Origin of the sequence: Aeromonas sp. R7-4, assembly GCF_040908055.1 — a bacterium.
Lineage (GTDB): Bacteria > Pseudomonadota > Gammaproteobacteria > Enterobacterales > Aeromonadaceae > Aeromonas > Aeromonas sanarellii.
Genome location: NZ_JBFODA010000067.1, coordinates 226,423 through 282,625, shown reverse-complemented (window position 1 = coordinate 282,625; position 56,203 = coordinate 226,423). Strand labels below are relative to the sequence as shown.

The window sequence follows — 56,203 nt, the reverse complement described above, 5'->3', positions numbered from 1 at the left end:
TGCACCATTGAGCCGAACACGGGTGTGGTCCCCATGCCGGATCCCCGCCTCGACCAGTTGGCGGCCATCATCAATCCGCAGCGTGTCGTGCCGACCACCATGGAGTTCGTGGACATCGCCGGCCTGGTGGCCGGCGCCTCCAAGGGCGAGGGCCTGGGCAACCAGTTCCTGGCCAACATCCGCGAGACCGAGGCCATCGGTCACGTGGTGCGCTGCTTCGAGGACGAGAACATCGTCCACGTGGCGGGCAAGGTCTCCCCGGCCGACGACATCGAGGTGATCAACACCGAGCTGGCCCTCTCCGACCTGGACGCCTGCGAGCGCGCCATCAACCGCCAGTCCAAGCGTGCCAAGGGCGGTGACAAGGACGCCAAGCTGGAAGTGGAAGTGCTGGAGAAGATCAAGGTGGCGCTGGAAAACGGCCAGATGATCCGCGGCATGAAGCTGGACAAGGAGGAGCTGGACGCCGTCAGCCACCTCAACTTCCTGACCCTCAAGCCCACCATGTACATCGCCAACGTGGCGGAAGACGGCTTCGAGAACAACCCCTACCTGGATCAGGTCCGTGAGATCGCCGCCGCCGAGAACGCCGTCGTGGTCGTGGTCTGCTGCGCCATCGAGGCGGACATCGCCGAGCTGGACGACGAGGATCGCGCCGAGTTCATGGCGGATCTGGGCATCGAGGAGCCGGGCCTGAACCGGGTGATCCGCTCCGGTTACGAGCTGCTCAAGCTGCAGACCTACTTCACCGCCGGGGTGAAGGAAGTGCGCGCCTGGACCATTCCGGTCGGTGCCACAGCCCCACAGGCCGCGGGCAAGATCCACACCGACTTCGAAAAAGGCTTTATTCGCGCCCAGACCATCGCCTTCGACGACTTTATCACCTACAAGGGTGAGCAAGGCGCCAAGGAAGCAGGCAAGATGCGCGCCGAAGGGAAAGACTACATCGTCAAAGACGGCGACATCATGAACTTCCTGTTCAACGTCTAACCCCATGAGAGGCCAGCAAATGCTGGCCTCTTTTCTATCCGGCCGGACAGGCCATCTGCTGGCAAATGTCGCAAAAAAAACCAGATTGTTGGGCTTTTGCACGACAGCGACCAATAACTCGCCAAACGCACCCAAATTCGTTTTTTCAAACAAAAAAAGGGTTGACGCCCCAGAGCCAGATACGCATAATTCCGGCCGCACAGTGACGAGGCAACGACTCACTGGAAGCACGGTTGGCTATGTAGCTCAGTTGGTTAGAGCATCGCACTCATAATGCGGGGGTCACAGGTTCGAATCCCGTCATAGCCACCATCTCAAGTTGGGGTATCGCCAAGCGGTAAGGCAGCGGGTTTTGATCTCGCCATCCCTAGGTTCGAATCCTAGTACCCCAGCCATTTTCAAGGTTCTTTGCCTGTCATCTGACGGTCGAGGAGCGCTGTTGGGGCATCGCCAAGCGGTAAGGCAGCGGGTTTTGATCTCGCCATACCTAGGTTCGAATCCTAGTGCCCCAGCCATTTTTGAATGATGTTTGACAGTCTCTGTCAGGCATCGCTGTTGGGGTATCGCCAAGCGGTAAGGCAGCGGGTTTTGATCTCGCCATCCCTAGGTTCGAATCCTAGTACCCCAGCCATTATTCTGTTCTCTTCCACACCGTGGTTGACAACAAACGGCTATGTAGCTCAGTTGGTTAGAGCATCGCACTCATAATGCGGGGGTCACAGGTTCGAATCCCGTCATAGCCACCATTTTTGAAAATGTTCCTTCAATCATCCGATTGCAGAGAACACTGTTGGGGCATCGCCAAGCGGTAAGGCAGCGGGTTTTGATCTCGCCATACCTAGGTTCGAATCCTAGTGCCCCAGCCATTTTTACTTGTCTTCGACGCGAGTCGGGCACAAGACGGCTATGTAGCTCAGTTGGTTAGAGCATCGCACTCATAATGCGGGGGTCACAGGTTCGAATCCCGTCATAGCCACCATTACTCTTGCGGAAGTGGCGAAATTGGTAGACGCACCAGATTTAGGTTCTGGCGCCCTAGGCGTGAGAGTTCGAGTCTCTCCTTCCGCACCATCAAAGCCGTACCAAACAGACCAGCCCAGGCTGGTTTTTTTGTATCCGGCGTTTGCCGCCCGTCTCCCGCAGTCCCGCGCCTGCAACCGCCTCCCAGCCATTAGCGGCTGCACCTCGTGCTCTCCCCGGCACAGGGTACTCACCCTCTGCACCCTCTTGATGTCGGCCTTTCATGTCGGGGCCCCGCAGGCAACAAAAAGGCGGCCCGCAGGCCGCCTTTCTCATCAATGCCGTCAGAACGGGAAGAACCAGGGGATGGCGATGACGCTCACCACCATCACCAGCAGGGTGAAGGGCACGCCGATACGCACGAAATCCACGAACCTGTAGTTGCCTGGGCCGAGCACCAGGGTGTTGACCGGCGAGGAGACCGGCGTCATGAAGGCCGCCGAGGCCGCGATGGCGATGGTCATGGCAAAGGGATAGGGGGAGACCCCCATCTGCTGGGCCGTGCCGAGCGCAATGGGCGCCATCAGCACCGCCGTCGCCGTGTTGGAGATGAAGAGCCCGATGACGGCGCACAGGGCGAACAGGCTGGCCAGCATCACGCGAGGTCCCATCTCTCCCACCACCGAGATCAGTCCCCCGACGATGAGATCCACCCCGCCGGTCTGCTGCAGCGCCAGGGCAAAGGGCAGCATGCCCACGATGAGGATCAGGGTCGGCCAGTGAATGGACTTGTAGGCGCTCTCCAGATCGATGCAACGGAACTTGCCCATCAGCAGGCAGGCGATGAGCGCCGCGATCACGTTGGGCACGGGATCCGTCACCATCAGCACTATCATGACCCCGAGCGCCACCAGGGCATGGATGGCCTGGCTGCGGGCCGGCGCCATCTCGTCCACCTCGGCGGGCAGGCCGAGCAGCAGGAAATCGCGATGATGGGTCTGCAACTGGCGAATCAGGCTCCAGTTCCCCACCACCAGCAGGGTGTCCCCCATCTGCAGGGCATCGTCCACCAGCTTGCCGGTCAGCGCCTCGCCGGCGCGGCGGATCCCCACCACGCTCAGGCCATAGCGGGAACGGAACGCCACCTCGCGAATGCTCTTGCCGAGCAGTCGGGAGCCGGGGATGAGGGAGACCTCGGCCATGCCTACCTCCCGCGCCTGATCGGAGAAGTATTCCCCGCGCAATATCATGGGCTCGAGCCGCGCCTCGCTGCAGAACTCCCGCACATCCACCTCGGGATCCGACATGTCGATGAGCAGCACGTCCTTGGCCTGGAACTCGGTCACCCCGGAGACGGTCACCATCACCCGCCTGAACTTGCGCCAGCGCTCCACCCCGATGACGTTGGCCCCGTAGCGGGCCCGCAGCTGCAGCTCGTCCAGGGTCTGGCCGATCAGGGGGGAATCGGGCCGAAGTGCCAGTCGGCGCGCCCGCCCGGCCAGCCTATAATCGCGGATGAGGTCGCGCATGGTGCTGCGCCCGCTCTGCTTGCCCTTGCCCTCCTCCTCCTCGCGCACCAGGGAGGTGCGCATTAGCAGCATGTAGAGGATCCCCATCCCCAGGATGATGACCCCCATGGGGGTGAAGCCGAAGAAGCCGAACCCCTGAATGTCGTGGCGCATCAGCTCGCTGTTCACCACCATGTTGGGGGGCGTCGCCACCAGCGTCATCATGCCGCTGATAAGGCCGGCAAAGCCGAGCGGCATCATCAGCCGGCCGGGCGGGATCCCCATGCGATTCGCCACGCTCAGCACCACGGGGATGAAGATGGCCACCACCCCGGTTGAGCTCATCACGGCCCCCAGGGTCGCCACCGCCACCATCAGCAGCACCAGCATGCGGGTCTCGCTGCTGCCGGCCATCTTCACCAGGGCATCCCCCACCTGATAGGCGATGCCGGTGCGCACCAGCCCCTCCCCCACCACGAACAGGGCGGCGATCAGGATGACGTTGGGGTCGCTGAAGCCCGCCAGCGCCTGCGGCAGGGTCAGGGTGCCGCTCAGCACGAACAGTATGATGATCAGCAAGGCGACCACGTCCATGCGCACCTTGTTGGTAATAAACAGGAGGATGGCCCCCACCAGCATGCAGAGTACCCAGATCAACTCGGAATTCACACTCGCTCCTTTCGTTCCACTCCCCCCCCGACCGCACCAAGGGGGATCCCATCAGACCACAGCCTGCTCATCCCCATGTTGTGACATATCAAAAAACTGGGGCAGGGCATCATCGCATATCAGGGTGCCATCGGGGGCCTAAAGTTGCCCCCGCCGTTTGTCCATTCTTTGAGGTGGCTCGGCCCTGCACGGACAAAAGTCCTGCCAGCGCCTCCGCGCGGCCTCTAGAATAGGCCCGGTTCACGCCCCCAATTTTCAAAGGAAACGAAAATGAGCTTATTCGAGTGGTTCAGCATCCATCACACCCTGGTGACCATCCCCCTGGGCGGTGGCTACGCCATGTCGTGGATCGAGGCTGTCGGCACCCTGTTCGGGTTGGCCTGCATCTGGTGCGCCAGCCAGGAGAAGACCATCAACTACCTGTTCGGGCTCATCAACGTCAGCCTGTTCGCCATCATCTTCTTCCAGATCCAGCTCTACGGCCTGTTGCTGCTGCAGCTGTTCTTCTTCTGCGCCAACCTCTATGGCTGGTACGCCTGGACCCGCCCGGCCAATGCCCAGGGTGACACCCTGCAGATCCGCTGGCTCAGCAAGTCCAAGCTCATCGCCACCGCCGCCGTGAGCGTGCTGGCCATCGCCCTGCTGACCCTCTACATAGACCCGGTGTTCGCCGCCCTGGCGCGTACCTCGGTCGCCCTGCTCAACCTGTTTAGCGCCAATCTCGCCACTCCCGAGCCCTCCCCCGACGCCTTCCCCTTCTGGGATGCCAGCATGACGGTACTCTCCGTGGTGGCCCAGATCCTGATGACCCGCAAGTACGTGGAGAACTGGATCCTCTGGGTGGTCATCAACCTCATCAGCATCGGCGTCTATGCTGCCCAGGGGGTCTATGCCATGTCCCTTGAGTACCTGATCCTGCTCTTTATCGCCGCCAACGGCACTCGCCTCTGGATGGTCAGCGCCAAGCGTCCGCAACAGGAAGCGATCGCATGAGCCTGCTGCCCCACCTGCAATGCCGCCCGGACCAGATCGCCGAACGGGTGGTGCAGTGCGGCGATCCGGCCCGGGTCGAGCGCATCGCCGGCCAGCTCGATGAGTGTGAGAGTCTCGGCCAGCACCGGGAGTTTCGCCTCATCAACGGCCGCTACCGAGGGCTGCCCGTCACTGTGTGCAGCACCGGCATCGGCGGCGCCTCCGCCATCATCGCGCTGGAGGAGCTGGTGCAGGCGGGTGCCCGCGCCCTCATCCGGGTCGGCTCCGCCGGCGCCCTGCAAGGCCATATCGGGCTCGGGGATCTTATCGTGGTGGAGGGGGCGGTGCGCAGCGAAGGCGCCTCGCAGGCCTACCTGCCCCCCGAGTACCCCGCCTGCGCCGACATCCGCCTGCAGGCCGCCCTGCTCGCTCATCTCGGCGCCAGCGACCAGCCTCACTGGCACGGGCTGGTGCGCTCCCACGACAGCTTCTACCGGGATGACGAGCAGGACGTCTGTCGCTACTGGCACCAGCGCGGGGTACTCGGGGCAGACATGGAGACCGCCTCCCTGCTCGCCGTGGGGCGCCTGCGCAAGGTGCGGGTAGCCGCCGTGCTCTGCAACGTGGTGGCCTTCGAGCAGGACGTGCAAGCGGGAGTGAGCGACTACGCCGCCAGCGAAGCCGCCATGATGACCGGCGAGCGGCTGGCCATCGCCGCCGCCCTCCACGCCCTGACGCAATAAGCCGGGGCCCGTTGCGGCCCCGGCAAAACGTTAAGCCCGGCACATTCGGAGGCGCCGATGCTGGCATCCCGCCCCCGCCCTTGTTAGCCTCATGGCCCTCGTCAAGCCGGGCCTTCACCATGCAGCAACAACCCTATCCCCTCGGTCGCTTTCACGCCGAGCTTGCCGCACTCGAACCGCGCTTTGCCGCGGCGCTGGCGGCTTGCACCCTCTATTCGCGCCGCTATCTGCCGGGCGAACCCATCATGCGGCAGGGGGAGCGGTGCGAGCAGCTCTATCTGGTGGCCCAGGGCCGCATCTCCCTCAACAGTGCGGTGCACTCGGGGCGGCTGTTTCAACTCGGCGAAATCGAGTGCCACCAGCAGATCTTCGGTGAGATGGAGTTCTTCAGCGCCACCCCGGTGCAGTGGAGCGTGGTGGCCGAGACCGAGCTGGACGCCGCCGTCATCTGCGCCGACAAGCTGGCCAAACGGCTGCTGGCCGAGCCCGAGCTGACCCTCTTCTTCGCCGCGGCGCTCGCCAGCGACTATCTGGATACCCTGGACATCACCACCAGCCGGCTGCTGCACCCCATCGCCTACAACATCGCCTTCGAGCTGTGGCGCGAGCGCCAGCGCACCCCCATGCTGGGCTCACGCAAGCGGGCCCACGAGGCGGCTCGCTTTGGCACCACAGAGCGGGTCTATCGGCGCGCCCTCAAGGAGCTGATCGAACAGGGGATTGTCTGCGAAGGGGCCGAGGGACCCGCCATCGCCGATCTGGCCAGGCTGCGCGCCTATCTCGATCTTTGACCTTCACTCACCATCGGAGTCCCCATGTCTGTTGCAAACCACCCCGAGTTCACCTTCTTCAGCCGCTTCGTCGCCGACATCCAGGCCGGGCGCAAGACCATCACCATCCGCGACGAGAGCGAGGCCGACTGGCAGCCCGGCCAGCGGCTGGCCCTGTTCACCAACCCGGAGCATCAGCCCTTTGGCACCATCGAAGTGATCTCCGTCAAGGCAGTCGCCTTCGATGAACTCGATGACGAGCACGCCCGCCAGGAGAACATGACGCTCCCCGAGCTCAAGGAGGTCATCCGCGCCATCTACCCCGATCTGCCACAGCTCTATGTGATTGAATTCAAGCTGGTTGAAGCCTGATTTTGTGAGCTGTCTCATTTAACTCCGGTTGCACTCCCGGACCAAAAGCGCACAATACCTGTTTTTATATACAGGTGTCGTACGTCATGGAAAAACGACTGGAACCGGCCATCGCGGCCATGGTGGCGGACTTCATCGCCGCAGGCAGACCCAGGGCGAGCTGAGCTGGCAGGCGCGGCGTGAAGGCTACCTTGCCTCTGCCGCATTGGGGGGCGAGCGGGAGGAGGTGGGCAGCATCGAGGAGTGGCAAGAAGAACATTACGCCATCCGCCTCTATCAGCCCGTCGATCCCGCAGACTCCCCCTCTCCGGTACTCATCTACTTTCATGGCGGCTGCTTCGTCAGCGGGGATTTCGAGACCCACGACCGCCAGATGCGGATGCTGTGCAACCGTGCCGGCGCCCTGGTCTTTGCCGTGCATACCCGCCTCGCTCCCGAACACACCTATCCGGCGGCCCATGACGATGCGCTGGCCGCGACCCTCGCCATCATGGCCGAGCTGCCGCAGTGGCGCGGCGATCCCAAGCGCATCGCGCTCGCAGGCGACAGCGCAGGCGGTCACCTCGCCCTGATCACCATGTTGCGGCTCAAGGAGGCGGGAGCGCCCCTTCCCGCCGCCCAGATCCTCCTCTACCCCATGCTCGATGCGTTGGGGGGAAGCGACAGCTATCGCCTGCTCGGCGACGACTACCTCATCACCCGCGACATGCTGCTCAGCGGTTTTCAGGCCTATCTGGGCACCTTGCCCGCCCATCATCCGGAGGCGAGCCCGCTGCACCACCCGGCCCTGCCAGGATTGCCGCCGACCCATATCGTGACCGCGGAATTTGATCCGCTGCGCGACGAAGGAGAAGCCCTCTATCGCAAACTGCTGCAAGCCGGCGTCGTCGCCACCTGTCAGCGGCAGCTCGGGGTCATCCACGGCTACTTTCAACTGGCCGCCGTCAGTCCCGCCGCCCGCCAGCTCGTCGAGCAGATGGCCGCACTGCTCAGGAGGCTCTGAGTTGGCCCGGGCCGGTCAGCGTGGTACAAGTGTCTCTTTTGAATCGTGGAGGAGTCGAGCGTGTTTGAAATAACCGGCCTGAGAGAGGCCATGATGCACGGGGTCGAGCTGTTCCAGCTGCTGCTGGAACTCATCTCCATCGCCTGCGTGGTGATGGGGCTCGGCAAGACCCTCTGGCTGGCGGCCAGGGTGCGGGATCACGAGCCCGGCTTTCCCCGCATCCGGCTCTGCTTCGGCAGCTGGCTCATCCTGGCGCTGGAGTTCCAGCTCGCCGCCGACATCCTGGCCACCACGGTGGCACCGAGCAAGGAGGAGCTGATCCGCCTCTCCATCATCGCGGTGATCCGCACCTTCCTGAACTACTTCCTCGGCAAGGAGCTGGAGGCCCAGAGCGAGCGCCAGCGCGCCTAGGCCGAGACACCGCCGACGGGGCGAGCGGCATCCAACCGACGGATCTGGTACCCTGGGCCTTTCGCCCAGGAGGAAGCAGTCCCATGACCGAGCAACACCGCTTTGAGCAGTACGACGCCCTGATCTTCGATATGGATGGCACCCTGGTGGACTCCATGCCCCTGCACCTGGATGCCTGGGAGCAGACGAGCGCCGAGTTCGGCCTGCCGTTCGATCGGGCGCAGCTCAACGAGTACGGCGGCATTCCCACCCGCAAGATAGTGGCCATGCTGGCAGAGCAGCACGGGCTGACCATCGACGTGGAGGCCTTCGCCCGCCGCAAGGTGGCGCTCTATCTTGAGCATATCGACAAGGTAAGCGTGTTTCCCGCCATGTGGGAGCTGGTCAAGGGCTGCCATGGCAAGGTGCCCATGGGCATTGGCACAGGCTCAACCCGGGCGCATGCGGCGCACATCCTGCGCCAGACCGGGCTCGACGCCTTCATCCCCGTGCTGGTGAGCGCCGATGACGTGGTCAACCACAAGCCCCACCCCGACACCTTCCTGAAAGTGGCCGAGCAGCTCGGCGCCAAGCCGGCCAACTGCCTGGTGTTCGAAGACACCCCCATAGGCCTGGAGGCGGGCCGCGCCGCCGGCATGGAGACCCTGCTGGTCCATCAGGGCGCACTCTGCCCGCGCTAGGGTGGGCAAATGTGCCCCGTCCGCCAACAAAAACGCCTCCACCAGGGAGGCGTTTTTCATAACGCGGTACCGGCATGATCCGGCACCACCTTACATGGCGTTGGTGGACTCGAAGATCTTGTCCGCCGAGGCCTCGACGAAGCCCGGGTAGAGCACGCCGTCCGGCTGCGGGTAGCGCAGGGCGAACTCGTAGAAGCAGCTCGGGATGGCGCGCACGCCGTCGCTGAAAGCCACCTCGGCCTTGTCCGCCATGGTGGAGGACTGCTCCAGCATCACCTGGGGATCTCCCTTCACCTCGCCGCCGACGGTGTTCAGCACGAAGCCCGCCGCCTTCAGGGCCGCATTGACCTGTTCGATGGTGTCGAAGTCGGCCAAACGGTTGATATTGACCGTGAAGTGGTTGGCACGATAGCCCCAGGCTGCCATCCAGGCCGCGTACTCGCTCTCCGCCAGCAGGGTCTGGTAGTCGGCATGGGAGACCTGCCAGGGGGCGCCGGCATAGAGGAAGGCCGGGGTGTCGGTGAGGTGATCGGGCACCTGATCCACCAGCTTGTGGATGATGGCCTGGGCGCCAGCCGAGAGCTCTTCCACCTTCAGCTCGCTGATGAACACCTTGGGGGCGTCCGGATCCGCATGCTCGAAGTGCTTGGCATAGAGCTTCTTGGCCTTGAACACATACTCGCCCTTCTCCTCGTACCCCAGGGCACGGAAGTGGGCCGCCAGCTTCTCGAGGCCGAGCTTGGGCAGGTTGTAGGTCCGAAACGCCACGTGATCGTTGATGATGGGGGCACCGCCCCCCAGCAGTTGGTGAACCTTGTGGGCACTGGGGGTGACCTGAATGTAGTTGTCCCACAGATGGCCAAACAGGGTCTCGATATCCTTTTGCATCTCTCTTTCCTTTGATTGCGGGTACAGACAAGGGCACCCGTGGATGCCCCTTTGTTATTAGAAGGTCAGGCCAGGGGACAGCTGATCCAGCATGCTCGCCTTGCCATCCTCGACCGAAACCACCGGAGATATGACACAGTAGTCGTCGGCATTGAGCCATCTCGTCTGCATCGCTATCTCCATGAACGATTAAAACGTCAAACCCGGGGACAGCTGATCCGGCATGCTCGCCTTGCCATCCTCGACCGAGGCCACCGGAGATATGACACAGTAGTCGTCGGCATTGAGCCATCTCGTCTGCATCGCTATCTCCATGAACGATTAAAACGTCAAACCCGGGGACAGCTGATCCGGCATGCTCGCCTTGCCATCCTCGACCGAGGCCACCGGATAGGCACAGTAGTCGGCGGCGTAGTAGGCGCTCGCCCTGTGGTTGCCGGAGGCTCCGATGCCGCCGAAGGGCGCGGCGCTGGAGGCGCCCGTGATGGGCTTGTTCCAGTTGACTATGCCGGCACGAATGCGCTTGAAGAAGTGCTGCCAGTCCGCCTCGTTGTCGCCCAGCAGGCCGGCCGAGAGGCCGAAGCTGGTGGCGTTGCCCTGGTCGATGGCGGCATCGAAGTCGTCATAGCGAATGAGCTGCAGCAGCGGGCCGAAGTACTCTTCGTCCGGCAGCGAAGCGACCGCGGTCACGTCGATGATGCCGGGAGAAACGAACCCCGTGCCCGCCTCCAAGTGTTTGAGGGTGAGCAGGCTCTCGCCACCCAGCGCTTGCAGCCTGGCCTGGGCCTCCACCATGCCGAGCGCCGCTCGCTCGCTGATCATGGCGCCCATAAAGGGCTGAGCCTCGTCATCGTAGTGACCGACCCGGATCTGGCCGACCACCTCCACCAGCCGCTTGACCAGGACATCGCCCCGGGCGCCTCGCTCCACAAACAGACGGCGGGAGCAGGTGCAGCGCTGACCCGAGGTGATGAAGGCGGACTGCACTATGGCGTGCACGGCACCGTCGATGTCGCTCACGTCTTTCACGATCAGCGGGTTGTTGCCGCCCATCTCCAGGGCCAGGATCTTGCCCGGCTGGCCGGCGAACTGCTGGTGCAGGAAGTGGCCGGTACGGGACGAGCCGGTGAAGAAGAGGCCGTCGATGTCCGGATTGCCCGCCAGCGCCTTGCCGGTATCGACCTCGCCCTGCACCAGGTTGAGCACGCCCTTGGGCAACCCCGCCTCCTGCCACACCTTGACCATGGCCTCGGCCACCATGGGGGTGAGCTCGGAGGGTTTGAACACCACCGTATTGCCGGCGATGAGGGCAGGCACTATGTGGCCGTTCGGCAGGTGGCCCGGGAAGTTGTAGGGGCCGAACACGGCGACCACGCCGTGGGGCTTGTGGCGCACGAAGGCCCTGGCGCCGGGCATGGGGTTCTCCACCGTGCCGGTGCGCTCGTCATGGGCGCGGATGGAGATGGCGATCTTGCCCTGCATGGCGGCGACCTCGGTGCGGGTCTCCCACAGGGGCTTGCCGGTTTCCCGGGCTATGGTCAGGGCCAGCGCCTCCTTGTGCTCGCCGAGCAGGTCGGCGTAGCGGCGGACGATGGCGAGGCGCTCCTCGAGGGCCAGATCGGACCAATGGTAGAAGGCCGCACGGGCCGCCTTGACGGCGGCGTCCACCTGGGCAGCGCTCGCCGCCTCCCCCTGCCAGATCACTGCGTTCTTGGCCGGATCTTTTGATTCGAACGGCTTGCCTTCACCGGCCAGCCACTGGCCATCGATAAACTGGACTAAAGACATCATCAATTCACTCCCTGTGGTGCACGGGCCGCCTTGGCGACCCGTCTCAATGCGGATATACCCGTTACTCCAGATCGACGACCCGAACCATGTCGCCATTCTCCACCTTGAGGGCGGCCGCCATCTTGGGCGGAATGATGGCTTCGTGCTTGTCCAGATCGACCCGGATGTTGCCGTAGCAGGCGCGGTACTGTTCGAACCTGGCGTTGCAGATGAGGTAGGTGTGACCGCCGATGGGCTCGCCCACCAGCACCGCCAGCTTCTGGCTGCGGCGCACGCTGCGGATGTTCTTCACCTCGCACTCGACCGTGGGGCCGGCATCGAAGATGTCGACGTAGCCGCGGTTCACGAAGCCCTCGTCCTGCAACATCTTGATGGCCGGACGGGTCTTCTCGTGGGTCTGGCCGATGACGGCGCGCGCCTCGTTGCTCAGCAGGTTCACGTAGATGGGGTACTTGGGCATCAGCTCGGCGATGAAGCGCTTCTTGCCGATGCCGGTCAGATAGTCGACGGTGGGAAAGTCCATCGAGAAGAAATGCTTCTGCAGCCACTCGTAGAAGGGGCTGTGGCCGTTGCCATCGGAGACGCCGCGCATCTCGGCAAAGACGGTACTGTCAAACAGCTCGGGGTGCTCGGCCATGAACAGGAAACGGTGCTTGGAGAGCAGGCGGCCGTTGAGCCCCTCGCGGGCGCATTCGCGCAGGAAGAGGGTGCAGAGCTCGGAGTTGCCGGTGTAGTCGTTGGAGAGGGTGAGCGTCTCCACCACGTTGTAGATGCCGAGCTTGGGGGAGGAGTGCACCACCTTGCCGATGTGATAGTTGTAGAAGGGCTGGGACAGGCCGACGGCGGCGTCGATGGCGCAGGTGCCGACCATCTCGCCCGTTTCCAGATCCTCGGCCACGAAGAAGTAGAGACAATCCCCCTTGCCGGCGGGCTTGTCCAGGAAGGTCTGGGTCGAGGCATCGATCTTGCGTTGCAGCAGCTCGTCGTTGACCGGCAACGAGGTCATGCCGGTGCCGGATTCGATGGCACAGGTCTTGAGGCCGGCGAAGTCGCGCTGCTCGATAGGACGGATAACCAACATAAATGACAACTCCCTTTCATTGACGACAGGTGGGGGCCCGGCTCCTGCCGGGCGGGTTCCCCACCTCAACTAGCCTCAGGCGTTGACCACCTGGGCGACTGCTTTCTCGAACCGGGCCAGACCTTCCTTGATGTCCGCTTCCGGGATCACCAGGGACGGTGTGAAGCGCACCACGTTGGTGCCCGCCACCAGCGCCAGCAGGCCCTGATCGACGGAGGCCAGCAGGAAGTCGCGGGAGCGGCCCTTGAAATCATCGTTCAGCACGGCGCCCAGCAGCAGACCCTGGCCGCGCACTTCGCTGAAGCAGTGGTACTTGGCGTTGATGGCTTCCAGACCCTGGCGGAACAGCTGTTCGCGCTGCTTGATGCCGTTCAGCACCTCCGGGGTGTTGACCACGTCCAGTACCGCCTCGGCCACGGCGCAGGCCAGCGGGTTGCCACCGTAGGTGGAACCGTGAGTACCCACTTTCAGGTGAGCCGCGATCTCGGTGGTGGTCAGCATGGCGCCGATGGGGAAGCCGCCGCCGAGCGCCTTGGCGCTGGTGAGGATGTCCGGCGTAACCCCCAGACCCATGTAGGCATAGAGCTCGCCGGTACGACCGACACCGGACTGCACTTCGTCATAGATCAGCAGGGCGTTGTGCTTGGTGCACAGCTCGCGCACACCACGGGCGAACTCGTCGGTGGGACGAATGATGCCCCCCTCCCCCTGCAGCGGCTCCATCACCACGGCACAGGTATTGTCGGAGATGACGGAGGCCAGCTCTTCCAGGTTGTTGTAGGCCACGTGGGTGATGTCGGCCGGCTTGGGACCGAAGCCATCGGAGTAGGCAGCCTGGCCACCGACGCTCACGGTGAAGAAGGTACGGCCGTGGAAGCCCTGGTGGAAGGCGATGATCTGGGTCTTGTGGGCCCCGAACTTCTCGATGGCGTAGCGGCGGGCCAGCTTGAGGGCGGCTTCGTTCGCTTCGGCACCGGAGTTGCAGAAATAGACCTTCTCGGCGAAGGTGGCGGCAACCAGCTTCTTGGCCAGGCGCAGGGCCGGCTCGTTGGTCATCACGTTGGAGAGGTGCCACAGCTTCTCACCCTGGATTTTCAGGGCTTCGACCAGCTTGGGATGGCAATGGCCCAGGCCATTGACCGCGATCCCGCCCGCGAAGTCGACATACTCGCGGCCTTCCTGATCCCAGACACGTGATCCCTCGCCGCGGACCGGAATGATCTTGGCCGGCGCATAGTTGGGAACCATCACTTCATCAAACACTTCACGTGTCACTGCCAACAACTCTGACATATTGCTCTCCTGCTATATCGCGGCAGAATAATCCACCGCCCAAAAGTTAAATCCGTGTAAACGTGGCGGAATTATCACAGAAAAAAAGTAAAAAGTCTGTAACTTGACCGCCTATGAGGAACATTGTTCGATTGCCCGTGAGATTTTAGGCAACCGCATTGCATAACGGCTCAGGGGGTGTTGGCAAGAGATAATTTGGACAGGGAGGAGGGTGAATAAAGTGTCAGGGAAAATTTTTTTCGCCTCATCTCGGTTTTGAGGCGCATGTCACAATTTTTTCAGGAAACGGCTAAAAAATTGGCCAATAACTGGTGGCCCTGCTCGCTCAGGATGCTCTCCGGATGGAACTGCACCCCTTCCAGCGCCAGTGTTTTATGTCGCAGGCCCATGATCTCGTCGACGCTGCCGTCGTCGTGTTCGCTCCAGGCGGTGATCTCGAAACAATCGGGCAGGTAATCGCGCTCCACGACGAGGGAGTGGTAGCGGGTGACCCGCAGCGGATCCTTCAATCCCCTGAACACCCCCTCCCCCCGATGGCGGATGAGGGAGGTCTTGCCGTGCATCATCTGGCGCGCACGTACAACCTGAGCGCCGAACGCCTGGGCCAGGGACTGGTGACCGAGACAGACGCCGAGGATGGGGATCTCGCCCGCGAAGCGGCGGATGGCGGCCAGGGAGATACCCGCCTCGTTCGGCGTGCAGGGCCCAGGGGAGATCACCAGGTGGCGTGGGGCGAGCCGGGCTATCTCCTCCAGGCTCAGCTCGTCGTTGCGCTTCACCAGCACCTCCTGTCCCAGGGCACCGAAATATTGCACCAGGTTCCAGGTGAAGGAGTCGTAGTTGTCGATGAGTAGCAGCATGAAAAGACCCTGGGAGTCAGACAGAGACGGTGATCGGACAGCCCGTCACGGGCGGCGACGGACAGACGCCGCGCATTCTGGCATGTCTCTCCCCGTTAATAAACCGGGGCCGTCGTGGTGATCCGGATGGCGAGCCTGGCGGTGGCGGCGCGTCCCTGTTATCGCCCTCCCGACGGGCGGAGATAATCGACAGGCCGACGGCGGGGGAACATCGCGGCCCCCTTCACGCCCCGTGCAGGCGCAACGCCATTTTTCATGGTCTGCGAGGTGGGCAGGAGCCAAGGGGGAGACGAGCGCTCTCGCCACCATGGGCAGGCCCCGGGGAGGAATAAACGGGACTCGGCTTGCGCCGGGCTCAGGGGATCGGCAGCACAGCCCGCGAATGGCCAGCGCCCGCAGGCAGGGCTCAGCGATCCAGCAGGCGCCCCTGCTCCAGCTCGCGCTCGCGCTGACACTCGGCCAGGTAGATGGCCGCCGCGATGGCCGGGGTCTTGTGGTGCTTGTCGATGGCATTGGAGACCATCAGCTGCAGGGTGTTGAGGTTCTTGGCCTTGCGAAACTTGCGCAGCCAGTGGCCCTTGTCACCCAGTTCTTCAGTCAGGATATGTGATTCGGCAGACATGCTTTCTCTTGGGGCAACGACCCCTGTGTGACATTGAAGGAGGAAATGACGAACCGGGCGGGTAAAACAAAGAAAGCCAGGCAGATACCCAGCTCTCTTCTACTACACCTTCCCAGTATGTCAGGCTCGAGGAACGAAGCCGACGACATCATATACGCTGGTCAGGGTTTTTTCAGCCCTTTCCCGTGCCTTTTGTGCGCCAGCCGCCAAAATGGCCCGCAGATGAGTCTCATCCTGACGCAGCTCGCGGAAGCGCGCCTGGATGGGCTCCAGCAAGGCGACCACGGCATCGGCCGTCTCGCCCTTGAGGTGGCCGTACATCTTGCCCTCGAAGTGCTGCTCCAGCTCGGGGATGGAGCGACCCGTCACCCCGGACATCAGGGTCAGCAGGTTGGAGACCCCCGGCTTGTTCTCGGGATCGAAGCGCACCACGGCCGGCTTGTCGGAGTCGGTCATCGCCCGCTTGATCTTCTTGACGATCTGCTTGGGATCTTCCAGCAGGCCGATGAAGTTCGCCTCGTTGTCGTCGGACTTGGACATCTTCTTGGTGGGATCCTGCAGGCTCATCACCCGGGCCCCTTCGGTCGGGATAAAGGGCTCGGGCAGGGTGAACACCTCGCCGTACAGGTTGTTGAAGCGGGTGCAGATGTCGCGAGTCAGTTCCAGATGCTGCTTCTGGTCATTGCCGACCGGCACCTGATTGGCCTGGTAGAGCAGGATATCCGCCGCCATCAGCACCGGATAGCCGAACAGGCCGACGTTGACGTTGTTCTCGAAACGGGCGGACTTGTCCTTGAACTGGGTCATGCGCGACAGCTCGCCCATCTGGGTGTAGCAGTTCAGTATCCAGCCGAGCTCGGCGTGCTGGGGCACGTGGGACTGGATGAAGACGGTGCTCTTGGCCGGATCGATGCCGACCGCCAGATAGAGGGCGGCGGCGTCCAGGCAGGCCTTGCGCAGGGCCGCGGGATCCTGGCGGGTGGTGATGGCGTGCAGATCGACGATGCAGTAGAGGCAGTCGAAGTCATCCTGCATGCTGACCCACTGACGCAGGGCACCCATGTAGTTGCCTATGGTCAGCTGGCCCGAGGGTTGGGCCCCGCTCAATACGATTGGTTTAGCCATGAATGTGTTGATCCTTGTTATTCGGCCAGCAGGGCATCGAGCTGTGCAAACTGCTCGCATACCCAGTCCGGGCGGGAATCCGCGATGGGGCGGCCATAGTTGTAGCCGTAGGTGAGCCCCACCACCTTCATGCCGGCCGCCTGGGCAGCCAGCACGTCATTTTCGGAGTCCCCCACCATCAGGGTGCGGGACGGGCTGACACCCAGCTCGTGGCAGGCGTGCAGCAGCGGCTCCGGGCTCGGCTTCTTGACGGGCACGCAGTTGCCCCCCAGCCAGAGGGCGAAGCAATCCTGGATGCCGAGGGCCTCCAGAATGGGCTGCACGAAGTGGCTCGGCTTGTTGGTCACCACGGCCTGGCGATAGCCGAGCCGTTGCAGGCGACGCAGGCTCTGCTCGACCCCTTCATACATCCCCAGGCCTTCCAGCAGGCAGGCCTGGTAGTGCCGGTCAAACAGGGGGCGGGCCCTGGCGAACAGCTCGGGCGCCTCGCGGTAATCCAGCGCACGCTGGATCAGCTTGTCGGCACCGTTGCCGACCCAGGTGCGCACCACCGCCTCGTCGGCCTCCGCCAGCCCCAGATCCGCCAGGGTACGGTTGACCGCCAGCGCCAGCTGGGGGGCACTGTCGATCAGGGTGCCATCGAGATCGAACAGCACCAGATCGAAGGGACGCTCAACGGACATGGGCCAGCTCCGCCCGCATCTCGTCGATCACCGCCTTGTAGTCCGGCTTGCCGAAGATGGCGGAGCCGGCCACGAACATGTCCGCACCGGCGGCCGCGATCTCGCGGATGTTCTCGACCTTGACGCCGCCGTCGATCTCCAGACGGATGTCGCGGCCGCTCTCGTCGATCAGGCGGCGCACCTGACGCAGCTTGGCGAGGGTGCCGGGGATGAAGCTCTGGCCACCGAAGCCCGGGTTGACCGACATCAGCAGGATCACGTCCAGCTTGTCCATCACGTATTCGAGGCAGGTGAGCGGCGTGGCCGGGTTCAATACCAGACCGGCCTGGCAACCCTGCTCCTTGATGAGACCCAGGGTGCGATCCACGTGGTCGGAGGCTTCCGGGTGGAAGGTGATGAGGTTGGCGCCCGCCTTGGCAAAGTCGGGCACGATGCGATCCACCGGCTTGACCATGAGGTGCACGTCGATGGGGGCTTCGATGCCATAGTCACGCAGGGCCTGGCAGACCATGGGGCCTATGGTCAGGTTGGGGACATAGTGGTTGTCCATCACGTCGAAGTGCACCACGTCGGCCCCGGCGGCCAGCACCTTGGCCACGTCCTCGCCCAGGCGGGCAAAGTCGGCGGAGAGGATAGAGGGGGCAATCAGAAAGTCTTTCATCAGCGTCATCCATTGGCAGCGTGGCAGAAAAAACGGCGCAATTTTATCGCAAAAGGGCGATGAAAACGACCCGCATCTGCTGAACCAGTGAACCGCGGCGCTCCCCCGTGCAATCGGTGCAAACGGGCTGTTCCTGCAGGGAAAACCCATCCGCTGCCTGGCGCACCGGGTGGCAGGAAGGATCCGCTCGTGTCGCGGCAAGCCGGCAGTACCAGAAACGACAACGGTCCCCGCAGGGACCGTTCACGACTCAACCGGCGACGGCCAGCTCCGCCTCGCCAGGATAATAACCCTGCTCGGGTTCGATGCCGGGCGGATAGAGTGCCAGCAGCTCGGCCACCTTGTTGCGACCGCCGCCGTTGCGGCTGATGGTACGCTTGACCAGGATCTCGTCCAGCCGGGCCCCGCGATAGAGCTCCCGGGTCAGCTCGATGTCGTGGTTGCTGATGAGCACGGGCACGCCCTTGTGGGCGGCGGTGTGGCGGGCCAGGCGAGCCAGCAGAGCCTGATCGTCCAGGGTGAAACCGCCCGCCGAGTAGGTGGTGAAACTCGCCGTGGTGGAGAGGGGCGCATAGGGCGGATCGCAGTAGATCACCCAGTCTTCCTCGGCGCGCGCCATGGCATCGGCATAGCTCTCGCAGATGAAGGTGGCCTTCTGCGCCTTCTCGGCGAAGGCCCACAGCTCCTTCTCCGGGAAGTAGGGTTTCTTGTAGGAACCGAAGGGGACGTTGAACCCGCCCTTCTTGTTATAGCGGCACAAGCCGTTGAAGCCGTGGCGGTTGAGGAAGAGGAACAACTGGGCCCGCTCGAACCCGGCCTCGGCCTGGTTGAACTGGGTGCGCAGACGGTAGTAGGCGGTCTTGTGGTTGTGTTCGGCCACGAACAGCCGACGAGCCTCGCCGATGAAGCGATCCGGCTGCCGCTTGAGGTGGTTGTAGAGATCGATGAGATCCGGATTGATATCGTTGAGCACATAGGCATCGTAATCCGTGTTGAGGAACACGGATCCCGCCCCGACGAAGGGCTCCAGCAACACACGTCCGTCCGGCAAGCGCTCGGCGATCTCTTCGACCAGGGAGTATTTTCCCCCGGCCCATTTTAAAAACGCACGTGTTTTTTTCATGGATGTCCGGTGTTAACAAGGCGATGCCAAAAAAGGGGGGTGATTCTACCCCCTTCTTCGGGCGGCTGGCTATTGCTTCAGTTCTTTTTGTATCTGGGCAAACGACTTGGGCCAGGGTTGTCCCTTGAGCAAGGCGGGCGAGAGCTTGCGGATCGCCGCCTTGGCCTGGGCGCTGCTGGCATAGTCGCCCTGCACCACCACATACCAGGGACTGCCACGGAAACTCGTCTTGTAGACCCAGATCTTGCCCGCCAGCCCGTGCTCCGCCACGAAGCTGTCCACGGCCTTGGTGTTGCTCGCCCCCATCAGCTGGACGCTGTAGTGGTTCTTCGGCTTCTTGTTGAGGGTCGCGACCGGAGTCAACGCCACCTTGGGGGCCGGCGCCGCAGCCGGTGTGGCCGACGCAGGCTGGGTGCCGCTGCCCTGGGCAGCCGGTTTGACCGCCGGGGTGCTGCCCTGTGCCTTGGCCTGCACCGTCGGCACTGCCTGGGAACCGCCGCCCACCAGCTCGTCCACCACGGCCGTGGGCAGGGCGCCGCTGACGTTGGGCTGATTCATCAGTTTTTCGACCACTTCGTCGGAGATGACTACCCGGCGCCCCTCGTAGTTGGTCGACTCCGTAGTGACCGTCTCGCTCTCGACCTTCTTGGGCAAGGGCTTGGCATCGGGTTGCCAATCCCGGGCGACCTGCGTCCCCGCCGCCCCGGGGCCGGTGTCACTCTCCTGGGTGCCCTGTGCCGCGCTCGCACCGCCGACACTCAGGGGATCTGCGGTGACGGGGTCGGGCAACGCCGTTCCCTGGGACGATGCCTGGTCTGGCGCCTTGCCGCCATCATCGAACAGGGGCAGGTAGCTCAGGGCCAGCAAGCCGGCGGCCACCAGGGCCAGCACGATCGCGATCTTCTTGACGGGCAACTCGGCCTGGCGTTTCTTGGGCCTTCTGTCGGTCATGATATCCTCCAGTGACTGCATGATGGCGGACGGGTGTCCGCCCGCCCCATTCAGGATCTCTTCCACCTTGGGCTTGGGCAAGAGGGCTGTGGGGATCTTGAGTTCTTTGGCCTTCTCATACAAGAAGATGCGTTGCTCCGGCGCGCTCAGTGGCGCGACCTCCAGCTCGAGGGCGGGCATGGCACGCCCTTTCAGCAGGGCCTTCTGGTTGCGACACCAGGCGTCACCGCCGGAGAGCAGGATGGCGAGTTTGTGGGGCGCGGCCAGGGTATCGTTGTGACGACAGAGCGCCCACAGCTCCCCGACCAGCTCGGTGGGCAATGCGTCGGCGCGCTCTACCATGAGCAGCAGGGTGGACGGCTTGCCCTCCAGCATGCGAAAGAAGCTGTCGGCCAGCGCATCCTGCGCATTGAACAGGGGGCGAGCCACTACCTGCTGCAGCAGCAACTGGCGTACATCCGCCATCTTCATGGCCGGACTGCCGATGAGGCTCACCACCCGCACCGTGTCAGGCAACTGGGCAAGCAGCGACTCGCAGAGCGTGCCACGACCGCTGCCGGGCTTGCCACAGAGAAAGATAAAGGGGTGATTGAACTCAATCAGGTGCAGCAGCCGGTCGACCAGCTGCCGCTGGGAAGGGAGCTTGAGCAGTTTGTTAGTGGTCACGACCAGACTCGATCACCGCCATCAATTGAGCATCCGTCACGTCGGCCACCACCTGGGCCCGCCCGATCCCGACCGGCAGCACCAGTCGCAGCTTGCCTTCCAGCACCTTCTTGTCACGGCGCATATGGCGGATGAAGGCGGCAAAATCCATCTCCGGCGGCGCCTGCACCGGCAGCTCGGCCGCCAGCAGCAGGGCGCGGATCCGCGCAACCTCTTGCTCTGTCATGTCGCCACGGGCCAGGGCCGTGTCCGCCGCCAGCATCATGCCTGCCGCCACCGCCTCCCCATGGAGCCAGTTGCCATAGCCCTTCTCGGCCTCGATGGCGTGGCCGAAGGTGTGCCCCAGGTTCAGCAGGGCCCGCACCCCGTGCTCGGTCTCGTCCTGCCCGACCACATCGGCCTTGATCTCGCAGCAACGGCGAATGGCGTAGGAGAGCGCGTCGGCATCGAGCCGCTGCAGGCGCGTCATGTTGGCCTCGAGCCAGGAGAAGAAGGACTCATCCCAGATGATGCCGTACTTGATCACCTCGGCCATGCCGGCGGCAAACTCCCGTGCGGGCAGCGTCTTGAGGCAGTCGGTATCGATGATCACATGCCTGGGCTGGTAGAAGGCACCCACCATGTTCTTGCCAAGGGGATGGTTGACGGCGGTCTTGCCGCCGACGGAAGAATCAACCTGGGAGAGCAGCGTGGTAGGCACCTGGATGAACGGAATGCCTCGTTGATAGCTTGCCGCAGCGAAGCCAACAACGTCGCCTATCACGCCGCCCCCCAGGGCGATGAGAGTGGTGTCACGGCCATGGCTGGTTTCCAGCAGAGCGGACATGATCCGCTCGAAGGTGGCCAGGGTCTTGTGGGCCTCCCCATCCGGCAGGATCAGGTGTTCCACCTGAAAGCCGGACAGCAACTGAATGATCTGCTCAAGATACAGGGGCGCGACCACGGTATTGGTCACTATCATGACCCGCTTGCCCTTGATCGTCTGCGCCAGCACCTCGGGGTGTTGCAACAGACCGGCAGCTATCTCTATCGGGTAGCTGCGTTCACCCAGTTCGACCTTCAACCTTTCCATGGACGTCCTCTAATGGATTACATGCCGATCAACTTGACGATTTGATTGGCAACAACTTTTGCACTCTGATCATCGGTCTGGATGACAAAGTCAGCGACTTCTTCATACAGGGCGTTGCGCTCTTGCGCCAGACGCTCCAGCACTTCCCGGGGCGGCTCTTCGGTTTGCAGCAAGGGGCGGCGCTTGTCTCTCTGGGTGCGCGCCAGCTGCTTCTCAATGGTGGTTTCGAGGTAGACCACGATGCCACGGGCAGAGAGCTTGTTGCGGGTTTCACGGCTCTTGATGGCGCCGCCACCCGTCGCCAGCACGATGCCCTGATGCTCGGCGAGCTCACCGATCACCTTCTCTTCGCGGATCCGGAAACCCTCTTCGCCTTCAACATCGAACACCCAGCCGATATCGGCACCACTGCGGCGCTCAATCTCATGATCTGAGTCGAAAAACTCCATGTGCAGTTGTTCTGCCAGATGTCTACCTATGGTGCTCTTGCCCGCACCCATGGGACCTATCAGGAAAATATTGCGTTTCTCAGCCATGTCTTTTCGTTAGTAATTACAAACTGTATGGCCCCGGTAAACACTCGACCGGGGTACCTATGAATCTTATCTTGCGATGGATCAGGAGGGGGATTATCTCAACAGAAACCAGGACTGGCAACCGCAGCCCTTACGCCCCAGCCTCATCGGGGCGTAAGGTTATATGTGTTTTGCTCTCACATGTAAAGTTTTCAAAGGGCGTCGGTGACTATCCTCGGGGTCACGAAAATCAGCAGTTCACGCTTCTTGTTTTCACTGGTGGTTTTCTTGAACAGGTAGCCGAGGCCGGGGATGTCCCCCAGCAGCGGCACCTTGCTGACATCATTTTTAATCGTCTGCTGATAGATGCCGCCAAGCACCAGGGTCTCGCCGTTGTTGACCAGCACCTGGGTGGTGATCGACTGGGCGTTGATGGAGACCGCATCCCCGGTACCGGTCGGCACGGTTTCCCCCTTGGTGTCCTGGGTCACGGTCAAGTCGAGGATGACCCTGTTGTCCGGGGTGATCTGGGGTGTGACCTTGAGGCTCAGTACCGCCTTCTTGAAGGTGACCGAGGTGGCCCCGCTGGAGGAGGACTCTACATAGGGGATCTCTGTCCCCTGCTCGATCAGGGCCGGTTTCTGGTTGGCGGTGGTCACCCTGGGGCTGGCGATGATCTCGGCCTTGCTCTCCTTCTCGAGGGCGGAGAGTTCAAGATCGAGCAGGGTACCGTTGGCGAGACGAGCGACCTGGAACGCCAGCGTACCGGCGGCATTGGTCACCGGCAGATTGACGTTGAGCCTGTCTTCCACGCCGGGACGCGTGATGGTGGAGCTGCCGTCATTGTTACCGGCACCGTCATTCCCCTCTATGGTGCCCGAGGTGCCGTTGCCATGACCGTCCGTTTTGGTCACGCCCCAGCGCACCCCCAACGCCTCGTCGAAACCGTCGTCTATGGTCACCATACGCGCCTCGATCACCACCTGCTTGACCGGGATATCGAGGATATCCAGCATGCGCTTGACGTTGCCGATGACGTCCGCCGTGTCCTTGACCACCAGCACGTTGGTACGCTCATCCACGCTCACCGCCCCCCTGGGGGAGAGCAGCTTGGTGCTCTCGGAGGAGAGCAGGGCGGCCACTTCGGCTGCCTTGGCATAGTTGATCTGCAGGTATTCGGTGTAGAGAGGCGCAAGGTCGGCCACCTGGCTGCGACTCTCCAGTTGCTGCTTCTCGCGAGCGGCGATTTCATCCGCCGGGGCCACCAGCAGGATGTTGTTGTCCAGCCGCTTGTCCAGCCCCCTCACCTTGAGGATGATGTCCAGCGCCTGCTCCCAGGGCACCCCATCGAGGCGCAGGGTGATGTTGCCGGCGACGGAGTCCGTAGTCACCAGGTTGAGATTGTTGAAGTCGGCGATGATCTGCAACACGGTTCGCACCGGAATATCCTGGAAGTTCAAGGATATCGGCTTGCCCTGATATTGCTTGGCCGCCGTGGTGGCCGCCCGTTTCTTCACCTCTATGATGAACATCTTGTCGGCCTGATCGTAACGGTAATCGAACTGACCGTTGACCGAGAGTTCAAACAGGGTGTCATTGCCCTGGCGGAACACCTCCACCTGGGAGACCGGGGTGGCAAAGTCCTGCACATTGATGAGGTTGAGCTGTTCATCCGGGATCCGGGTGCCGTGGAACTTGGCAAATACCTTCTGACCTCGGCTGCTGACGTCCACCGCCGCCGAGCTGTTGTCAAGGGTCACGAGGAACTCCCCCTGCCCCTCCTTGCCACGGCGAAAATCGACGCCCTTGACCGAGTTGAAATAGCCACCTCCCGGATTCGTCGGCGCGACGGACAGCACGGGCTTGCTGGCAGCGGCAGGGATCGGCACCACGGCAGGGGTCTGCGCCACGGCGGGTTGTGCCTGATACTGGGACTGGTTCTGGGCAACCCGCTGGGTATCGATCAAGGCAGATTGCGTCACCGGCTGGCTCCTGACAAGCGCCGACGGGTTGGCCGCCGCAGGGGCGGGCGAGGAGGCCACTGGCTGACCGGCCTTTTCCCCCAGCGACACCAGCAGTTTGTTGCCCTGCTGATGGACTTGATAGGGGGTCAGCTGATCGAGGGCTATCTTGATGTCGAGCCCCTGCCCCTTGCCCTCGACCTTGAGGTTGTTCACCCCCTGTTGCTTGATCGACAGCGGATTGACCGTCAGTGCCCCCACAGCTCCGGGCACATGCAACAAGAGCTGATTGGGTTCATACGACAGCCTATCGGTAAACCCGCTCACGGGCTCGCTGAAACTAAGTTCCAGCAAGAGTTGATCGGCCAGCAGGGGATTGACTTTGACCTCCTGCAACGCGGGGACCGCCCACACCTGAGTGCATCCGCCCAGACACAGCAGCGCCACACCTGTCATCCTTCTTATTGTTGTTCTCATCTCTGCTCATCCCTGATCATAGTTTTGCGTCGAGATTGGCCATGGCCAGCTGGGTCTCTCGGGTGACCCAGCATCCTTTGCCATCCGGTACCGTCTCCATCAAGTCAACATGCGTATTCGTTATCTTGATGACCCTGCCCTGATCCAGTCCCATGTGCTGATTGAGCCCTACTCGCACGGCCTGCCCGTCCGGGGTATTGATCAATGCCCATAGCTGTCCTTGTCTGCCGATCGATCCCTTCATGCTCAGGCTGGCCAGCGAATAGCGTTCCAGCACCTCCTTCTCCCGATTGGCGACGATCTGCGCGCAATCCGGCTTGGCCTTGGCATCCAGCCTGGAACTGGTCTCCGGCTGGGGGGCAATGAAAGGGCTGCGCTGATCGCTGCGTTGGTAGGCCATGGGAGAAAAGGCCTTTATCTCAGGCAAGGGCTCGATCGGGATGGGTTTCCTCGCCTTGGTCTGCCTGACGTACTCGTCCATGTCCTCCTGTACGCCGCAGGCCGTCACCAACAGCGCCGACAAGAGGAGTACTGTCACTCTCATGCTCATGGCTTCTGCTCCACGGTTTTACCGTTGTATTTGTAGGTTTTGGCCTGCATGGACATGCCGATCAACTCGTCCTGTCCCTTGTCTTGATTGAGTTGAAACGACTCCAGGATCACGATGCGCGGCAACGCGGCCATGTCTGCCGTGAATTTGCCGAGTTCGTGATAGGTGCCCACCACCTCGATGCGCATGGGCAGTTCGGTCGAAAATTCGTGTTTGACCTCCGGCTCCCAGTTGATCCTGTTCAATTTGAGACCGTTGTCGGTGGCGATGAAGCTGATGTCGTCCAGCAGGCCGGCAACCTCATGGGTGTTGGGCAACTGCTTGAGCTGGGTATCGACCAGGTGCTCCAGTTGCACCATCTGCTTCCTGTATGCCTCCAGATTGGCGGCCAGCATGGCCTTGCTCTCGAACTGGCTCTTCAGTTCCTTCTCTTTATCCGCCTCCCTGGCCAATGCCGTCATGGAGTTGGCAATCACATAGTAGTAAATGGCCCCCCCCAGCAGAGCGCAGCAGAGGAAGATGAAGATACCCTGAGCGACCCTGGGCCAGCGCGCGATGTCATTGATATCCAGTTCATTGAGCTGTTGCAGGTTCATTCTTGCCCCTTAGCCGCGTCCGGGAGTGCCGTGGCGATCTGGAACATCATGGAGAACTGGCTCAGTGCAATGGGTGCCACCTCTGCCGTGAAGATGGTGCTGAGCTGGGACTGCGCCAGCCAGCCCGACCCGTCGATGCGTCTCATCATGCTGGCCACCCTGCCATAGGCTTCGGTCTTGCCCTTGACATCGATCTTGTTGTTCTGCAGGGCGAGGGTGTCAAGATATACCCCATTAGGCACCAGCACGGGCAGCTGATTGAACAGACGCACCGGTATGTTGCGCCGCATCTGCAACTGCTCGATGAGCTGCATGCGATCGATCAGATCCTTGCGCCGCTCCTTGAGCAGCCGGATTTCGCCGAGCTGGGTGTCGAGCATGGCCATCTCCTGCAACAATCGCTGATTGCGCTCCTGCTGATAGCCGATCTGCTGTTGCACCAGCCAGTCGACGGCAAAGGCGATGACGGCAGTTCCCGCTAGGAACAGCCCGAACATGATGCCGAACTGCTTCTTCTGGCGCTGGGCCCTGGCCTGCCGCCAGGGCAGGAGATTTATATTTGACATGGTGTGAAGCTCCGCAGTGCCAGACCGAGTGCCGTCATGTACTTGGCCCCGTGGGCCAGACCCCCTTCTCCCTGAGGCTTGCCAAAGAGCGCAAAGGGGTCGGGATGCAGCACTTCACAGTTGAGCTCGCTGCCTAGCTGCCCGGCCAGACCGGGCAGCAGACTTCCCCCGCCCGTCAGCACCAGCTTGGACAGCTCCTTGTTGCCCGACGAACTGCAGAACAGTTGCACATTGCGCCGGATCTGCAGCACCAGGGTACTGAGGTGCGGCAGCAGCACATCCACCTCATGATCCGCAGGCAGGGATCCCTGGAGCTTGGCAAGTTCCGCGTCTTCCAGGCTCATGCTGTAAAAAGAGGCCAGGGCCTGGCTGTATTGATCGCCACCGAAATTCTGCAAGCGGGAATAGATCACCTGCCCCCTGAACAGGACGGCAAAGGTCATGGCACTGGCACCGATGTCGACGATGCCGACCGGCTTGTCCCAGGTTTGCAGCTCGGGCAGGCAGGCCAGCACGGCGCGCCCGAGCGCGTGGACCCCCACGTCCACCACCATGGTATTCATGCCCGCCTCCGTCAGTGCACTGACCCGGCCGCTGACGCTCTCGGTCCGTGCCGCACTCAGCAGCACCTCCTGACGGCTGTTGTCGGCGGTCATGCCGAGGATCTCGAAATCCAGGCTGACTTCGTCCAGAGGAAACGGAATGATCTGTTCCGCCTCCAGATGAACCTGGTTCTCCAGCTCGCTCTCGTTGATGTTGGTGTCGACCTGGATGATCTTGGTGATGACATTGGAGCCCGTCACGGCCGTGGCCACGTGCTGGCAGTCCCCTTGCACGAGCCGCCTGAGCGACTTGAGGGACTGGCCGACCCGCTCAATGTCCTGCAGTTGATAATCGACCAGAGTGCCCCTGGGCATGGGGACCTCGGCAACCGAGCCGAGATGCACCTTGCCGGGACGCCCGCTGATGGTGACGGCCTTGATGGTTTGACTGCCAAAATCAATGCCCGCCAAGGAGAGGAGGGATCCCTTACTTAATAGCCCAAACATATACACATCCATGCGTTATTGGGTTTCGGACTTATTGTAGGACAGCGCATCACAGGGTGATGCCTTAACTCAATATAATGCTCTATCTATCAATGTCATAAAGTTTATGTCAAAAGTTGACCTTCCTCTCCTTTCGGCCCTGGCTGCGGCCCCCCTTGGTAATTGCGTCCCGGAATGCTACCCTCCCGCCTCTTCTCGAGGTCGCCGTCTGCGGACAGGAAAACCTCGAATCCGCGAGGGTAAAAAGGCTATACTCTGCGCCCGTTGGCTAATTTTAAGACGATTGGTAGTTCTTCCATGCTGAAATGGCTCGTTCGCCTGTTTATTGTCATGATGCTGGGTGCAGTGCTGGGTGTTGCCAGCCTCATCGGCATCTATTTCTACATCAAGCCCCAGTTGCCGGATGTGAGCGCTCTGCGCGATGTCAAGCTGGCCACCCCCATGAAGGTCTACAGCCGGGACGGGGAACTGATCTCCCAGTTTGGCGAAATTCGTCGCATCCCCCTGCGGCTGGATGAAATCCCCCAGCCCATGATCGATGCCGTACTCGCCACCGAGGATGCCCGTTTCTATGAACACCCGGGCATTGACCCCATCGGCATCATTCGTGCCGCGACCGTCTGGGCCGTCTCCGGTCAGGCGCGCCAGGGGGCCAGTACCATCACCCAGCAGGTGGCACGCAACTTCTTCCTGAGCAACGAGAAGACGCTGGTGCGCAAGATAAAGGAAGTGTTCCTCGCCTGGCGCATCGAGCAGAACCTCACCAAGGACGAGATCCTGACGCTCTATCTCAACAAGATCCCCCTCGGTTACCGGGCATTCGGGGTCGGCGCCGCCGCCCAGGTCTACTTCGGCAAGGAGGTCAAGGATCTGACCCTGGACGAGATCGCCATCATCGCGGGGCTTCCCAAGGCCCCCTCCATGCTGAACCCCATCCGTTCCCCGGAGCGCGCCTTCGCCCGCCGCAACGTGGTACTTGGTCGCATGCTGGAGACCGGCAAGATCACCCAGGTCCAGTATGACGAAGCCTCCAGAATGCCGGTCAAGGCCCGCTACCACGGTGCGGAAACGACCCTGAACGCCCCCTACCTGAGCGAGATGGTGCGCCAGAAGATGGTGGAGCAGTTTGGTGAAGATGCCTACACCATGGGACTGCACGTCTACACCACTGTCACCGCCAAGCGCCAGCGCGCCGCTCACCAGGCGCTGCTCGACGGCGTCTTCGACTACGACACCCGCCACGGCTATCGCGGCCCGACCGCCCTGCTGTGGAAAGCCGGCGAAGCGGCCTGGGATTACGACCAGATCATGGCCCACTTGGCCAAACAGCCGAGCTATCAGCCCCTGATGGCCGCCGTGGTCACCAAGCTGGGCGACAAGAGCGCCACCCTGGTGCTCAGAAACGGCAAACAGGCCGAGCTGGGCTGGAACGGCATCAAGTGGGCGCGCGCCTTCATCACCGACGATCGCCAGGGCTTCGCCCCGAAATCGGCGCGGGATGTGCTCAGAGTCGGCGCCCAAATCTGGGTGCGGGAGAAAGGGGAAGAGCTGCTGCTCTCCCAGATCCCCGACGTCAACGCCGCCCTGGTCGCCATGAACCCGCAAGACGGCGCCATCGAGGCCCTGGTGGGCGGCTTCAGCTTCGAGATCTCCAAGTTCAACCGGGTCGATCAGGCTCGCCGCCAGGTCGGCTCGAACATCAAGCCCTTCCTCTATGCCACCGCGCTGGAGCAGGGCTATACCCTGGCGTCCCTCATCAACGACGCACCGATCAACCAGTGGGATCCGGCCAAGGGCCCCATGTGGCAGCCCAAGAACTCGCCTGCCATCTATGAAGGGCCGACCCCCTTGCGCCTCGGCCTCGCCAAGTCCAAGAACGTGATGTCGGTCCGGCTGATGCGCGCCATCGGGCTGGATACCTATATCGACGGCCTCACCCGCTTCGGCTTCGCCCGGGATCACATCTCCGCCAACGAATCCCTGGCCCTCGGCGCCGCCGAATTCACCCCGCTGGAAGTGGTGCGCGGCTACTCTGTGCTGGCCAATGGCGGCTTCCAGGTCAGCCCCTACTTCATCACCGAGGTGACCGACAGCTTCGGCAAGTCCCTGTACCAGGCCAATCCGGCCGCCGCCTGCCGCGACTGCGGTGTGCTGGCCGCCGCCGGCCTCGACAGCGCCGATGCCTATGCCAATACGGTGCCCGACTGGAAGGCCCAGTGCCCCATCGATCCCGTCGTGCCCAACAAGATGGCGCCGCAGACCATCAGCGCCCAGAGCGCCTTCCTGATCACCGACACCCTGACCACCGCCATCTGGGGTGGCAATGGCTGGCGCGGCACCGGCTGGCGAGCGGCCCGCGACCTCAAGCGCCACGACATCTCGGGCAAGACGGGGACCACCAACGAATCCCGCGATGCCTGGTTCTCCGGCTATACCCCGAATCTGGTCGCCACCTCCTGGATCGGATTTGACAACCACCAGCGCGGCCTGGGTCGCGCCGAATTCGGTGGCGGTGCCGCCCAGCCCATCTGGATCGACTTCATGAAGACGGCGCTCAAGCAGGTGCCCGAGCGCAAGATGCCGGTGCCCGAGGGGATCATGCAGGTGCGCATCGATCGCGAGACGGGTCTGCTGACCAATCGCGCCGATGGCAGCAGCACGGACGAGTTCTTCAAGGAAGGCACTGAACCGACCCGCTACGCGAGCCAGCTCTCCGATGGCAACCAGGTGTATGGCGGTGACGGCTCGGCCACCGATGGCCCCGTCTCGACCGACGACATCTTCTAGATCTGCGAGAGACAAAAAAACCGGCGCCCTGCGCCGGTTTTTTCTTTGTGCCAGGAGACCTCGCCCCTAGACGGGCAGGCTCTTTATCAGGCGCGAGATGCGGGCCGCCAGTTCGTTGAAGCAAGGACGTCGCACCGAGTAGTGACGGTAGAGCAGGGAGATGGTGCGCCCCGGCACGGGGTCGATCACCGGACGATAGCTGACGCCCCCCTCCTCCGGATTGGCGGGCACCGCCAGCCTGGGCACCAGCGTCATGCCGCTGCCGGCCGCCACCATGTTGCGCAGCGTCTCGAGGCTGGTGCCCTTGAAGCGCTGATCCTCCCCGATGCCGGCGGCAAAACAGAATCCCAGCGCCTGCTCCCGCAGACAGTGGCCATCGGCCAGCATCAGCAGCTTCTTGCCCTTGAGATTGTGCAGCGGCACCGCCCTGGCGCAGGCCTCGGGGTGATGCTGGGGCACCGCCAGCCACATGGGCTCCTGATAGAGGGGGATGGATCCAAAGCCCTCCATCCCCTCCAGCTCCGCCAGCACGAGGCAGTCCAGCTCCCCCTCCTCCAGCCGCTTGAGCAGCACCTGGGTCTGCTCTTCGTAGAGGTAGAACTCCAGCTTGGGGAAGTGTTCGCGCAGATCTTGAATGATGTGGGGCAGCAGGTAGGGACCCACGGTGGGAATGAAGCCGATGTGGATCTCGCCGGACATGGGCTCGGCGAAGTGCTGGCCTATGCTCTTGAGCTCGCGCACCTCCTTGAGTACCTTGCGGGCCTGCCGGGCCATGGCGTCCCCGGCCGGGGTGAACAGCACCTTGCGGGAGGTGCGCTCGATCAGGATCACCCCCAGCTCATCTTCCAGCTTGCGCAGCTGGCCGCTCAGGGTCGGCTGACTGACGAAGCAACGCTCCGCCGCCTTGCGAAAGTGTTTCTCCTCTTCCAGCGCTACCAGGTATTCGAGATCGCGAAGGTTCATGGGTACTGCATCCTGCCATTCAATGTGGCCGCTAGCATGCACAAGAACGGGGCGGGGGACAAGGGAGGCTCGCAGGCGAATGCACGTCCGCCACACAGGTAACAGGAGCATGGCGGCGGCCACGGCATGGAACCGCGGCCGCCAGGGGTCAGTCAGTCATCAGGGAGGCGAGATGCTTCGCGAAGGCGTGCGGCTCCCCCAGATACGGTGAGACGGGGACGGGCAGGAGGCGCTCGCCCCGCATCAGCCCCAGGGTCGGGAATCCCTGCCCGCCGAGCCGTCGCAACCAGGCCTGGCTGTCGGCCAGATGCCCGGCGAGATCCACCCGCTGGCAGGCCTGGGCAAAGGCCTCAGGCTGCACGCCCTGCTCCTGCGCCAGCGCCGTGAGCCGCGCCGGGGAGCCGACCCAGTTCCCCTCCCCATAATGGGTTTCCTGGATGCGGTGCAACAACGCAAGGCCATCCCCGCCCAGCTCGTCCAGTGCCAGAATGGCGCGAATGGGCGGCTCGGAATCGAGGAGCAACCTCTCGTTGAGCAGGAGCTCGTTGAAGTAGCGCTCCCCGAAGGGTTGGCCGGTCAGGGCGTGGATCCGCTCGTCATGGGGGCGCACATGGTCCCGCAGGGCCTGGCCCATGGGCTGGCGCCGGGCGCCCAGCCAGAGGCCGCCCGCATGCAGCGCGATGCGAAGGCCCGGGATCCCGGCTGCGGCGCGGAGCAGGGGGGCTGCGCCATAGCACCAGCCACAGAGGGGGTCATAGACATAGTGCAAGGTGGTGTCGTTCATGTGATTCACTCGTTCATTCGGCTAAAAAAACCGGGCCCTCGGGCCCGGTAAAAAACACAGGGAAGTAGGCGTCAGGGGTTTACCACTTCATCTCGCCCATGTTGACCTTGGCACCTATGGCCAGGCCGTCGTCCACCGGCAGGGACGGATAGGCCTTCTTCAGGCCCTCGATCAGCTCACCGGAGCTGTTCGCCTTGGCCAGCTCCTGCTCGAAGCGCTGGACATAGTCACGGGTAAAGGTCACTGCGGCAGTGCCCTGGGGCGCGGTGCCCAGGAAGTGGCCCGGTACCACGCGCTCGGGTTTCAGGGCCAGCAGGTTGTCCAGCGCCTTGACCCAGTTGCTGCGGGCCGCTTTGGTCTGGCTGTCCGCCATCCAGACGTGTACCCCGCTGTAGACCGGCACGCCGCCAAACGCCGTCTTGATGGAGGGGGCCCAGAGATAGGCATTGGGCGTGTTCATCTCTTTGATCTCAATCTTCTCGCCATCCAGCGTCAGGTGGCTGGCCGTCATCACTTGCGGCACGGTCAGGCTCTTCGGTGCGCCCTTGCCCAGGATCGGGCTCCAGTAGCTCAGCTTGGCATCCTTGGTCTGGTTGATATGGTCAACCACATGCTGGTCGGCCAGCACCTTGACATCCGGGAACGCAGCCATGACGGGCTCCAGACCGAAGTAGAAGTCGGGGTCACCGGCACTGATATAGACGGTGGTCAGCTTCTTGCCGCTCTTCTTGATCATGTCGACCAGCGCCTGGCCATTTTGCACGTCGAACTGGGCATCGATCAGGATCGCCTCTTTGTCACCGGTCACCAGTGAGGAGGAGACCGGGAAGATCGCCTTCTCGCCGGGGTTGTAGACGGTCACGGTCAGGGGGGCGGCCAGCGCGGTGCCACCGAGCAGGGTGGTGGCCAGCGTCAGGTTGCGGATCAGGGTGCTGTTCATCATCTATTCCTCATTAAGTATTCGGGGGGTCATTTGATGGACACAGTGTATTGGATCGCCTAAGGTGCAAATACCGCATAACCAGTGCATCACTGTTGCACAAATCGAGCATATAGAGGCACGAATGGATAGGCTGACCGCATTACGGGTCTTCGTCTGCGTGGTCGAACAGGGCAGCCTGAGCGGGGCCGGAGAGAAGCTGGAGATGTCCCGCGCCATGGTCTCGCGCTACCTGGCCGAACTGGAGCGCTGGATGGGGGCCAGATTGCTGCACCGCACCACCCGCCGACTGAGTCTGACCGGCCCGGGCGAGGAGGCCTTGAACCGGGCCCGCGCCATGTTGGCGCTCGGAGAGGAGATGGAACAGATCGCCGTGAAGGGCGACGACGCCCCCAAGGGCCAACTGCGCATCACCAGCAGCTACTCCCTCTCCGAAGCCCTGCTGGTCAAGGTGGCGAACGACTATCTGGCTCGCTACCCGGGCACGGCCATCGACATCCTGCTGCTGGACAGGACGGTCAACCTGGTGGAGGAGCGGATCGATCTCGCCCTGCGCATCACCAACGATCTGGATCCCAATCTGGTGGCGCGCCCCTTAGGCACCTGCCACTCCGTGGTCTGTGCCAGTCCCGCCTACCTGGCTCGCCATGCTCCGCCCCAGCAGGTGCAGGATCTGGCCCTGCACAACTGCCTGACCTACACCTATTTCGGCAAGAGCCTGTGGGAGTTTCAGGGGCCTCATGGTCCCGAGTCGGTGCCGGTGAGCGGCAACCTCAGCGCCAACATCTCCAACCTGCTGCTGGCGGCGACCCTGGATGGGGCGGGGATCAGCCTGCAGCCCCGCTACTCGGTGGAGACCCACCTCGCGAGCGGCGCCCTGGTGCCCCTGCTGAACCAGTGGCAACCCAAGCGGCTCGGCGTCTATGCGGTCTACGGCACCCGCAAGCAGATGTCTCCCCTGCTGCGCAGCTTCCTCGACTTTCTCGTCGCCCGGATGACGGACGATCCCCTGTGGCAAGCCCGGTGAGGGTCCATGAAAAAGGGGCCTGGCGGCCCCCTGTCTGCGGATCCTGGCTCACGCCTCGAAGCCGAACTCCCTGGCAGGCGGCTCGCCATCGTTCGCCACCGGCTCCTCCAGATAGATGTCGTGATAGGCAGCATAGATGGAGTAGTTGATGGCGGGCAGCACCACCAGCAGGCCCACCAGCATCAGCAGCGCCCCGAAGAAGATCAGCACGGCCCCGAGGAGTCCCCACCAGAGGAAGGGCCACATGTTGCGCAGGCAGCCCCTGAAGCTGAGCCTGGCCGCCTGCCAGACCCCGACCCCGTGGAAGAAGATCAGGGCGGGGGCAAAGGTGATGGCCATCAGCACGGGCACCAGCAGGGCCAGCCCCAGCAAGGCGCAGAGCAGGAAGCCCCGGGCCTGTTCCGGAGTCAGCGTCAGGGTCTCGGGATCCTGGGACAACAGGCCGGTCAGCCCCCACAGGTGCAGCATGAACGCACAGATCATCAGGATCATCATGAACAGGGCGAGCACCATGAGCCCCCCCAGCATCAGCGGCGTCAGGCGATGGCGAAAACCGGCGAAGAAGTCGGCGAACTGCAGCGGCTGCCCCCCAAAGCCCCGTCGTGCCACCGCCACCCAGCCGGCACCCCACACCATGTAGAGCAGCTGGGAGATAAGCCCCCCCGCCGGCAGCTGGTCCAGCACTATGCCCACCACGAACCAGAGCACTATCATGGCCACGCTGGCCCCCATCCCCTTGTTGAAGATGTCGAATCCCGTGCGGACCCAGATCCAGCCCTGTCCGATGGAGTGGCGCTTGGGTTCGCGGCGCAGGGCGCTGTCGCTTTGCATCATTGACCTCGTCGAAAAATAGGAGCGGGGAAGCCTCTCGTCAGGGCACGCTCACCGTGACCATGATGGTTCCCGTATAGGTACCGGTACGCACCACCTGACCCGGCAACCGGGTCGGATAGAGCCTCACCCTGTAGTCGGTGTCATGGGTAGCCGCCGAATAGGGTACCGCGATGGCGGTATCGAATGGAATAGGGGTCAAGGTGTCCTGCTCCACCATGCCCACCCCGACTCCGGCCAGGCTGGTGGTGATGAAGCGGTTCTGGCTGCTGAGCGCCCCTCCGAAGCTGTAGCGCAGCGGCACCACGTAGTCGCTCGGGATCTGGCTGCAGGTCACGCTCACATCGACGCTGCGGGGGCTATATCCCCTGGGGATCTCCCCCTCGACGAAGGCACTCTGCGCCACGGCGCCGAGATCGATGGGGATGCTGGTGCCGGCGGGAAACTGGCAGGTCGGCGTCGAGGTGACGCTGATGTTCATCGCCAGGGTGCTGAATGCATTGACCGGGCTGGTGTCGGGTGTGCCGGCACGGCGCACGAAGAGGTGGGCGACGGTGCCGCTGAAGGTCTGGGTGCCCGTGACCCCCTTGAGCAGCTTCAGGGTGACGCGCCCGCCGTTCACGTTGATCCCCCCAGCAGGGAGACATTCAGCAAGCCGCCGACACAGGCGCTGAGCAACCCACTGGTCGTGGCATTGAAGGGAACTGTCTGGTATGCCCCTGCCGCGTTGAACTCCACCTTGAGGCCGAAATAGGGGTTGAGCTTGATGAGGGTACCGAGGGGATCGGCAACGGTCGGCAGACCGGTCGTGCCCTGGTAGTAGACCGTCACCAGCAGGCCCACCGAGATCCCGGTGCAGTCACAGGTGGCCGTGTCCGTGGTCGAGAAGGTCGCGCTCCGGGTCTCGCCAGGCTGATAGAGATCGTTATCGGCGCTGATGGGCAGGGTCGCCACGAAGGGGCTGGTGCATTGACCGCTGACGGCCAACCCCTCTTGAGTCCACATGCCCGCCAGCAGCAGGAGCGCCCCCGCCAGCAGGGGCCAGGGGCCATGACGGCCAGCCATGTTACTCATCCCGCGATCCTCCCCCCAATCCCAGCACAAAGGCCTGTTCACGGTAGATACCGTCGTCGTCTATCCAGCGCAGCCTGCCCCTGGCGTCCGGCGGTACCCTCCCCGCCATGACCACGGGCAGGGCACCATAGGGCGGCAGCACCCCGCCCTCGCACCAGGCCAGCCCCCGCCCGCCTGCCGTCAGCAGCACCTCGCTCAGGCTGATGTGGAAGGGGCCCGGATTCGTGACCCTGAGCCCGCCCCCGGGCAAGGCCTGCCAACCCAGCTTAGACACCGACTCCGCCACCGATCCCGCCAGCCCGGGCGGCCGATAGAACAGCTTGATGCGGGTGCGGTAGGCCAGCTGCACGCTCCCCTGCGAGGCGTGAGCCTTGGGGGGAAGCCCCAGCACATTGAGCCAGAACAGGGACTCCCTGTCCCGGGGAAGCCGGCCCAGATCCGCGCCGAGGACACGCAGCGTCTGCCCCCGTCCGGGCCCCAGCCGCATCACGGGGGGCACCACCAGAAAGGGGGTCGTGACCTCGGCCGGTCCCTGGCGTTCGTCCCCCTCATCGACCCAGGCCTGCAACAGGCTGGGGCCGGCGCCATCGTTGCGTACCAGCAGTGTGGCCTCACCCCCCTCATGGACGAGCCGGGTACGGGTCAGGTTGAGGGCGCCCTCGCCCTCCCTTGCCCACAGCAGGGCCAGCAGCACGACACCCGGCCATCCGACCCGTCTCATGAGCCCGACTCCACGCCGAGGCAGCGGGCCGCCACCTGCTGATAGGGCATGGCCGGATCCGGCCGGGGAGCCCGATAAGCGAGCCGGCATCGCTCTTCCCTCTCCTCACCCCATTGAACGTAGAGGGGCCCCTGCTCGCCACGCACAAAGATAAGCCCCCCCTGGCCGACCACGGCCACCGAGCCGCCGCTGCCGTCGACCACCTCGGCCCCGAAGGGCGGGGGGCCACCATGCGGGCGCTGCCGTCGATCTCCACATCCAGCGGCAAACCGCTCGGATCCAGGCCGATGATGTTGGTGCGATAAGGGTTGAGCCCGGCCAGCACGGCATAGCCATCGCCGTCCACCTCGCTGCCGATCCCGTGGCTGACCCTGGCCCCCTGGGCCCCCTTTGCCTCCACCAGTGCCATCGTCTCCCCCTGCGTCTGCCCCAGCACCCAGCCCTCACCGTGCACCAGCAGGGTTCCCTTGGCAGAGGCCACATACTGGGCATACCCCTCCCCCTGGCTGGTGCTGAGCCCCAGTTGGGCGGATGCCGTCTGATACTGCAGATTGGCACCATAACCCTGGGTACTGCCCTCCCCGCCGGGACCATGGCTGCCGTAGAGGCCGTAATAGAAGCGGCCGTCCCGGGAGCCGCCGTTGAGATCCAGCCTGGCGCTGGTCCCCAGCCCCTCCTGATAGGAGAGGGTGCTGCTAAGGCGCGGGGCCCCCAGCTTGTCGCCGATGGGAATGCTGAGGCTCAGCACGTATTGATCGCCGACCCCTTCCTCCAGGGAGTGGCTGGCCGACAGGGTCAGGCTGCCCCAGTCAAACCCCCGGTTGTAGCCGAGTTGGAAGCTGCTGCTCTCCCCCTGGCCTCCCCAGTAGTCGCGGCGAATGCCGTTGAAGTAGAGATCCCCCCACTCCCCCACCGGCTGATTGACATTGAGCTGGAAGCGATTGCGCTCCCGCTGCAGGCGGTCCAGCGCCTGGGCCTGTATCGCAGCCACGTCGTTGAGATCGAGGTAGCCTTCGCTGGAGAAGCGGTAGGCGGCCAGGATGACATAGGTCCGGGTCATCTCCATCTGCTTGCTGTAGGTGAGGCGATAGCTCTGGCCGGACTGCGACGCCGGCAAGGCTGCGCTGACGGGCAGGGCGCGCGCCCAGGATCCGGTGACATCGACGGCCAGGGCCCCGTAATCCGACCCCACCGCCACACCGCCCATCAGGGCGGTGTAATCCTCGGCGGCGATGGCCCCGCCATAGAGGGTCAAGGCATCCGAAAAGCCGCGCCTGTAGGTGCCTTGCAGAAAGTCCGGCCCATCGGACCCCGCCTCGTTGCGATAGCGCCCCAGGGTCAGGCTGAAGCGGGAGGTGTCGTCTCACAACATCTGCACCACGGAGGAAAACGGCAGGGTGAAGCTCTGAACGCTGCCATCCGCCTCCGTGATGGTCACGTCCAGATCTCCGGCAAAGCTGGTGGCATAGAGATCGTCGATGGCAAAGGCACCGGGCGCCACCTGGGTTTCGTAGATAAGGGCGCTGCCCTGACGAACGGTGACCCTGGCGTTGCTCTGGGCCACCCCGCGCACCACGGGGGCGAACCCCCGTTCGAAGTCGGGCAGCATGGCGTCGTCGCTGGCGATCTGCACACCGGTGAAGGGCACGCTGTCGAAGCTGTCGCCCGGGGTGAAATACTCCCCCAGGATCAGCTGGGCGGTGCGGGAGGTAATGTCCCGCTGCGCATAGCTGTTGAGGGGATCATAGACCCCGTGACTGCCCCCCTGATAGGAGCCGTTGTGGCGCAGGCGCCAGGCGCCGAGGTTGAGACCTGTGTTGAGGTTGATGCTGCTGCTCAGCGGTTCGTCGACCGCCTCCTGCTCGCTGTAGTAGAGGTTGGCGTTGTAGCTGACGAAGGCGGCATTGATCCCCTGCATCCACTGCTCCGGCCCCACATAGTCCCGTCTGACACGGCCCAGGTAGGCCTGGGGCAGGCTGAGTGCCCCGCTCAGGCTGGCGAGATCGAACGTGAAGCCGGCGCCGGGTACCAGGGCCCCCACCTCGATGCAGTCGAGGCCGAGTTGCCGCTTCACCTCGGCCTGATCGGGCAGCTTGTCCAGGATCAGCCCCCACTGTTTCAGGTGGTCGGGCTGGAAGCAGAACCTGGGGGTGGCGGGATCCTTCCCCGCTCTCACCTCCACCTGCTGGCTCAGCCTCTCCTTGCCATTGAGGGTGATGTCGAGCTGATAGCGCCCCGGGGGGATGAAGTCGGCACAGGAGAAGCGTGCCAGATCGATGTCGACCCCCAGGCTGTCGAGCAGGCGGCTGTCAAACTCCACCTCGTCGTGTGAGCCGCCTGCCTGCTTGGGAGCCTCCTCGGCCATGGCCAGGGCTCCCCAGAGCAGGAGGAAGAGACACCAGCCACCGGGGGCGGGCCCGCAGGCCGGCGGAGAAGCATGGCAAGGGAGGGACACGCCGGCGCTCATGGCATCCCCCTCGGCGCCGGCGCATGCACCGGGATCAACGGAAGATGAATTCACCCACCTCGCGGGCGCCATAGTCGTTGAGCCAATGGAAGGTCACCCTCTTGGCATGGACGGCCCCGGAGAGTTGCTCCACGGGGAAATCGAAGGTGCCCCCCGGCGCCACCATGCCACCGCTCAGGTTGCTGTAACGCTTCGACTGGGTCGTCTGCAGCTCCAGATTGCTGATGCTGACGTGATAGAGGCTCGGATTGCTGGCCCGCAGGGCATAGCCTGCGCCCTGGTGGACCAGCCGCCAGGTGAGCCGGTGTGCGGAACGCTCCACATTGCCGGCCAGACCCGCCGGCCGGTAGAACATCTTGATCCGGGAGCGGAAGGCGAGCTGCACCATGTTCTGGCCCGCCTGGGTGGACTTGACGCTCGGCGGCACCTCCAGCACGTTGAGCCAGAACACGGACTCGCGGTCCTGAGGCAGCCCCTGTCCCACATAGGCCAGACGCAGGGACTGGCCGCGCTGGGCCTCGATGCGGGTGATGGGAGGCGTGATCAGAAACGGCAGGGCCTCGGCACCGGGCCGGATCCGGCGGTCACCGGCATCCAGCCACACCTGCACCAGCGAGGGGGTGCTCCCCTTGTTGGTCAGCTCCAGCGTGACTTCCCGCGCATTGGCCGGGTAGATGACCCGGGTACCGGAGATCTGGACATGACCCCAGGCCTGCCAGGACAGGAGCAGCAAGGCGCACCAGAGGATGCGGTCAGGCCCTGCCAGGGGGGAACGATGGGAGGCAGGGAGGCTCATGGGGCAGACTCAGTGGTAGTCCAGGGAATAGATGAGATCCGCAGAGACCAGGCCGGCACCGACGGCGCCGGTGGCGATGTACTGGGCGCTGTAGTAGAGGGTCGCCCCGCCGGTGGCACTGAAGTTGACCAGCACATTGTTGCCTGTGTTGGTACGAAGATCGATGGGGGTGCTGTTGGCCGAGAGGATCTGCACTTCCACGTTCTGGGCCGGGTTCTTGCCTCCCGAGGCGACGGCCTTGTTGCTGAGATTGCCCGTGGTCTGCTCCACCCCGATGTTTTCGAAGTAGGCCCGCACAGACCCCGTGGTCGGGCAACTGGTGAGAGCGAGGTTGAAACCGGTCGCCCCTGCAGTCTGGCCTATGCTGCCAAGGGCATTGGTGCTGACGGTGGGCAGGGTCACGGTCGCAGACGCCGTGCCCCCGTTGACCGCGATGGCACAGGTCCCCGCAGTCACTTCGCCATTGATGGTAATGACCCCGTTGAAGGCGGCAACGGGTGCCGACATCCCCATTATGAGTCCGAGTAGCAAGAGAGCCTTGGTCTTCATCACAACCTCCGTCTATCCCTGGATGTCGCTGGCGACTGCCGTCCTCCTGCCAGTGTTTCACTGCCTGCCGACATAGGTGCCATTCAAAGACACCTTTAGTGACACATTAGTAAATAGCACAGAGTTTTCACTCCTGCTCCTTTCAGGCAGCCCCGCGGCCATGGGGCCGGGGGACGGACAGCCCCGGCAGAATGTGGCATCATCTGCCCCCTCGTATCTGACCGCCTTGTTCGATGGAGCCACCATGCGCCGCCTGTTCTTCCTTCTCGTGCTGCTCGGCAGTCCCGCTCTTCACGCCGAATCCGGCTTTATCAGCCGCCTGCTCAACCACCCTGTGCCGGGGGGCGTGGCCGTGGTGCCGCTCGGGGACGGCGCCAAGGCGCCCGCCGTGCGGTATCAGGACAAGCCCGTGCTGGTGGTGCAGGAAGAGGGCAGGCGCTGGATCGCCATCGTCGGCATCCCGCTCAAGAGCGCGCCCGGCGCCCATCAACTGACCACCAGCGATGGCCGTACCTTGAGCTTCACGGTCGGCGCCAAGCACTACCGAGAGCAGCACATCAAGTTGAAAAATACGCGCCAGGTCAATCCGCTGGCGGAAGACATGGCGCGCATCAACCGCGAGCTGGCCGAACAGACCAAGGCCTACCAGACCTTCAGTCCGGCCCAGCCCAGCAACCTGATGTTCGACAAGCCGGTCAACGGCCCCCTCTCCAGCCCGTTCGGCCTGCGCCGCTTCTTCAACGGCGAGGAGCGCAACCCCCACTCGGGCCTCGACTTTGCGGTCGGTGCAGGCACCCCCATCAAGGCGCCGGCGGCGGGCAAGGTGATCCTCATCGGCAACTACTTCTTCAACGGCAATACGGTGTTCGTCGATCACGGCCAGGGGCTCATCAGCATGTTCTGTCACATGTCGAAGATCGACGTGCAGCTGGGCCAGAGCCTGCCCCGCGGCGGCATCCTCGGCCGGGTCGGCGCCACCGGTCGCGCCACCGGCCCCCACATGCACTGGAACGTCAGCCTGAACGACGCCCGGGTCGACCCCGCCATCTTTATCGGGGCCTTCAAGCCCTGACCCTGGCAGGATGAAACGACAAAGGCAGCCCAGGCTGCCTTTGTCGTCAATGGACGGGGGCGTTAGCTACGCGGCTGCGGCATGCAGCCCGGCCTCCTTGCCCATGGCCCGCCACATCACCAGCACCAGCAGGGTGCTGCAGGCGGGCAGCGCCAGCCAGACGCCGGCCACGCCCCAGAGGGAGGAAAAGCCCCACAGGAAGCCGCCTATCAGCACCAGCTTGCCGCCGGTGAGCAGGGAGGCGATGCGGGCCCGGTTGATGGCCTGGAAGTAGGTGGCCCCCACCAGCAGCAGCCCCTCCATGGGCAGCCCCCAGAAGTAGAGCCAGATCCCCAGGGTCGCCACCGGCAAGAGGGCCGCATTGTCGCCGGCAAACAGGTAGACCACCCCCTCCGGCCACAGATAGAGCGGCACCATGCCGCACAGCGCCACCAGCAGGGTCACCCCCAGCGCCAGGTTGCGCACCCGCAGCACCCGCGCCCAGTTGCCCGCCCCGGCGTTGAAGCTGGCGATGGGCTGGATGCCCATGGCGATCCCCTCGAAGATGAGATAGAAGAAGGCCTCGCTGTAGCTGATGACGCCATAGGCTGCCACGTGCAACGAGGTGCCGACCGAGAGCAGCGCCTTGTTGTGCAGTGCCAGCACCACCGACAGGTAGAGATACATCAGGAAGCTCGACACCCCGAGTCGCAGCGTTTCCCCCATCAGCCGCCAGTCCGGCACCAGGGTGTCCCAGCGAATGCGCAGCTGGCTGCGGGGGGTGAAGAAGTGCCACAGGCACAGACCCCCGGTCACCGCCTGGGAAAGCATGGTGGCGATGGCCGCCCCCGCCAGCCCCCAGGGGACTACCGCCATCAGCAGGTAGTCGAGCAGCACGTTGAGCACGCCGCCCCCCACCAGGATCCAGGTGGTGAGGCCGGGCCGCCCGTCGTTGCGCAGCAGGGCAGTAAAGGCCATGGAGAGCACAGCGAAGGCCCCGAGCCAGGCGTACCACTGCAGGTAGGCGAGGCCGGCATCGAAGATGACTCCCTCGGCCCCCATCCAGCGCAGCATCTCGTCCCCATGACGGATACCGACAAAGGCGAGCAGGGCCGAGGCGATGAGCACCATCACCAGGGCGTTGCCGACGATCTGGCGAGCCCGCGCCTGCTCTCCCTTGCCCAGATAAAACGAGGCGAGCGACGAGGAGCCCATGCCGATCAGCGCCCCCACCGCATAGAGCACGGCGCAGATGGGGTAGGCCAGCATCATGCCGGCCAGGCCGTCCTGACCCAGGATATGGCCGACGAAGATGCCGTCTATGGTGACATAGACGCCGGTGACCAGCATGGCGGCCACCGTCGGGGTCACATAGCGCAGGAAGAGGCGGGAGAGGGGGGCAGTGCCCAGGTCGACGGAGGACATAGAATGCTCAACAAGGTGGGAAACGGCCAGAATAATAGCCAAACAAGACCCGGATCACCCGTCATTTATGTTGTGAATCATTAGGATGGAAGGCTTTACCCGCTCCAGCCCCTGCTTTAGGCTAGGGCGATTTCTCATGAACGGAAACGTGCGCCATGTTGCAACGCCTGCTCTGCCTGATGTTCTGTCTCAGCCTGCTCCCCTTCTCCGCAGCCCAGGCCGATGATGCCATCACCCAGGTCGAGGAACTGTTGCAGAGCGTTCCCAAGACGGAGAGCCCGGAAAACCAGCAGCTCAGGGAGAGCTACCAGCAGGCGCTGCAGTATGCCCGGGACGCCCAGCGCTACCGGGAGCAGGGCAAGGCCTACCAGCAGATCCTCATCGACTACCCCAAGGAGTCGGCCCGGCTCAAGGAGGGGCTGCACAACTACCAGCCCCAGTCCCGTCCGCCCCTCTCCTCCCTCAAGGAGGACGCCCTGCGCCAGGCCATCAGCCTGAGCAGCAACCGCCAGATCAACCTGCGCAAGGAGCGCCAGGGGGTGACCGACAGCCTCAACCAGCTGGAGAGCACGGGGCAGGAGTATCACCTGAGGGTCGACGAGCTGCGCAAGCAGCTGTTGCAGACCCGATCCCAGCTCGATCGCCTGAGCTTCAGCAACGAGTCGGATCGGCTGCAGGAGGCCCAGCAGCTGGCCACCCGCCTCAAGGAGCAGAGCCTGTCGGACCGGATCCAGATGCTGGAGCTCGAACAGCTCTCCGCCCAGCAGCGCAACGATCTCGGCAAGTTGAAGCTGCAGGAGCTCAACCTCGCCATCACGGACGAGGACGAGTGGCAGGCCAGCCTGCTCGCCCAGCAGAACCAGCTGCGCCGGGAGAAGACCGAGCAGGCCCTGGCCGAGAGCGAACGCCTGCGCCGGCAGCTCACCTCGGATCTGCCCCTGTTGCAGGAGCAGCAACAGCAGAACCAGGCGCTCTCCCTGCAACTGGGGGCCCTGGAGGACCAGATCGAGCGGGTGCAGGACGAGCAGCGCACCCTGGACAGCTCCCTCTCCGGGCTCAACGACCTGGTCAACTCGGTGCGCGAACAGCTGGAGTGGCTGCAGATCAGCAACGCCTATGGCGAGAACCTGCGCAGCAAGCTGGCCGACCTGCCCGCCTACTTCCCGCTGGAGAAGCTGGAATCCGCCATCGTCAAGGCGCGCATGGCGAAATACCAGTACGAGACCGAACAGGATGCCCTGAAGGATCCGGCGCAGATCCGCAACAACCTGCTGAGCGGGGATGGCATCACCCTGGACAGGGCCCAGCGCGCCGTGCTCGACAACCTGCTCAAGGCGAGGCGGCAACTGCTGACCCGGCTCAACGACGCCTCCGATACCCTCATTCAGGAGCAGACCCGGCTCAAGCTGCTCTACAGCCGCCAGAACAGCAAGATCGACGAGATCCGCGAACTCAGCGCCAGCCACCTGTTCTGGATGCCGGACGTACGTCCCCTGAGCCCGGTCGTGCTGCTCGGCGTGCCCGCCGCCCTGGGGCTGATCTTCAACCCGGCCAACTGGCTGCAGATCCCCAGGGCCATCGCCGAGAACAACCCCCTCACCCTGACCCTGGCCGGCCTGGGCCTGCTGGGACTGGCCTGGTGCTGGCTGAAACTCGCCCGCCACCTGACGGAATACTGCCAGTTCATAGCCCCGCGCATCGGCAAGGTGACCCAGGACAAGTTCAGCCTCACCAGCCGGCTGCTGATGCGTTCCCTGCTGGCGGCCCTGCCCCTGCCCGCCATGGCGCTGATGCTGCACGGCCTGCTGGACGGCGCCTGGCAATACCCCTTCGCGGTGGCGGTGGCCCGGGGCCTTGGCGAGATCTGGTTCCTGCTGCTGGCCCTGCTGGTCGCCCGCCACCTCACCCTGGAGAAGGGGATCCTAATCCTGCACTTCCGCTGGCCGAAGGAGCGGGTCCAGCGGGTGTGGGGCCAGTTCCGCACCCTGCTGCTGGTGCTGATCCCCTGTTTCTTCGTGCAGGGCATGGCCAGCAGCTATCAGGAGCACGCCTTCTATGACTCCCTGGGCCGCCTCGCCTTCATCGTCGGCGCCCTCTGGCTACTGCTGTTCTTCGCGCGCCTCAACCGGGAGAAGCTGCCGCTGACCTGGGGGCAGGCCGACATGACCAAGCCCCACCTGCTGCACCACTTCATCTGGAACAGCCTGATGCTGGCCCCCCTGCTGGCGGTGCTGGGCGCCCTGTTCGGTTACTTCTATACCTCCCGCACCCTGCTGCGCCAGCTGGAACTGAGCCTGCTGGCGGGGCTCGGCTGCCTGCTCGTCTACTACTTGGCCCACCGCTGGATGCTGATCCAGCGCCGCCGGCTCGCCTTCGACCGCGCCAAGCACAAGCGGGCCGAGATCCTGGCCCAGCGGGAGCGGGACGAGGACGATCTCAGCTCCGAGATCCCCGACGTGGTGGAGGAGCCCGAGCTGGATCTCGACACCCTCAGCGCCCAGTCCCTCGGCCTGGTGCGCACCCTGCTGATGCTGGGCTTCACCATGCTGGTGGTGGTGCAATGGTCGGATCTCAACTCGGCGTTCAGCTTCCTCAGCAGCATCGAGGTGTGGCAGGTGAGCAGCAAGGTGGCTGGTATCGAGCAGCTCTCCGCCATCACCCTGCAGGATCTGATGCTGACCGCCTTCGCCTTCATCCTGACGGTGGTCACCGCCCGCAACCTGCCCGGGCTGATGGAGCTCACCCTGCTCCAGCACCTGAGCCTCTCCCCCGGCACCGGCTTTGCGCTGACCACGGTCAGCAAGTACCTGGTGCTGCTCATCGGCGCCCTCACCGGCTTCTCCATGCTCGGCATCGACTGGTCCAAGACCCAGTGGCTGGTGGCGGCGCTCTCGGTGGGGCTGGGCTTCGGGCTGCAGGAGATCTTCGCGAACTTCGTCTCCGGCCTCATCATACTGTTCGAGAAGCCGATCCGCCTGGGCGACACCGTCACCATCCGGGAGCTGACCGGCACAGTCACCAAGATCAAGACCCGTGCCACCACTATCGTGGACTGGGACAGGAAGGAGATCATCGTCCCCAACAAGGCCTTCATCACGGAGCAGTTCATCAACTGGTCCCTGTCAGACGCCATCACCCGGGTCAAGCTGCGCATCCGCATCGGCCTGACCCAGGAGCCCAGGCGGGTGCAGCAGCTGCTGGAGCAGTGCGTGCAGGAGTCCACCCTGGTGCTGGACACCCCTGTCCCTGAGGTATTCCTGATCGAATTCACCGACTCGGCCCTCATCTACGAGATCCGGCTCTACGTCAACAGCATGGATCACCGGATGCCGATCACCCACGAGGTGCATTCGTTGATCCTCGACAAGCTGGCCCAATACGGCATGCACCTGCCGCACCAGCAGATCGATATCAGGATGAGCCGGGGTTGAGCATGGTACTGAGGGATCACCGAATGTCCCCGTGCACCCACGAGGTCCACTCGCTGATCCTGGACAAGCTGGCCCAATACGGCATGCATCTGCCTCATCAGCAGATCGATATCAGGATGAGCCGGGGTTGACGGGCCCCCTCCCCTTGTGAAGGGGAGGGCCGGGGTGGGGTTATCACCATCCCCCAATGACGACAACAGGAGCAACGAATGCAGATCATTGCCCATCGCGGGGCCAGCGGACTGGCACCGGAGAACACCCTCAAGGCCATCGCCCTGGCGCTGGATCTCGGGGTAGGTGCCATCGAGCTCGACGTGCAGCAGGCTGACGGCGAGCTCTGGGTCTTCCACGACCGGCGGCTGGAGCGCTGCACCGACGGCCACGGGGTGCTCAGCCACCAATCCCGGGACTATCTGGCAAGCCTGGATGCCGGAGACGGGGAGCGGATCCCGACCCTGTGGCAGGTGATGAGCCTGATTGCGGGGCGCTGCGAGCTGCATATCGAGCTCAAGGGTGCAGGCACCGCCGAGCCGGTGGCCGCCCTGACCCGGCGGGCCGAGGCGGAGCTTGGCTTCACCCCGGCGCACTGGGTCGTCTCCTCCTTCCATCATCCCGAGCTGATACGCTTCAAGGTGTTGCGGCCGGAGATCAGAACTGGCGCCCTGACCGCCAGCCTGCCGCTGCACGGTGCCCGCTTCGCCGAGGAGCTGGGGGCCTGGACCCTGAACTGCGACGTGGATTTCGTCGACCAGGCCCTGGTAGCGGATGCCCATCGCCGGGGGCTCAAGATCCTGGTCTACACGGTCGACGAGGTGAGTGATGGGGATGCATTGGCGGCCATGGGCGTCGATGGCATCTTTACCAACCGACCAGATCGATTCAGCTGAGTATCGGCGCGGCCTGGCGGGCCGTCGGGAGGTGAAATAAATCGAAAATTTGCTGTGCACCGGATACATAAAGTCCACAGTCGGCCGATACAGAGTTGGCCCATAACAATAACAAACACCACGGATCTCAGACTGACGCTCACAAGGATGTAAACATGAACCTATCCATCAAGAACAAGCTGGTCCTCGCCATCGGGGCCATTATCCTGGTCATCTCCGGCCTGCAGGTCTGGTACAACACCACCCAGCTGCGCAGCGAAACCCAGCGGCTGATCTGGAGCTTCATCGACGACAGCTCCATCGCCAACGTCAAGGGCATCTCCCGCTGGCTCGATGCCCGCATCAGCCTGGTCCAGGCCACCAAGGAGGCCTTCGCCAAGGAGGAGGAACCGCTGAGCCACCTGGCCCAGTCCATGAACGCGGGCAACTTCGACCTGGTCTACGTGGGGACCAAGGATGGCCGGATGATCCAGAGCAAGCCGACCGATCTGCCGGCCGGCTATGATCCGCGCCAGCGCCCCTGGTACAAGGACGCCATGGCCGCCGGCAAGCTCGCCATCACGGCCCCCTATGCCGACGCCGCCTCGGGCAACCTCATCATCACCATCGCCGAGCCCTTCAGCCGCGGCAGCACCGACGGCGTCATCGCCGGTGACGTCTCCATCGACGGCCTGGTGCGCGACGTGCTGGCGATCAACTCGGAAGGCACCTACGCCATCCTGGTGGACAGCAACGGCACCATCATCGCCCACCCGGACAAGGCGCTGACCCTCAAGCCCGCCACCGCCCTCTCCCCGGACCTGACCGCCGCCAAGGTCAACGAGCTGGCCCATGACAACACCATCTCCGAGATGAATATCAGCGGCAAGGCGAGCGTGTTCGATCTCACAGAGATCCCCAACACCAACTGGTACTTCGGCATCGTCGTGGACGAGGCGGTGGCCTATCAGTCCGTCTCCCGCATGGTGACCTCCGCCCTGCTGCAGGGCCTGCTCACCATCCTCATCGTGGCGGGCTTCTCCTACGTGGCCATCAACCGCTCCCTGGCGCCCCTGAAGACCCTCGGCGACGCCATCGCGGATCTCTCCCGTGGCAACGGCGATCTGACCCGCCGCATCAAGATCGAGCGGGAAGACGAGGTCGGCACCGTCGCCAAGCACGTCAACACCTTCATCGAACGCATCCACGTCATGGTGCAGGACATCTCCAACTCCTCCACCCAGCTCAACCAGCAGGCCAGGTCCTCCCACGACATGGCGGAGAAATCCAACCAGGGGCTGGCGCGCCAGCAGAACGAGATCTCCCAGATTGCGACCGCGGTGCACGAGATGTCCGCCACCGCCGTCGAGGTCGCCAGCAATGCCGAGCAGACCGCGGAGGCAGCCCGCAGCAGCTCCAGCAGCTGTGAGCACGGCAAGCAGGTGATCGCCCGCAACCAGCGCTCCATCACGGATCTCGCCACCCAGGTCAAGCAGGCCTCCGGCATCATCCAGGAGCTGGAGAAGAACGCCCAGGAGATCAACACCATCCTCTCCACCATCCAGGGCATCGCCGAGCAGACCAACCTGCTGGCGCTGAACGCCGCCATCGAGGCCGCCCGGGCCGGCGAGCAGGGCCGCGGCTTCGCCGTGGTGGCGGACGAGGTGCGGGTGCTGTCCCAGCGTACCCACAGCTCCACCGTCGAGATCCGCAGCATGATCGAGACCCTTCAGCGCAACACCCAGGGGGCCGTCAGCACCATGCACGAGGGTCAACTGCTGGCCCAGAACAGCGTGGAAGACGCAAACGACGCCACCCAGGCCCTGGAGCAGATCACCACCTCCATCAACCAGATCTCCGACATGGCGACCCAGATCTCCAGCGCCGCCGAGGAGCAGCGGGCGGTGACCGACGAGGTCAGCCGCAACATCCAGGCAGTCAAGGACGTCTCCGACGAGCTGGCGATCGATGCGGACAGCTCCCGCAACCTGTCGGCCCAACTTAAAAATATTTCAGGCGAACTGAACAATCAGGTGGGCATGTTCCGCATCTGAGACCACCCCATCCAGGGGGCCGCACAGGCCCCCTTTTTTACGTAAAATCCCTTTTGTTTCAGTAGTTATTACCCGGGCGCCCCGTATCGCGTTTTTGTGAGGCTCCTCCCCATTCAGGTCGCATACAGCCTGCCCATGGTTCACCTCGGCTATATTCGCATTACTTTTTTTAAAAAATTTCAGACCATAAAATGCTGAGAATGGTTCTTATTAAATATTTTTGATAAAAAACTTAAAAACTTTGAGGGTAATACCCAAAAAGAGAGGCATTTCTCATTTTACTGAAAGAAAACTACATATAATCTGGGAGTTAAAACAACCAGACTGATGGTTGCGGCTGATCCTGATCACTGAAGGATGGCGATAAAAACGGCGTTTTCATCCATGGAATGGGGTGGTTGTATTAAAAACCACCATTGCCACGCACTAAAACAGAGCAGTTTGACTTGCATCAAGCCTGAATTTTTTTCATAGAGCAAAATCGTGCCCAGCAAATCTATCCCTAAGGAGGCAGATGTGGATATTATCAAGACCGATGTCGCCATCATCGGTGCCGGTGGTGGTGGCCTGCGTGCCGCAATCGCCATTGCAGAAGCCCACCCCGATCTGGATATCGCCCTGATTTCCAAGGTCTATCCCATGCGCAGCCACACAGTGGCCGCGGAAGGCGGCGCCGCCGGCGTCGTCCGTGATGACGACTCTCTCGAGAACCACTTCAACGACACCGTCTCCGGCGGTGACTGGCTGTGCGAACAGGACGTGGTCGAGTACTTCGTCGAGAACGCCACCAACGAGATGATCCAGCTGGAGCACTGGGGTTGCCCCTGGAGCCGCAAGCCCGATGGCAAGGCCAACGTGCGCCGCTTCGGCGGGATGAAGATCCCCCGTACCTGGTTCGCCGCCGACAAGTCCGGCTTCCACATCCTGCACACCCTGTTCCAGACCTCCATCAAGTACCCGAGCATCAAGCGCTTCGACGAGCACTTCTGCCTGGATCTCATCGTGGAAGATGGCCGCGTCCAGGGCGTACTGACCTTCGACATCCAGAACGGCATCACCCGCTTCATCCAGGCCAAGTCCGTGGTGCTGGCCACCGGCGGTGCCGGCCGCGTCTATCGCTACAACACCAACGGCGGCATCGTCACCGGTGACGGCATGGCCCTGGCCTACCGCCACGGCGTGCCCCTGCGGGACATGGAGTTCGTCCAGTACCACCCAACCGGCCTGCCGGGCACCGGCATCCTGATGACCGAAGGCTGTCGCGGTGAGGGTGGCATCCTGCTGAACAAGGATGGCTACCGCTACCTGCAAGACTACGGCCTGGGCCCGGAAACCCCGGTCGGCCAGCCGAAGAACAAGCACATGGAGCTGGGCCCCCGTGATCGCCTCTCCCAGGCCTTCTGGCAGGAGCAGCAGAAGGGCCGCGTGATCCAGGGCCCCATGGGCGACGTGGTTCACCTCGACCTGCGCCACCTCGGCGAGAAGTACCTGAAGGAGCGTCTGCCCTTCATCTGCGAGCTGGCCAAGGCCTACGTGGGGGTGGATCCGGTGAAAGAGCCGATCCCGGTGCGCCCGACCGCGCACTACACCATGGGCGGCATCGAGACCAACGGCCAGTGCGCTACCCGTCTGCCGGGCCTCTATGCCCTGGGCGAGTGTGCCTCCGTCGGCCTGCACGGCGCCAACCGTCTGGGCTCCAACTCCCTGTCCGAGATCGTGGTGTTCGGCAAGGTGGCCGGCGAGCACGCCGGTGAGTTTGCCAAGACCCAGGCCCACGGCGACACTGCCGCCCTGGCCGCCAAGGCCGAGGCTCTGATCAAGCAGCACCTCTCCCTGCTGGATGTCGACGGCACCGAGAACCCGGCGGATATCCGCAACGAGCTGGGCATGTCCATGGAAGCCGGCGTCGGTATCTACCGTACCGAAGAGCTGATGCAGGGCACCATCGACAAGATCAACGAGCTGAAGGCCCGCTACAAGAAGATCAAGATCAACGACAAGTCCTCGGTCTTCAACACCGACCTGCTGTACGCCATCGAGCTGGGCTACATGCTGGACGTGGCGGAAGCCATGGCGCACTCCGCCATCAACCGCAAGGAGTCCCGCGGTTCCCACCAGCGTCTGGACGGTTACGAGGAGCGCGACGACGTCAACTTCCTCAAGCACACTCTCTCCTTCTACAACGGCGAAGGGGCCCCGACCATCGACTACTCCGATGTGAAGATCACTAAATCCCAACCGGCCAAGCGCGTGTACGGTTCCGAGGGTGAGAAACAAGACGAGGCTAAGAAGAATGGCTGAGATGATCGAAATTGAAATCCTGCGCTACCGTCCGGAGCAGGACAACGAGCCCTGGATGCAGACCTTCCAGGTGCCCTACCTCAAAGAGATGTCCCTGCTGGACGCCCTGCAGTACATCAAGGATCAGCTGGACTCCACCCTGAGCTTCCGCTGGTCCTGCCGGATGGCGATCTGCGGCTCCTGCGGCATGATGGTCAACGGCATTCCGAAGCTCGGCTGCAAGACCTTCCTGCGGGACTACCTGCCGGGCAAGATGACCATAGAGCCGCTCAACAACTTCCCCATCGAGCGCGACCTGGTGGTGGACATGTCCGACTTCATCGAGAAGCTGGAGAGCATCAAGCCCTACATCATCCCAGCCGAACCGCGCAACCTGTGCGACGGCGAGTACACCCAGACCCCGGCTGACATGGCGAAGTATCACCAGTTCTCCATGTGCATCAACTGCGGTCTGTGCTATGCGGCTTGCCCGCAGTACGGCATCAACAAGAAGTTCACCGGTCCGGCGGCCCTGGCGCTGGCCTACCGCTACAACGCCGACAACCGCGACAGCGCGTCCAGAGAGCGGATGAAGATCATCAGCCAGGACGAGGGCGTCTGGGGCTGCACCTTCGTGGGCTACTGCTCGGAAGTGTGCCCGAAGGGCGTGGATCCGGCCGCCGCCATCCAGCTTGGCAAGGTCGAGAGCGCCAAGGACTACATGATCGCCATGTTCAAGCCGGATTGAGACCAGGAGTGAGACCATGAACAACACTGAGAGCAAACGTAAGCCCTACGTGCGCGAGATGAAGAAAGACTGGTGGCTGAAGAATGCCTTCTACACCGGCTACATGATCCGCGAAGGCACCAGCATCTTCGTCTCCATCTACGCCGTGGTGCTGATGTGGGGTCTGATGCGCCTGGTCCAGGGTCAGGAGGCGTTCAACGGCTGGCTGGAGTCCCTGCAGAGCCCGGTCGCCATCCTGTTCCACGTCGTCGCCCTGGCAGCCTGCCTGTTCCACGCCAAGACCTGGTTCGCACTGGCCCCGAAAGCCATGCGCATCTTCCGTGGCGAAGACCTGGTGCCGGAGAAGCCGATCGTCATCGCCCAGTATCTGGCGCTGGCGGTGGTATCCCTGCTTGTCCTGATCATCGTGGCCTGAGGAGAAAACCCTGAAACGTTCTGACGAACCCGGTTATTGGAGCCAGCCTGGCCCCGGACCCCGTGCGTCAGCAAGGTTGCCACGATATCGCTATTAATCCTGATTTGAGGAAAAAGCATGAGACGTTCTGACGAGCCAATATACTGGGGTCTGTTTGGTGCCGGTGGCATGGTGGTTGCCATGCTGCTGCCGGTGATTGTCCTGATTACCGGTCTGCTGGTGCCCATGGGCATCATGGACGTGGAGACCATGAGCTACGAGCGCGTGCTCGCCTTCGCCAGCTCCTGGTGGGGGGCCTGCATCCTGCTGGCCATCATCGCCCTGCCCATCTGGCACGGCATGCACCGCATCTACCACGGCCTGCATGACCTGGGGATCCACACCACCAAGCTGCACCACTACGTGTTCTACGGCTTCGCCTTCCTGGTGTCCGCCATCACCGTCGGTCTGCTGATGGTGCTGGTGTTCCAGTAAGCACATCCTGACGCAATGAGAAACCGGGCCAAGCGCCCGGTTTTTTTATACCCCTCCCCCTTTTCAAGGGGGAGGTTGGGGGGTTATGCCACCGCCGCCCAAAGCGCCAGCAGGGGCGCCGGCACGGCGCCGTATCTCAATTGCGGGGTCTGGTGCCAGTCCGCCAGCTTCCGAAGTGCCTTGTCCAGCTCCCGGGCCAGGATCTGGGTGACCCTGACGCCCGGCTCCAGGTAGAGGCTCTTCACCTCGAACACCCCCTCCTTGCGGTGGGCCTTGGCGTCCATCCTACCCACCAGCCTGCCGCGATGCAGCAGGGGCAGCACGAAGTAGCCGTACTGGCGCTTGGGGGCCGGGGTGTAGCACTCGATACGGTAGTCAAAGCCAAACAGCTCGCTGGCCCGCTTGCGATCCCACACCAGGGGATCGAACGGCGAGAGCGCTGTGGTGTGGGTCGCCTTGAGGGTGCCCGCCTGGGCCTGCGCCAGCTCGCCCGCGAGCGACGCGTGCACGAAGGCACCGTGCTGCCACCCCTCCACCCGCACCGGCAACAGCTCCCCCTCGTCCGCCAGCCGATGGAGCAGGGCGTCGTACTTGCCCCGCCGCAGGCGATAGTAGTCCGCCACCCAGCCGGTCTTGACCAGCCCCAGCGCCCGGCAGCTGGCCCGCACCATGTCCCGTTGGGCGAGCTCGAGGCTCGGCAGATCCCGCTCGTCGTCCCACTCGGGGATGATCCGCTCGGCGAGATCGTAGACCCGCTGGAAGTTGCGCCGCTCGCGCACCATCAGGCGGCCCGCGGTGAACAGCACCTCCAGGTGCCGCTTCTCCGGCTTCCAGTCCCACCAGCCATTGCCCTTGCCCCCCTTGCGCTCGAAGTCGGCAGCCCGCACCGGGCCCTCCAGGCGAATGCGCTCGACGATCTGCTCGATCTCCTCCCCGTGGGTCTTGAGCCACTGGGCCGAGAACTTCCAGCCCATGGCGGCGGGATCCAGCATGCGATGGCGCAGCAGCCGGTAATCCTCCCGGGGCACGAAGCAGGCCTCGTGGGCCCAGTATTCGAAGAGGTCGCCCTCGGCCAGCAGCCGCTCCAGCCAGACGGGATCGTAGTGGCCGAGGCGGCTGAACAGCACCAGATAGGGGCTGCGGGCCACCACCGAGATGGTGTCTATCTGCAGCAGCGCCATGCGGCGGATGCAGTCAAGCAGATCTGCGGGGGCGACCTTGGTGCGGCGCGGGGTCAGCAGACCCTGGGCCGCGAGCTGCAGATGGCGGGCGTCCTGCAGGGAGAGATGGGGAATCGACATGAAGATAAGGGCATCCGTTCCAAGGTTGCAAAGCACCAGCATGCCCAACTCGGCGGCAAATGGAAACGCCCGGCTCAGGGTTTGGTGAAGACGGCCACATCGGCATGGGGAAACTCGACCTCTGCCCGCCAGCGAGCCCCCAGGGCGCGGAACGAGGCCTCGGCGAAGAAGACGATGTGGGTGGGATCCTGGCGATAGCGCCAGGTCCTGAAGCGCTCGTCCCCCAGCACCCGCTGGGTCTGCACGACCAGCACGCCGCCGGGCTTGAGCCGGGCCCAGAGGCCGTCCAGCACGGCGCGGGGGTCGGCCAGGTGTTCCACCACCTCGGTGCTGGTGATGAAGTCATACTCCCGCGACAGCAGCTCGGGATCGTCGGCGTAGAACTTGTCGTAGCCCGCCATCTCGAAGCCCGACTCCCGCCCCATGGCGACCAGCGCCGGGCCCGGGCCGCAGCCAAAGTCGAGGCCGCTGGCAGGAGGCGGCACCCGGGCCAGCACTTCCCCGAAGGCCCGCATCAGGAAACGGCGATAGCCGGGATCGTCCACCCGGTTGTCGTGATCGTCGTAGACCGCCTTCTCGGCCGCTTCGTCCAGGTGATCCGCCTCATCCAGCCAGACCAGCTCGCACGCCAGGCAGCGGTGATACGCCTTGCCTGCCACCGGCAGGGGGTAACTTCGGCAGGACGAACAGAGAGGACAAGGGGCTGGCATGGGGACTCCTCGGGTGGCGACAGCGGGGCAGATTGCCTGCCGCGCCCGCCGCTGGCAACTGTTTTGTCTCAGCCGGGTCGTCTCCCGCGCCCGACTTCGGGTGCCCCTCGCATTTTTCCTCCTTTTTTCGCTCCTTAAGGGTTTCTTAAGTTTGCCCTTTTACTCTCAACCCATTCCAAGAGAAGGAGCCAACCATGACCAGCGAGATCCAAGCCCCCTACAGGTTGATCCTGGCCGAATCAGAGCAGCAGGTCATGGCGCTGCAAGCCTATATCCAGGCCGCCTACACCCTCGAATTCAACGCCCGCATCCCCCATTTTCTGCCCTGCCTGCTCGGACTCTACCGGGCAGACGGCGTGCTGGTCGGCGCCTGCGGCCTCAACCAGGCCAGCCATGGCGAGCGTGAGCATCCCCTCTATCTGGAGCAGTACCTGGAACAGCCCGTCGAGGCCGCCATCGAGACCCGCCTCGGGGTACGTCCGGCCCGCAGCCGCATCATCGAAGTGGGCAACCTCGCCTGCCGCGAGCCGGGCAATGCCCGCCTGATGTTTGCCGCCCTGTGCCGGCTGCTGTGCGACAACGCCCTCGACTACGTGGTGTTCACCGGCACCGCCAAGCTTCGCAACAGCTTTGCCCGGCTGCGCCTCAACCCGGTGGAGCTGGCACTCGCAGAGGCCCACCAGGTCGGGGCAGACGCCAGCGCCTGGGGGGAGTACTACCGCTGTCAGCCCAGGGTCATGGCGGGCGACCTCAACCAGGGGCGCGAGGTGCTCGCCCAGAGCAGCCTGCTGCTCAACCTGCTGGGGCCCATGCCCATGCTTTTTGACCAGGCCGGCCATGACAAGAGGTGCGCTCAATGAGCCTGTTCGACGCCATCGCCCGCCACGCCAGCCTGACGCCG

52 protein-coding genes, 8 tRNA genes and 1 pseudogene (2 of these 61 running past the window's edge) are annotated in these 56,203 nt (G+C 63.5%); 28 read left to right on the top strand and 33 right to left on the bottom strand.

All coding sequences use genetic code 11. From position 1 onward, the window contains the following. From ychF to AB5Y72_RS20490, 9 genes are all read left to right on the top strand, one after another. Positions 1 to 990 carry the 3' portion of a redox-regulated ATPase YchF gene (ychF, locus tag AB5Y72_RS20530; RefSeq protein WP_042078059.1) on the top strand. Its footprint begins 102 nt before the window's first position, so the window shows 990 of its 1,092 coding nt (coding positions 103-1,092); the start codon falls outside the window, past its left edge; its stop codon occupies positions 988 to 990. A gap of 235 nt (positions 991 to 1,225) precedes the next feature. Beyond that, positions 1,226 to 1,302, top strand: a tRNA-Met gene (locus AB5Y72_RS20525). Positions 1,303 to 1,310: 8 nt separating this feature from the next. Continuing rightward, a tRNA-Gln gene (locus tag AB5Y72_RS20520) sits at positions 1,311 to 1,385 on the top strand. 45 nt (positions 1,386 to 1,430) lie between these two features. Continuing rightward, a tRNA-Gln gene (locus AB5Y72_RS20515) sits at positions 1,431 to 1,505 on the top strand. 41 nt (positions 1,506 to 1,546) lie between these two features. Beyond that, positions 1,547 to 1,621: transfer RNA gene (locus AB5Y72_RS20510), tRNA-Gln, on the top strand. Between the two features lie 38 nt (positions 1,622 to 1,659). After that, positions 1,660 to 1,736: transfer RNA gene (locus AB5Y72_RS20505), tRNA-Met, on the top strand. Between the two features lie 45 nt (positions 1,737 to 1,781). Beyond that, positions 1,782 to 1,856: transfer RNA gene (locus tag AB5Y72_RS20500), tRNA-Gln, on the top strand. 36 nt (positions 1,857 to 1,892) lie between these two features. Continuing rightward, a tRNA-Met gene (locus AB5Y72_RS20495) sits at positions 1,893 to 1,969 on the top strand. 8 nt (positions 1,970 to 1,977) lie between these two features. Further along, positions 1,978 to 2,061: transfer RNA gene (locus tag AB5Y72_RS20490), tRNA-Leu, on the top strand. Positions 2,062 to 2,294: 233 nt separating this feature from the next. Here AB5Y72_RS20490 and AB5Y72_RS20485 read toward each other — a convergent pair. Further along, positions 2,295 to 4,127: an SLC13 family permease gene (locus tag AB5Y72_RS20485; protein ID WP_325782121.1), complete on the bottom strand. Its 1,833-nt coding sequence runs from the start codon at positions 4,125 to 4,127 to the stop codon at positions 2,295 to 2,297. 270 nt (positions 4,128 to 4,397) lie between these two features. Between AB5Y72_RS20485 and pnuC the strand changes: the two genes are divergently transcribed. The 7 genes from pnuC (at position 4,398) to AB5Y72_RS20450 (ending at position 9,078) form a co-directional block, all read left to right on the top strand. Beyond that, the gene (gene pnuC / locus AB5Y72_RS20480) at positions 4,398 to 5,120 is read left to right on the top strand and encodes a nicotinamide riboside transporter PnuC (protein ID WP_325782120.1); all 723 of its coding nucleotides are present in this window, start codon (positions 4,398 to 4,400) and stop codon (positions 5,118 to 5,120) included. Then, positions 5,117 to 5,842, top strand: a complete 726-nt coding sequence (locus AB5Y72_RS20475; protein ID WP_325782119.1) for a nucleoside phosphorylase — start codon at positions 5,117 to 5,119, stop codon at positions 5,840 to 5,842. Before pnuC ends, AB5Y72_RS20475 begins: the two co-directional genes overlap by 4 nt. Positions 5,843 to 5,961: 119 nt before the next feature. Continuing rightward, positions 5,962 to 6,633, top strand: coding sequence for a Crp/Fnr family transcriptional regulator (locus tag AB5Y72_RS20470; RefSeq protein WP_325782118.1), 672 nt, complete (start codon positions 5,962 to 5,964; stop codon positions 6,631 to 6,633). 24 nt (positions 6,634 to 6,657) lie between these two features. Continuing rightward, positions 6,658 to 6,984, top strand: coding sequence for a N(4)-acetylcytidine aminohydrolase (gene yqfB, locus AB5Y72_RS20465; RefSeq protein WP_216989781.1), 327 nt, complete (start codon positions 6,658 to 6,660; stop codon positions 6,982 to 6,984). 226 nt (positions 6,985 to 7,210) lie between these two features. Next, a complete protein-coding gene (locus tag AB5Y72_RS20460) occupies positions 7,211 to 7,987 on the top strand; it encodes an alpha/beta hydrolase (RefSeq protein ID WP_368199553.1) in 777 nt (258 codons plus the stop codon). A gap of 60 nt (positions 7,988 to 8,047) precedes the next feature. Further along, on the top strand, positions 8,048 to 8,398 hold the full coding sequence (locus AB5Y72_RS20455; RefSeq protein WP_216989779.1) for a DUF1622 domain-containing protein: 351 nt from the start codon (positions 8,048 to 8,050) through the stop codon (positions 8,396 to 8,398). Positions 8,399 to 8,481: 83 nt separating this feature from the next. After that, positions 8,482 to 9,078: an HAD family phosphatase gene (locus AB5Y72_RS20450; protein ID WP_216989778.1), complete on the top strand. Its 597-nt coding sequence runs from the start codon at positions 8,482 to 8,484 to the stop codon at positions 9,076 to 9,078. 90 nt (positions 9,079 to 9,168) lie between these two features. On the opposite strand, the gene AB5Y72_RS20445 is transcribed toward AB5Y72_RS20450, so the two are convergent. The 18 genes from AB5Y72_RS20445 to tapM form a co-directional block, all read right to left on the bottom strand. Continuing rightward, positions 9,169 to 9,966 carry a DUF1338 domain-containing protein gene (locus AB5Y72_RS20445; protein WP_216989777.1) on the bottom strand — a complete coding sequence of 266 codons (798 nt, stop codon included), beginning with the start codon at positions 9,964 to 9,966 and terminating at the stop codon, positions 9,169 to 9,171. Between the two features lie 321 nt (positions 9,967 to 10,287). Beyond that, positions 10,288 to 11,757, bottom strand: coding sequence for a succinylglutamate-semialdehyde dehydrogenase (astD, locus tag AB5Y72_RS20440; protein ID WP_368199550.1), 1,470 nt, complete (start codon positions 11,755 to 11,757; stop codon positions 10,288 to 10,290). Positions 11,758 to 11,818: 61 nt separating this feature from the next. Continuing rightward, complete coding sequence (astA, locus tag AB5Y72_RS20435; RefSeq protein ID WP_042078978.1) at positions 11,819 to 12,838, bottom strand: arginine N-succinyltransferase; 1,020 nt, start codon at positions 12,836 to 12,838, stop codon at positions 11,819 to 11,821. Positions 12,839 to 12,913: 75 nt separating this feature from the next. Then, on the bottom strand, positions 12,914 to 14,131 hold the full coding sequence (locus tag AB5Y72_RS20430; protein WP_368199548.1) for an aspartate aminotransferase family protein: 1,218 nt from the start codon (positions 14,129 to 14,131) through the stop codon (positions 12,914 to 12,916). Positions 14,132 to 14,409: 278 nt separating this feature from the next. Further along, on the bottom strand, positions 14,410 to 14,991 hold the full coding sequence (locus AB5Y72_RS20425; RefSeq protein ID WP_368199546.1) for an aminodeoxychorismate synthase component II: 582 nt from the start codon (positions 14,989 to 14,991) through the stop codon (positions 14,410 to 14,412). A gap of 406 nt (positions 14,992 to 15,397) precedes the next feature. After that, positions 15,398 to 15,613, bottom strand: a complete 216-nt coding sequence (locus AB5Y72_RS20420) for a hypothetical protein (protein WP_042078975.1) — start codon at positions 15,611 to 15,613, stop codon at positions 15,398 to 15,400. Between the two features lie 120 nt (positions 15,614 to 15,733). Further along, complete coding sequence (gene trpS / locus AB5Y72_RS20415) at positions 15,734 to 16,738, bottom strand: tryptophan--tRNA ligase (RefSeq protein ID WP_368199543.1); 1,005 nt, start codon at positions 16,736 to 16,738, stop codon at positions 15,734 to 15,736. A gap of 17 nt (positions 16,739 to 16,755) precedes the next feature. Further along, complete coding sequence (locus AB5Y72_RS20410) at positions 16,756 to 17,421, bottom strand: phosphoglycolate phosphatase (RefSeq protein WP_042078971.1); 666 nt, start codon at positions 17,419 to 17,421, stop codon at positions 16,756 to 16,758. Next, a complete protein-coding gene (gene rpe / locus AB5Y72_RS20405; RefSeq protein WP_042078970.1) occupies positions 17,411 to 18,082 on the bottom strand; it encodes a ribulose-phosphate 3-epimerase in 672 nt (223 codons plus the stop codon). The genes AB5Y72_RS20410 and rpe overlap by 11 nt, the downstream gene beginning before the upstream one ends. A 250-nt stretch (positions 18,083 to 18,332) precedes the next feature. Then, a complete protein-coding gene (locus tag AB5Y72_RS20400) occupies positions 18,333 to 19,205 on the bottom strand; it encodes a Dam family site-specific DNA-(adenine-N6)-methyltransferase (protein ID WP_042078969.1) in 873 nt (290 codons plus the stop codon). A gap of 69 nt (positions 19,206 to 19,274) precedes the next feature. After that, positions 19,275 to 20,822, bottom strand: coding sequence for an AAA family ATPase (locus AB5Y72_RS20395; RefSeq protein WP_325782112.1), 1,548 nt, complete (start codon positions 20,820 to 20,822; stop codon positions 19,275 to 19,277). Further along, a complete protein-coding gene (aroB, locus tag AB5Y72_RS20390) occupies positions 20,812 to 21,894 on the bottom strand; it encodes a 3-dehydroquinate synthase (RefSeq protein WP_042078967.1) in 1,083 nt (360 codons plus the stop codon). Before aroB ends, AB5Y72_RS20395 begins: the two co-directional genes overlap by 11 nt. Before the next feature lie 17 nt (positions 21,895 to 21,911). Next, positions 21,912 to 22,430, bottom strand: a complete 519-nt coding sequence (gene aroK, locus AB5Y72_RS20385) for a shikimate kinase AroK (RefSeq protein ID WP_042078966.1) — start codon at positions 22,428 to 22,430, stop codon at positions 21,912 to 21,914. A gap of 191 nt (positions 22,431 to 22,621) precedes the next feature. Continuing rightward, a complete protein-coding gene (locus tag AB5Y72_RS20380; RefSeq protein WP_216989770.1) occupies positions 22,622 to 24,847 on the bottom strand; it encodes a type IV pilus secretin PilQ in 2,226 nt (741 codons plus the stop codon). A gap of 16 nt (positions 24,848 to 24,863) precedes the next feature. Next, positions 24,864 to 25,391: a pilus assembly protein PilP gene (locus tag AB5Y72_RS20375; protein ID WP_042079004.1), complete on the bottom strand. Its 528-nt coding sequence runs from the start codon at positions 25,389 to 25,391 to the stop codon at positions 24,864 to 24,866. 2 nt (positions 25,392 to 25,393) lie between these two features. Continuing rightward, positions 25,394 to 25,993: a PilO family type IV pilus biogenesis protein TapO gene (gene tapO, locus AB5Y72_RS20370; protein WP_042078964.1), complete on the bottom strand. Its 600-nt coding sequence runs from the start codon at positions 25,991 to 25,993 to the stop codon at positions 25,394 to 25,396. Further along, a complete protein-coding gene (gene tapN, locus AB5Y72_RS20365; RefSeq protein ID WP_209793419.1) occupies positions 25,990 to 26,559 on the bottom strand; it encodes a PilN domain-containing protein in 570 nt (189 codons plus the stop codon). The genes tapO and tapN overlap by 4 nt, the downstream gene beginning before the upstream one ends. After that, positions 26,547 to 27,608 (bottom strand): PilM family type IVa pilus assembly protein TapM, encoded by a 1,062-nt coding sequence (tapM, locus tag AB5Y72_RS20360; RefSeq protein WP_325782111.1) that lies wholly within the window; start codon positions 27,606 to 27,608, stop codon positions 26,547 to 26,549. Before tapM ends, tapN begins: the two co-directional genes overlap by 13 nt. A gap of 297 nt (positions 27,609 to 27,905) precedes the next feature. Between tapM and AB5Y72_RS20355 the strand changes: the two genes are divergently transcribed. Then, positions 27,906 to 30,395, top strand: coding sequence for a PBP1A family penicillin-binding protein (locus AB5Y72_RS20355; RefSeq protein WP_325782110.1), 2,490 nt, complete (start codon positions 27,906 to 27,908; stop codon positions 30,393 to 30,395). A 66-nt stretch (positions 30,396 to 30,461) separates the two neighbouring features. Here the strand turns inward: AB5Y72_RS20355 and oxyR are convergent, their stop codons facing one another. From oxyR to AB5Y72_RS20340, 3 genes are all read right to left on the bottom strand, one after another. Next, positions 30,462 to 31,358 (bottom strand): DNA-binding transcriptional regulator OxyR, encoded by an 897-nt coding sequence (gene oxyR, locus AB5Y72_RS20350; RefSeq protein ID WP_325782109.1) that lies wholly within the window; start codon positions 31,356 to 31,358, stop codon positions 30,462 to 30,464. Between the two features lie 148 nt (positions 31,359 to 31,506). Next, positions 31,507 to 32,142 carry a DsbA family protein gene (locus AB5Y72_RS20345; RefSeq protein ID WP_325782108.1) on the bottom strand — a complete coding sequence of 212 codons (636 nt, stop codon included), beginning with the start codon at positions 32,140 to 32,142 and terminating at the stop codon, positions 31,507 to 31,509. A gap of 79 nt (positions 32,143 to 32,221) precedes the next feature. Next, positions 32,222 to 33,082 carry a Vmh family MBL fold metallo-hydrolase gene (locus AB5Y72_RS20340; RefSeq protein WP_325782159.1) on the bottom strand — a complete coding sequence of 287 codons (861 nt, stop codon included), beginning with the start codon at positions 33,080 to 33,082 and terminating at the stop codon, positions 32,222 to 32,224. Positions 33,083 to 33,206: 124 nt separating this feature from the next. Here AB5Y72_RS20340 and AB5Y72_RS20335 point away from each other — a divergent pair, with 124 nt between their 5' ends. After that, on the top strand, positions 33,207 to 34,109 hold the full coding sequence (locus AB5Y72_RS20335) for a LysR family transcriptional regulator (RefSeq protein WP_325782107.1): 903 nt from the start codon (positions 33,207 to 33,209) through the stop codon (positions 34,107 to 34,109). A 48-nt stretch (positions 34,110 to 34,157) separates the two neighbouring features. Here the strand turns inward: AB5Y72_RS20335 and AB5Y72_RS20330 are convergent, their stop codons facing one another. The 8 genes and pseudogenes from AB5Y72_RS20330 to AB5Y72_RS20295 form a co-directional block, all read right to left on the bottom strand. After that, entirely contained in the window at positions 34,158 to 34,940 is a 783-nt protein-coding gene (locus tag AB5Y72_RS20330; protein ID WP_042079002.1) for a BPSS1780 family membrane protein, read from the bottom strand. Between the two features lie 40 nt (positions 34,941 to 34,980). Continuing rightward, a complete protein-coding gene (locus AB5Y72_RS20325; protein ID WP_325782105.1) occupies positions 34,981 to 35,562 on the bottom strand; it encodes a fimbrial protein in 582 nt (193 codons plus the stop codon). Beyond that, positions 35,559 to 36,014 carry a hypothetical protein gene (locus AB5Y72_RS20320; protein WP_325782104.1) on the bottom strand — a complete coding sequence of 152 codons (456 nt, stop codon included), beginning with the start codon at positions 36,012 to 36,014 and terminating at the stop codon, positions 35,559 to 35,561. Before AB5Y72_RS20320 ends, AB5Y72_RS20325 begins: the two co-directional genes overlap by 4 nt. After that, positions 36,007 to 36,735: a molecular chaperone gene (locus AB5Y72_RS20315; protein WP_368199536.1), complete on the bottom strand. Its 729-nt coding sequence runs from the start codon at positions 36,733 to 36,735 to the stop codon at positions 36,007 to 36,009. Before AB5Y72_RS20315 ends, AB5Y72_RS20320 begins: the two co-directional genes overlap by 8 nt. Then, complete coding sequence (locus AB5Y72_RS20310) at positions 36,732 to 36,938, bottom strand: FimD/PapC C-terminal domain-containing protein (RefSeq protein ID WP_368199577.1); 207 nt, start codon at positions 36,936 to 36,938, stop codon at positions 36,732 to 36,734. Before AB5Y72_RS20310 ends, AB5Y72_RS20315 begins: the two co-directional genes overlap by 4 nt. Before the next feature lie 77 nt (positions 36,939 to 37,015). Continuing rightward, positions 37,016 to 39,100 (bottom strand): annotated as a pseudogene (locus tag AB5Y72_RS20305) (fimbria/pilus outer membrane usher protein); the annotation flags it as partial. A 136-nt stretch (positions 39,101 to 39,236) separates the two neighbouring features. Continuing rightward, on the bottom strand, positions 39,237 to 39,998 hold the full coding sequence (locus AB5Y72_RS20300; protein ID WP_325782102.1) for a fimbria/pilus periplasmic chaperone: 762 nt from the start codon (positions 39,996 to 39,998) through the stop codon (positions 39,237 to 39,239). Between the two features lie 9 nt (positions 39,999 to 40,007). After that, entirely contained in the window at positions 40,008 to 40,547 is a 540-nt protein-coding gene (locus AB5Y72_RS20295; RefSeq protein ID WP_216989762.1) for a fimbrial protein, read from the bottom strand. A gap of 244 nt (positions 40,548 to 40,791) precedes the next feature. On the opposite strand from AB5Y72_RS20295, the gene AB5Y72_RS20290 reads away from it, so the two are divergent. Continuing rightward, positions 40,792 to 41,619 carry a peptidoglycan DD-metalloendopeptidase family protein gene (locus AB5Y72_RS20290; protein ID WP_368199533.1) on the top strand — a complete coding sequence of 276 codons (828 nt, stop codon included), beginning with the start codon at positions 40,792 to 40,794 and terminating at the stop codon, positions 41,617 to 41,619. Between the two features lie 66 nt (positions 41,620 to 41,685). Here AB5Y72_RS20290 and AB5Y72_RS20285 read toward each other — a convergent pair whose 3' ends face one another. Next, positions 41,686 to 43,023: an MATE family efflux transporter gene (locus tag AB5Y72_RS20285; protein WP_216989760.1), complete on the bottom strand. Its 1,338-nt coding sequence runs from the start codon at positions 43,021 to 43,023 to the stop codon at positions 41,686 to 41,688. Positions 43,024 to 43,178: 155 nt separating this feature from the next. On the opposite strand from AB5Y72_RS20285, the gene mscM reads away from it, so the two are divergent. The 7 genes from mscM (at position 43,179) to frdD (ending at position 53,291) form a co-directional block, all read left to right on the top strand. Continuing rightward, positions 43,179 to 46,454: a miniconductance mechanosensitive channel MscM gene (mscM, locus tag AB5Y72_RS20280; protein WP_325782101.1), complete on the top strand. Its 3,276-nt coding sequence runs from the start codon at positions 43,179 to 43,181 to the stop codon at positions 46,452 to 46,454. Between the two features lie 209 nt (positions 46,455 to 46,663). Further along, positions 46,664 to 47,341, top strand: a complete 678-nt coding sequence (locus AB5Y72_RS20275; RefSeq protein WP_318162804.1) for a glycerophosphodiester phosphodiesterase — start codon at positions 46,664 to 46,666, stop codon at positions 47,339 to 47,341. A gap of 155 nt (positions 47,342 to 47,496) precedes the next feature. After that, complete coding sequence (locus tag AB5Y72_RS20270) at positions 47,497 to 49,374, top strand: methyl-accepting chemotaxis protein (RefSeq protein ID WP_042078946.1); 1,878 nt, start codon at positions 47,497 to 47,499, stop codon at positions 49,372 to 49,374. Between the two features lie 516 nt (positions 49,375 to 49,890). Then, positions 49,891 to 51,675 carry a fumarate reductase (quinol) flavoprotein subunit gene (gene frdA / locus AB5Y72_RS20265; protein WP_042078945.1) on the top strand — a complete coding sequence of 595 codons (1,785 nt, stop codon included), beginning with the start codon at positions 49,891 to 49,893 and terminating at the stop codon, positions 51,673 to 51,675. Next, on the top strand, positions 51,668 to 52,402 hold the full coding sequence (locus tag AB5Y72_RS20260; RefSeq protein ID WP_042078944.1) for a succinate dehydrogenase/fumarate reductase iron-sulfur subunit: 735 nt from the start codon (positions 51,668 to 51,670) through the stop codon (positions 52,400 to 52,402). The genes frdA and AB5Y72_RS20260 overlap by 8 nt, the downstream gene beginning before the upstream one ends. A 16-nt stretch (positions 52,403 to 52,418) precedes the next feature. Further along, positions 52,419 to 52,817, top strand: coding sequence for a fumarate reductase (locus AB5Y72_RS20255; RefSeq protein WP_042078943.1), 399 nt, complete (start codon positions 52,419 to 52,421; stop codon positions 52,815 to 52,817). Positions 52,818 to 52,934: 117 nt separating this feature from the next. After that, positions 52,935 to 53,291, top strand: coding sequence for a fumarate reductase subunit FrdD (frdD, locus tag AB5Y72_RS20250; protein WP_042078942.1), 357 nt, complete (start codon positions 52,935 to 52,937; stop codon positions 53,289 to 53,291). Positions 53,292 to 53,374: 83 nt separating this feature from the next. On the opposite strand, the gene AB5Y72_RS20245 is transcribed toward frdD, so the two are convergent. Together AB5Y72_RS20245 and AB5Y72_RS20240 are read right to left on the bottom strand one after the other, a co-directional pair. Further along, positions 53,375 to 54,592: a winged helix-turn-helix domain-containing protein gene (locus AB5Y72_RS20245; RefSeq protein WP_325782100.1), complete on the bottom strand. Its 1,218-nt coding sequence runs from the start codon at positions 54,590 to 54,592 to the stop codon at positions 53,375 to 53,377. Between the two features lie 74 nt (positions 54,593 to 54,666). Next, complete coding sequence (locus AB5Y72_RS20240) at positions 54,667 to 55,302, bottom strand: class I SAM-dependent methyltransferase (protein ID WP_325782099.1); 636 nt, start codon at positions 55,300 to 55,302, stop codon at positions 54,667 to 54,669. Between the two features lie 194 nt (positions 55,303 to 55,496). Here AB5Y72_RS20240 and AB5Y72_RS20235 point away from each other — a divergent pair, with 194 nt between their 5' ends. Beyond that, a complete protein-coding gene (locus AB5Y72_RS20235; RefSeq protein WP_042078939.1) occupies positions 55,497 to 56,162 on the top strand; it encodes a thermostable hemolysin in 666 nt (221 codons plus the stop codon). Beyond that, positions 56,159 to 56,203, top strand: partial view of an AMP-dependent synthetase/ligase gene (locus AB5Y72_RS20230; protein ID WP_325782098.1) — the start only. 1,479 nt of this gene lie beyond the right edge of the window; 45 of the gene's 1,524 nt are visible here — the first part of the coding sequence; the start codon lies at positions 56,159 to 56,161; its stop codon lies off the right edge, out of view. Before AB5Y72_RS20235 ends, AB5Y72_RS20230 begins: the two co-directional genes overlap by 4 nt.

Bases quoted from the DNA above. Each gene is read 5' to 3' on its own strand.
- yqfB (WP_216989781.1), top strand. From the start codon at position 6,658: ATGTCTGTTGCAAACCACCCCGAGTTCACCTTCTTCAGCCGCTTCGTC.
- astA (WP_042078978.1), bottom strand. From the start codon at position 12,838: ATGTTGGTTATCCGTCCTATCGAGCAGCGCGACTTCGCCGGCCTCAAG.
- tapN (WP_209793419.1), bottom strand. From the start codon at position 26,559: ATGTCAAATATAAATCTCCTGCCCTGGCGGCAGGCCAGGGCCCAGCGC.
- mscM (WP_325782101.1), top strand. From the start codon at position 43,179: ATGTTGCAACGCCTGCTCTGCCTGATGTTCTGTCTCAGCCTGCTCCCC.
- AB5Y72_RS20420 (WP_042078975.1), bottom strand. From the start codon at position 15,613: ATGTCTGCCGAATCACATATCCTGACTGAAGAACTGGGTGACAAGGGC.
- tapM (WP_325782111.1), bottom strand. From the start codon at position 27,608: ATGTTTGGGCTATTAAGTAAGGGATCCCTCCTCTCCTTGGCGGGCATT.
- AB5Y72_RS20240 (WP_325782099.1), bottom strand. From the start codon at position 55,302: ATGCCAGCCCCTTGTCCTCTCTGTTCGTCCTGCCGAAGTTACCCCCTG.
- pnuC (WP_325782120.1), top strand. From the start codon at position 4,398: ATGAGCTTATTCGAGTGGTTCAGCATCCATCACACCCTGGTGACCATC.
- AB5Y72_RS20290 (WP_368199533.1), top strand. From the start codon at position 40,792: ATGCGCCGCCTGTTCTTCCTTCTCGTGCTGCTCGGCAGTCCCGCTCTT.
- AB5Y72_RS20270 (WP_042078946.1), top strand. From the start codon at position 47,497: ATGAACCTATCCATCAAGAACAAGCTGGTCCTCGCCATCGGGGCCATT.
- AB5Y72_RS20475 (WP_325782119.1), top strand. From the start codon at position 5,117: ATGAGCCTGCTGCCCCACCTGCAATGCCGCCCGGACCAGATCGCCGAA.
- AB5Y72_RS20410 (WP_042078971.1), bottom strand. From the start codon at position 17,421: ATGTCCGTTGAGCGTCCCTTCGATCTGGTGCTGTTCGATCTCGATGGC.
- AB5Y72_RS20260 (WP_042078944.1), top strand. From the start codon at position 51,668: ATGGCTGAGATGATCGAAATTGAAATCCTGCGCTACCGTCCGGAGCAG.
- AB5Y72_RS20345 (WP_325782108.1), bottom strand. From the start codon at position 32,142: ATGAACGACACCACCTTGCACTATGTCTATGACCCCCTCTGTGGCTGG.
- AB5Y72_RS20255 (WP_042078943.1), top strand. From the start codon at position 52,419: ATGAACAACACTGAGAGCAAACGTAAGCCCTACGTGCGCGAGATGAAG.
- AB5Y72_RS20445 (WP_216989777.1), bottom strand. From the start codon at position 9,966: ATGCAAAAGGATATCGAGACCCTGTTTGGCCATCTGTGGGACAACTAC.
- AB5Y72_RS20470 (WP_325782118.1), top strand. From the start codon at position 5,962: ATGCAGCAACAACCCTATCCCCTCGGTCGCTTTCACGCCGAGCTTGCC.
- AB5Y72_RS20335 (WP_325782107.1), top strand. From the start codon at position 33,207: ATGGATAGGCTGACCGCATTACGGGTCTTCGTCTGCGTGGTCGAACAG.
- aroB (WP_042078967.1), bottom strand. From the start codon at position 21,894: ATGGAAAGGTTGAAGGTCGAACTGGGTGAACGCAGCTACCCGATAGAG.
- AB5Y72_RS20430 (WP_368199548.1), bottom strand. From the start codon at position 14,131: ATGTCAGAGTTGTTGGCAGTGACACGTGAAGTGTTTGATGAAGTGATG.
- AB5Y72_RS20300 (WP_325782102.1), bottom strand. From the start codon at position 39,998: ATGAGCCTCCCTGCCTCCCATCGTTCCCCCCTGGCAGGGCCTGACCGC.
- AB5Y72_RS20275 (WP_318162804.1), top strand. From the start codon at position 46,664: ATGCAGATCATTGCCCATCGCGGGGCCAGCGGACTGGCACCGGAGAAC.
- AB5Y72_RS20295 (WP_216989762.1), bottom strand. From the start codon at position 40,547: ATGAAGACCAAGGCTCTCTTGCTACTCGGACTCATAATGGGGATGTCG.
- AB5Y72_RS20285 (WP_216989760.1), bottom strand. From the start codon at position 43,023: ATGTCCTCCGTCGACCTGGGCACTGCCCCCCTCTCCCGCCTCTTCCTG.
- AB5Y72_RS20425 (WP_368199546.1), bottom strand. From the start codon at position 14,991: ATGCTGCTACTCATCGACAACTACGACTCCTTCACCTGGAACCTGGTG.
- AB5Y72_RS20375 (WP_042079004.1), bottom strand. From the start codon at position 25,391: ATGAGAGTGACAGTACTCCTCTTGTCGGCGCTGTTGGTGACGGCCTGC.
- AB5Y72_RS20235 (WP_042078939.1), top strand. From the start codon at position 55,497: ATGACCAGCGAGATCCAAGCCCCCTACAGGTTGATCCTGGCCGAATCA.
- astD (WP_368199550.1), bottom strand. From the start codon at position 11,757: ATGATGTCTTTAGTCCAGTTTATCGATGGCCAGTGGCTGGCCGGTGAA.
- AB5Y72_RS20315 (WP_368199536.1), bottom strand. From the start codon at position 36,735: ATGAGACGGGTCGGATGGCCGGGTGTCGTGCTGCTGGCCCTGCTGTGG.
- rpe (WP_042078970.1), bottom strand. From the start codon at position 18,082: ATGAAAGACTTTCTGATTGCCCCCTCTATCCTCTCCGCCGACTTTGCC.
- AB5Y72_RS20340 (WP_325782159.1), bottom strand. From the start codon at position 33,082: ATGAACAGCACCCTGATCCGCAACCTGACGCTGGCCACCACCCTGCTC.
- AB5Y72_RS20400 (WP_042078969.1), bottom strand. From the start codon at position 19,205: ATGAAAAAAACACGTGCGTTTTTAAAATGGGCCGGGGGAAAATACTCC.
- AB5Y72_RS20330 (WP_042079002.1), bottom strand. From the start codon at position 34,940: ATGCAAAGCGACAGCGCCCTGCGCCGCGAACCCAAGCGCCACTCCATC.
- oxyR (WP_325782109.1), bottom strand. From the start codon at position 31,358: ATGAACCTTCGCGATCTCGAATACCTGGTAGCGCTGGAAGAGGAGAAA.
- AB5Y72_RS20380 (WP_216989770.1), bottom strand. From the start codon at position 24,847: ATGAGAACAACAATAAGAAGGATGACAGGTGTGGCGCTGCTGTGTCTG.
- AB5Y72_RS20355 (WP_325782110.1), top strand. From the start codon at position 27,906: ATGCTGAAATGGCTCGTTCGCCTGTTTATTGTCATGATGCTGGGTGCA.
- trpS (WP_368199543.1), bottom strand. From the start codon at position 16,738: ATGGCTAAACCAATCGTATTGAGCGGGGCCCAACCCTCGGGCCAGCTG.
- AB5Y72_RS20245 (WP_325782100.1), bottom strand. From the start codon at position 54,592: ATGTCGATTCCCCATCTCTCCCTGCAGGACGCCCGCCATCTGCAGCTC.
- tapO (WP_042078964.1), bottom strand. From the start codon at position 25,993: ATGAACCTGCAACAGCTCAATGAACTGGATATCAATGACATCGCGCGC.
- AB5Y72_RS20320 (WP_325782104.1), bottom strand. From the start codon at position 36,014: ATGAGTAACATGGCTGGCCGTCATGGCCCCTGGCCCCTGCTGGCGGGG.
- AB5Y72_RS20450 (WP_216989778.1), top strand. From the start codon at position 8,482: ATGACCGAGCAACACCGCTTTGAGCAGTACGACGCCCTGATCTTCGAT.
- aroK (WP_042078966.1), bottom strand. From the start codon at position 22,430: ATGGCTGAGAAACGCAATATTTTCCTGATAGGTCCCATGGGTGCGGGC.
- frdD (WP_042078942.1), top strand. From the start codon at position 52,935: ATGAGACGTTCTGACGAGCCAATATACTGGGGTCTGTTTGGTGCCGGT.